The organism is Terrisporobacter petrolearius (assembly GCF_020748185.1).
Taxonomy (GTDB): domain Bacteria; phylum Bacillota; class Clostridia; order Peptostreptococcales; family Peptostreptococcaceae; genus Terrisporobacter; species Terrisporobacter petrolearius.
In genome coordinates this window covers 1-56496 of record NZ_JAHZMO010000013.1, presented here as the reverse complement: position 1 = coordinate 56496, position 56496 = coordinate 1, and the positions used below count along the sequence as shown (strand labels likewise).

General features: G+C 32.2%; 70 protein-coding genes, 1 rRNA gene, 1 riboswitch and 2 other annotated features (1 of these 74 only partly in view). Of the genes, 70 read left to right on the top strand and 1 reads right to left on the bottom strand.

All coding sequences use genetic code 11. From position 1 onward, the window contains the following. From ispF to rpsI, 60 genes are all read left to right on the top strand, one after another. Positions 1-374, top strand: partial view of a 2-C-methyl-D-erythritol 2,4-cyclodiphosphate synthase gene (gene ispF, locus K0040_RS09890; RefSeq protein WP_228108699.1) — the 3' portion only. The gene continues 100 nt to the left of window position 1, outside the view; 374 of the gene's 474 nt are visible here — the last part of the coding sequence; its start codon lies off the left edge, out of view; it ends in the stop codon at positions 372-374. A gap of 228 nt (positions 375-602) precedes the next feature. After that, positions 603-816, top strand: a binding site (T-box leader). A 111-nt stretch (positions 817-927) separates the two neighbouring features. Next, the gene (locus K0040_RS09885) at positions 928-2640 is read left to right on the top strand and encodes a proline--tRNA ligase (RefSeq protein ID WP_228108698.1); all 1713 of its coding nucleotides are present in this window, start codon (positions 928-930) and stop codon (positions 2638-2640) included. 24 nt (positions 2641-2664) lie between these two features. Further along, on the top strand, positions 2665-4149 hold the full coding sequence (gene gltX, locus K0040_RS09880) for a glutamate--tRNA ligase (RefSeq protein WP_228108697.1): 1485 nt from the start codon (positions 2665-2667) through the stop codon (positions 4147-4149). Between the two features lie 287 nt (positions 4150-4436). Next, positions 4437-5834 (top strand): cysteine--tRNA ligase, encoded by a 1398-nt coding sequence (gene cysS, locus K0040_RS09875; protein WP_228108696.1) that lies wholly within the window; start codon positions 4437-4439, stop codon positions 5832-5834. Position 5835: 1 nt separating this feature from the next. Beyond that, positions 5836-6231: a Mini-ribonuclease 3 gene (locus K0040_RS09870; protein ID WP_074920398.1), complete on the top strand. Its 396-nt coding sequence runs from the start codon at positions 5836-5838 to the stop codon at positions 6229-6231. Positions 6232-6384: 153 nt separating this feature from the next. Then, a complete protein-coding gene (gene thyX, locus K0040_RS09865) occupies positions 6385-7143 on the top strand; it encodes an FAD-dependent thymidylate synthase (protein WP_228108695.1) in 759 nt (252 codons plus the stop codon). 12 nt (positions 7144-7155) lie between these two features. Next, positions 7156-7887, top strand: a complete 732-nt coding sequence (gene rlmB / locus K0040_RS09860; RefSeq protein WP_228108694.1) for a 23S rRNA (guanosine(2251)-2'-O)-methyltransferase RlmB — start codon at positions 7156-7158, stop codon at positions 7885-7887. A 10-nt stretch (positions 7888-7897) separates the two neighbouring features. Continuing rightward, positions 7898-8428: an NYN domain-containing protein gene (locus tag K0040_RS09855; protein ID WP_074920395.1), complete on the top strand. Its 531-nt coding sequence runs from the start codon at positions 7898-7900 to the stop codon at positions 8426-8428. Between the two features lie 60 nt (positions 8429-8488). Further along, positions 8489-9115, top strand: a complete 627-nt coding sequence (gene sigH, locus K0040_RS09850; RefSeq protein ID WP_228108693.1) for an RNA polymerase sporulation sigma factor SigH — start codon at positions 8489-8491, stop codon at positions 9113-9115. Between the two features lie 72 nt (positions 9116-9187). Next, positions 9188-10381: an elongation factor Tu gene (gene tuf / locus K0040_RS09845; protein ID WP_228108692.1), complete on the top strand. Its 1194-nt coding sequence runs from the start codon at positions 9188-9190 to the stop codon at positions 10379-10381. A gap of 225 nt (positions 10382-10606) precedes the next feature. Beyond that, positions 10607-10756 carry a 50S ribosomal protein L33 gene (gene rpmG / locus K0040_RS09840; RefSeq protein WP_018590901.1) on the top strand — a complete coding sequence of 50 codons (150 nt, stop codon included), beginning with the start codon at positions 10607-10609 and terminating at the stop codon, positions 10754-10756. 25 nt (positions 10757-10781) lie between these two features. Then, a complete protein-coding gene (gene secE, locus K0040_RS09835) occupies positions 10782-10997 on the top strand; it encodes a preprotein translocase subunit SecE (protein WP_018590902.1) in 216 nt (71 codons plus the stop codon). An 18-nt stretch (positions 10998-11015) separates the two neighbouring features. Continuing rightward, positions 11016-11558 carry a transcription termination/antitermination protein NusG gene (gene nusG, locus K0040_RS09830; protein ID WP_018590903.1) on the top strand — a complete coding sequence of 181 codons (543 nt, stop codon included), beginning with the start codon at positions 11016-11018 and terminating at the stop codon, positions 11556-11558. A gap of 35 nt (positions 11559-11593) precedes the next feature. Beyond that, complete coding sequence (rplK, locus tag K0040_RS09825; RefSeq protein ID WP_228106572.1) at positions 11594-12019, top strand: 50S ribosomal protein L11; 426 nt, start codon at positions 11594-11596, stop codon at positions 12017-12019. 73 nt (positions 12020-12092) lie between these two features. Further along, on the top strand, positions 12093-12791 hold the full coding sequence (gene rplA / locus K0040_RS09820; protein WP_228108691.1) for a 50S ribosomal protein L1: 699 nt from the start codon (positions 12093-12095) through the stop codon (positions 12789-12791). 63 nt (positions 12792-12854) lie between these two features. Continuing rightward, positions 12855-12989: a sequence feature (ribosomal protein L10 leader region), on the top strand. A 45-nt stretch (positions 12990-13034) separates the two neighbouring features. Then, entirely contained in the window at positions 13035-13538 is a 504-nt protein-coding gene (gene rplJ / locus K0040_RS09815; protein WP_228108690.1) for a 50S ribosomal protein L10, read from the top strand. A gap of 76 nt (positions 13539-13614) precedes the next feature. Next, a complete protein-coding gene (gene rplL, locus K0040_RS09810; RefSeq protein WP_228108689.1) occupies positions 13615-13977 on the top strand; it encodes a 50S ribosomal protein L7/L12 in 363 nt (120 codons plus the stop codon). 345 nt (positions 13978-14322) lie between these two features. Continuing rightward, positions 14323-18018 carry a DNA-directed RNA polymerase subunit beta gene (gene rpoB / locus K0040_RS09805; RefSeq protein ID WP_228108688.1) on the top strand — a complete coding sequence of 1232 codons (3696 nt, stop codon included), beginning with the start codon at positions 14323-14325 and terminating at the stop codon, positions 18016-18018. A 39-nt stretch (positions 18019-18057) separates the two neighbouring features. Continuing rightward, entirely contained in the window at positions 18058-21543 is a 3486-nt protein-coding gene (rpoC, locus tag K0040_RS09800; protein WP_228108687.1) for a DNA-directed RNA polymerase subunit beta', read from the top strand. Between the two features lie 290 nt (positions 21544-21833). After that, positions 21834-22256 carry a 30S ribosomal protein S12 gene (gene rpsL, locus K0040_RS09795; protein WP_074920435.1) on the top strand — a complete coding sequence of 141 codons (423 nt, stop codon included), beginning with the start codon at positions 21834-21836 and terminating at the stop codon, positions 22254-22256. A gap of 135 nt (positions 22257-22391) precedes the next feature. Beyond that, complete coding sequence (rpsG, locus tag K0040_RS09790; RefSeq protein ID WP_039679381.1) at positions 22392-22862, top strand: 30S ribosomal protein S7; 471 nt, start codon at positions 22392-22394, stop codon at positions 22860-22862. Positions 22863-22930: 68 nt separating this feature from the next. Next, on the top strand, positions 22931-24997 hold the full coding sequence (gene fusA, locus K0040_RS09785) for an elongation factor G (protein WP_228108686.1): 2067 nt from the start codon (positions 22931-22933) through the stop codon (positions 24995-24997). A gap of 101 nt (positions 24998-25098) precedes the next feature. Then, positions 25099-26292, top strand: a complete 1194-nt coding sequence (gene tuf, locus K0040_RS09780; RefSeq protein ID WP_228108685.1) for an elongation factor Tu — start codon at positions 25099-25101, stop codon at positions 26290-26292. Positions 26293-26664: 372 nt separating this feature from the next. Continuing rightward, positions 26665-26976 carry a 30S ribosomal protein S10 gene (gene rpsJ / locus K0040_RS09775; RefSeq protein ID WP_228108684.1) on the top strand — a complete coding sequence of 104 codons (312 nt, stop codon included), beginning with the start codon at positions 26665-26667 and terminating at the stop codon, positions 26974-26976. Positions 26977-27070: 94 nt separating this feature from the next. Continuing rightward, positions 27071-27700: a 50S ribosomal protein L3 gene (gene rplC, locus K0040_RS09770; protein WP_228108683.1), complete on the top strand. Its 630-nt coding sequence runs from the start codon at positions 27071-27073 to the stop codon at positions 27698-27700. 27 nt (positions 27701-27727) lie between these two features. Next, positions 27728-28351, top strand: a complete 624-nt coding sequence (gene rplD / locus K0040_RS09765; protein WP_228106563.1) for a 50S ribosomal protein L4 — start codon at positions 27728-27730, stop codon at positions 28349-28351. Further along, positions 28351-28641 (top strand): 50S ribosomal protein L23, encoded by a 291-nt coding sequence (rplW, locus tag K0040_RS09760; RefSeq protein ID WP_228108682.1) that lies wholly within the window; start codon positions 28351-28353, stop codon positions 28639-28641. Before rplD ends, rplW begins: the two co-directional genes overlap by 1 nt. Before the next feature lie 29 nt (positions 28642-28670). Then, positions 28671-29501, top strand: a complete 831-nt coding sequence (gene rplB, locus K0040_RS09755) for a 50S ribosomal protein L2 (RefSeq protein WP_018590370.1) — start codon at positions 28671-28673, stop codon at positions 29499-29501. A 54-nt stretch (positions 29502-29555) separates the two neighbouring features. Continuing rightward, on the top strand, positions 29556-29837 hold the full coding sequence (gene rpsS / locus K0040_RS09750; RefSeq protein WP_228108681.1) for a 30S ribosomal protein S19: 282 nt from the start codon (positions 29556-29558) through the stop codon (positions 29835-29837). Between the two features lie 33 nt (positions 29838-29870). Beyond that, positions 29871-30206 carry a 50S ribosomal protein L22 gene (rplV, locus tag K0040_RS09745; protein ID WP_074080191.1) on the top strand — a complete coding sequence of 112 codons (336 nt, stop codon included), beginning with the start codon at positions 29871-29873 and terminating at the stop codon, positions 30204-30206. A 21-nt stretch (positions 30207-30227) separates the two neighbouring features. Continuing rightward, complete coding sequence (gene rpsC / locus K0040_RS09740; protein WP_228108680.1) at positions 30228-31040, top strand: 30S ribosomal protein S3; 813 nt, start codon at positions 30228-30230, stop codon at positions 31038-31040. Positions 31041-31071: 31 nt separating this feature from the next. Further along, a complete protein-coding gene (gene rplP / locus K0040_RS09735; RefSeq protein ID WP_148490098.1) occupies positions 31072-31503 on the top strand; it encodes a 50S ribosomal protein L16 in 432 nt (143 codons plus the stop codon). Position 31504: 1 nt separating this feature from the next. Further along, on the top strand, positions 31505-31708 hold the full coding sequence (gene rpmC, locus K0040_RS09730; RefSeq protein WP_018590375.1) for a 50S ribosomal protein L29: 204 nt from the start codon (positions 31505-31507) through the stop codon (positions 31706-31708). 23 nt (positions 31709-31731) lie between these two features. Beyond that, complete coding sequence (rpsQ, locus tag K0040_RS09725; RefSeq protein ID WP_018590376.1) at positions 31732-31986, top strand: 30S ribosomal protein S17; 255 nt, start codon at positions 31732-31734, stop codon at positions 31984-31986. A 25-nt stretch (positions 31987-32011) separates the two neighbouring features. After that, a complete protein-coding gene (gene rplN, locus K0040_RS09720) occupies positions 32012-32380 on the top strand; it encodes a 50S ribosomal protein L14 (RefSeq protein WP_228108679.1) in 369 nt (122 codons plus the stop codon). 22 nt (positions 32381-32402) lie between these two features. Beyond that, the gene (rplX, locus tag K0040_RS09715; protein WP_228108712.1) at positions 32403-32708 is read left to right on the top strand and encodes a 50S ribosomal protein L24; all 306 of its coding nucleotides are present in this window, start codon (positions 32403-32405) and stop codon (positions 32706-32708) included. A gap of 25 nt (positions 32709-32733) precedes the next feature. Next, positions 32734-33276 carry a 50S ribosomal protein L5 gene (gene rplE, locus K0040_RS09710; protein ID WP_074920370.1) on the top strand — a complete coding sequence of 181 codons (543 nt, stop codon included), beginning with the start codon at positions 32734-32736 and terminating at the stop codon, positions 33274-33276. 17 nt (positions 33277-33293) lie between these two features. After that, the gene (locus K0040_RS09705) at positions 33294-33479 is read left to right on the top strand and encodes a type Z 30S ribosomal protein S14 (protein ID WP_018590380.1); all 186 of its coding nucleotides are present in this window, start codon (positions 33294-33296) and stop codon (positions 33477-33479) included. A gap of 31 nt (positions 33480-33510) precedes the next feature. Then, a complete protein-coding gene (gene rpsH, locus K0040_RS09700) occupies positions 33511-33909 on the top strand; it encodes a 30S ribosomal protein S8 (protein WP_228108678.1) in 399 nt (132 codons plus the stop codon). 29 nt (positions 33910-33938) lie between these two features. Continuing rightward, complete coding sequence (rplF, locus tag K0040_RS09695; RefSeq protein ID WP_074920372.1) at positions 33939-34481, top strand: 50S ribosomal protein L6; 543 nt, start codon at positions 33939-33941, stop codon at positions 34479-34481. Positions 34482-34516: 35 nt separating this feature from the next. Next, complete coding sequence (gene rplR / locus K0040_RS09690; RefSeq protein ID WP_148558543.1) at positions 34517-34885, top strand: 50S ribosomal protein L18; 369 nt, start codon at positions 34517-34519, stop codon at positions 34883-34885. Between the two features lie 21 nt (positions 34886-34906). After that, positions 34907-35413 carry a 30S ribosomal protein S5 gene (gene rpsE / locus K0040_RS09685; protein WP_206925867.1) on the top strand — a complete coding sequence of 169 codons (507 nt, stop codon included), beginning with the start codon at positions 34907-34909 and terminating at the stop codon, positions 35411-35413. Positions 35414-35427: 14 nt separating this feature from the next. Further along, a complete protein-coding gene (rpmD, locus tag K0040_RS09680; RefSeq protein ID WP_039680331.1) occupies positions 35428-35613 on the top strand; it encodes a 50S ribosomal protein L30 in 186 nt (61 codons plus the stop codon). Positions 35614-35645: 32 nt separating this feature from the next. Then, positions 35646-36089 carry a 50S ribosomal protein L15 gene (gene rplO / locus K0040_RS09675; RefSeq protein WP_228108677.1) on the top strand — a complete coding sequence of 148 codons (444 nt, stop codon included), beginning with the start codon at positions 35646-35648 and terminating at the stop codon, positions 36087-36089. A 35-nt stretch (positions 36090-36124) separates the two neighbouring features. After that, positions 36125-37393 (top strand): preprotein translocase subunit SecY, encoded by a 1269-nt coding sequence (gene secY, locus K0040_RS09670; RefSeq protein ID WP_228108676.1) that lies wholly within the window; start codon positions 36125-36127, stop codon positions 37391-37393. Positions 37394-37408: 15 nt separating this feature from the next. After that, complete coding sequence (locus K0040_RS09665) at positions 37409-38059, top strand: adenylate kinase (protein WP_228108675.1); 651 nt, start codon at positions 37409-37411, stop codon at positions 38057-38059. Positions 38060-38062: 3 nt separating this feature from the next. Next, the gene (map, locus tag K0040_RS09660; RefSeq protein ID WP_228108674.1) at positions 38063-38809 is read left to right on the top strand and encodes a type I methionyl aminopeptidase; all 747 of its coding nucleotides are present in this window, start codon (positions 38063-38065) and stop codon (positions 38807-38809) included. A gap of 78 nt (positions 38810-38887) precedes the next feature. Then, complete coding sequence (gene infA / locus K0040_RS09655) at positions 38888-39106, top strand: translation initiation factor IF-1 (protein ID WP_039680327.1); 219 nt, start codon at positions 38888-38890, stop codon at positions 39104-39106. Between the two features lie 29 nt (positions 39107-39135). Further along, positions 39136-39249 carry a 50S ribosomal protein L36 gene (gene rpmJ / locus K0040_RS09650; protein WP_018590391.1) on the top strand — a complete coding sequence of 38 codons (114 nt, stop codon included), beginning with the start codon at positions 39136-39138 and terminating at the stop codon, positions 39247-39249. 155 nt (positions 39250-39404) lie between these two features. Further along, a complete protein-coding gene (gene rpsM, locus K0040_RS09645) occupies positions 39405-39776 on the top strand; it encodes a 30S ribosomal protein S13 (protein WP_039680326.1) in 372 nt (123 codons plus the stop codon). 28 nt (positions 39777-39804) lie between these two features. Then, positions 39805-40203: a 30S ribosomal protein S11 gene (rpsK, locus tag K0040_RS09640; RefSeq protein ID WP_018590393.1), complete on the top strand. Its 399-nt coding sequence runs from the start codon at positions 39805-39807 to the stop codon at positions 40201-40203. A 15-nt stretch (positions 40204-40218) separates the two neighbouring features. Then, on the top strand, positions 40219-40842 hold the full coding sequence (gene rpsD, locus K0040_RS09635) for a 30S ribosomal protein S4 (RefSeq protein ID WP_074920380.1): 624 nt from the start codon (positions 40219-40221) through the stop codon (positions 40840-40842). Positions 40843-40917: 75 nt separating this feature from the next. Further along, complete coding sequence (locus tag K0040_RS09630; RefSeq protein WP_228108673.1) at positions 40918-41865, top strand: DNA-directed RNA polymerase subunit alpha; 948 nt, start codon at positions 40918-40920, stop codon at positions 41863-41865. A gap of 21 nt (positions 41866-41886) precedes the next feature. Further along, entirely contained in the window at positions 41887-42228 is a 342-nt protein-coding gene (rplQ, locus tag K0040_RS09625) for a 50S ribosomal protein L17 (RefSeq protein WP_018590396.1), read from the top strand. A 176-nt stretch (positions 42229-42404) separates the two neighbouring features. Beyond that, positions 42405-43241: an energy-coupling factor transporter ATPase gene (locus K0040_RS09620; RefSeq protein ID WP_228108672.1), complete on the top strand. Its 837-nt coding sequence runs from the start codon at positions 42405-42407 to the stop codon at positions 43239-43241. Beyond that, positions 43226-44092, top strand: coding sequence for an energy-coupling factor transporter ATPase (locus K0040_RS09615; protein WP_228108671.1), 867 nt, complete (start codon positions 43226-43228; stop codon positions 44090-44092). The genes K0040_RS09620 and K0040_RS09615 overlap by 16 nt, the downstream gene beginning before the upstream one ends. Beyond that, positions 44086-44883: an energy-coupling factor transporter transmembrane component T family protein gene (locus K0040_RS09610; protein ID WP_228108670.1), complete on the top strand. Its 798-nt coding sequence runs from the start codon at positions 44086-44088 to the stop codon at positions 44881-44883. Before K0040_RS09615 ends, K0040_RS09610 begins: the two co-directional genes overlap by 7 nt. Before the next feature lie 12 nt (positions 44884-44895). Next, positions 44896-45627, top strand: coding sequence for a tRNA pseudouridine(38-40) synthase TruA (gene truA, locus K0040_RS09605; RefSeq protein ID WP_228108669.1), 732 nt, complete (start codon positions 44896-44898; stop codon positions 45625-45627). 118 nt (positions 45628-45745) lie between these two features. Next, positions 45746-46174 carry a 50S ribosomal protein L13 gene (rplM, locus tag K0040_RS09600; RefSeq protein WP_018590401.1) on the top strand — a complete coding sequence of 143 codons (429 nt, stop codon included), beginning with the start codon at positions 45746-45748 and terminating at the stop codon, positions 46172-46174. 27 nt (positions 46175-46201) lie between these two features. Continuing rightward, the gene (gene rpsI / locus K0040_RS09595; RefSeq protein WP_026255080.1) at positions 46202-46594 is read left to right on the top strand and encodes a 30S ribosomal protein S9; all 393 of its coding nucleotides are present in this window, start codon (positions 46202-46204) and stop codon (positions 46592-46594) included. Positions 46595-46887: 293 nt separating this feature from the next. Here the strand turns inward: rpsI and rbr are convergent, their stop codons facing one another. Next, on the bottom strand, positions 46888-47427 hold the full coding sequence (gene rbr, locus K0040_RS09590; protein WP_265588858.1) for a rubrerythrin: 540 nt from the start codon (positions 47425-47427) through the stop codon (positions 46888-46890). A 191-nt stretch (positions 47428-47618) separates the two neighbouring features. Then, positions 47619-47735: riboswitch (FMN riboswitch) on the top strand. Positions 47736-47914: 179 nt separating this feature from the next. On the opposite strand from rbr, the gene ribD reads away from it, so the two are divergent. The 10 genes from ribD to K0040_RS09540 form a co-directional block, all read left to right on the top strand. Next, positions 47915-49018 carry a bifunctional diaminohydroxyphosphoribosylaminopyrimidine deaminase/5-amino-6-(5-phosphoribosylamino)uracil reductase RibD gene (ribD, locus tag K0040_RS09585; protein ID WP_228108668.1) on the top strand — a complete coding sequence of 368 codons (1104 nt, stop codon included), beginning with the start codon at positions 47915-47917 and terminating at the stop codon, positions 49016-49018. Beyond that, positions 49003-49650 carry a riboflavin synthase gene (ribE, locus tag K0040_RS09580; protein ID WP_228108667.1) on the top strand — a complete coding sequence of 216 codons (648 nt, stop codon included), beginning with the start codon at positions 49003-49005 and terminating at the stop codon, positions 49648-49650. The genes ribD and ribE overlap by 16 nt, the downstream gene beginning before the upstream one ends. A gap of 11 nt (positions 49651-49661) precedes the next feature. Further along, positions 49662-50861, top strand: coding sequence for a bifunctional 3,4-dihydroxy-2-butanone-4-phosphate synthase/GTP cyclohydrolase II (locus K0040_RS09575; protein ID WP_228108666.1), 1200 nt, complete (start codon positions 49662-49664; stop codon positions 50859-50861). Between the two features lie 110 nt (positions 50862-50971). Next, positions 50972-51439, top strand: a complete 468-nt coding sequence (gene ribH, locus K0040_RS09570; protein WP_228108665.1) for a 6,7-dimethyl-8-ribityllumazine synthase — start codon at positions 50972-50974, stop codon at positions 51437-51439. A gap of 141 nt (positions 51440-51580) precedes the next feature. Beyond that, positions 51581-51793, top strand: a complete 213-nt coding sequence (locus K0040_RS09565) for a hypothetical protein (protein WP_228108664.1) — start codon at positions 51581-51583, stop codon at positions 51791-51793. A gap of 142 nt (positions 51794-51935) precedes the next feature. Continuing rightward, positions 51936-52637 carry a response regulator transcription factor gene (locus K0040_RS09560; RefSeq protein WP_228108663.1) on the top strand — a complete coding sequence of 234 codons (702 nt, stop codon included), beginning with the start codon at positions 51936-51938 and terminating at the stop codon, positions 52635-52637. Continuing rightward, entirely contained in the window at positions 52624-52818 is a 195-nt protein-coding gene (locus K0040_RS09555) for a hypothetical protein (RefSeq protein ID WP_228108662.1), read from the top strand. Before K0040_RS09560 ends, K0040_RS09555 begins: the two co-directional genes overlap by 14 nt. Positions 52819-52834: 16 nt before the next feature. Next, the gene (locus K0040_RS09550; RefSeq protein WP_228108661.1) at positions 52835-54862 is read left to right on the top strand and encodes a sensor histidine kinase; all 2028 of its coding nucleotides are present in this window, start codon (positions 52835-52837) and stop codon (positions 54860-54862) included. A 101-nt stretch (positions 54863-54963) separates the two neighbouring features. Continuing rightward, positions 54964-55677: an N-acetylmuramoyl-L-alanine amidase CwlD gene (cwlD, locus tag K0040_RS09545; RefSeq protein WP_228108660.1), complete on the top strand. Its 714-nt coding sequence runs from the start codon at positions 54964-54966 to the stop codon at positions 55675-55677. A 502-nt stretch (positions 55678-56179) separates the two neighbouring features. Next, positions 56180-56496 (top strand): 16S ribosomal RNA (locus K0040_RS09540); the annotation flags it as partial.

Here is a 56496-nt window from a genome sequence, read left to right as displayed (position 1 = left end):
ATTCTGATGCAGACGTATTGATTCATGCCATAATGGATGGAATGCTAGGCGCTCTGGCTTTAGGTGATATAGGTAAACATTTCCCAGATACAGACGAAAAATATAAGGGTGCGGATAGTATGAAACTTCTAGAATGTGTTAATCATTTAATAAATGAAAGAGGGTATGAAATAAATAATATAGATAGTATAATAATAGCTCAAAGTCCAAAGATGGCTCCACATATAGAACAAATGAGACGAAATATTGCAACAGTACTAAATACAGATATAGACAATATTAGTGTGAAAGCAACTACGGAGGAAGGTCTTGGGTTTACGGGTGAAAAACAAGGCATTTCATCTCAAAGTATTTGTTTATTGAATAAAAAATAAGAAGCTTAAATAAAATAGAAAAAAATCAGCACAAAAACTTTTTATAAATAGTATATTAGTATTATTTACTGGATATAATAATTTTCATATAGAAAAATATAAGAATCATAAAATTATTTTGAAATATACACTAAAAATTATAATGATATTATTTGAAACTTGAAGTTGACAATAAAAATGAAATGCTATATCATTAAATTATTATATTTTAAAACAACTTAAGTAAGACTAAAAACAACAATAAAGAAATAGTAAAAAATGAAATCTTTACAGAGAGGGAACATTGGTGAGAGTTCCTAAGAGGAAGTTTTTGAACCAGTCTTTTAGTATAAAAACGGTAAAAAGTTTTTACGGGTCAGGACCGTTACATCCCTTGAGAGAATCATAAAATATTATGATTAATTAGAGTGGTACCGCGGAAAGTCAGCCTTTCGTCTCTATTTTTAGAGATGAAGGGCTTTTTTTATATTTTAAAGAAATTATAATTTCTAATTGTTCAAAATGCTCAGAGCAAGCTGCATATTAAAAAATAAATTTCAGGAGGTAATTTAATATGAGAATGTCAAAAATGTTTATACCAACATTAAAAGAAGTTCCAGCTGATGCAGAGATAACAAGTCATCAGTTAATGTTAAGATCAGGAATGATTAAGAAAATGTCTTCAGGGCTTTACAATCATTTACCATTAGGACTAAGAGTTTTTAGAAAAATAAGTGACATAATAAGAGAAGAGATGAATGCAAAAGATGGCAATGAAATCTTTTGTACAGGTATAATACCTGCTGAATTATGGCAAGAGTCTGGAAGATGGACAGCGATGGGACCTGAAATGTTTAGGTTACAAGATAGAACAGGTAAAGATTACTGTCTTGGACCAACACATGAAGAAGTATTTACAGATATAGTAAGACAAGAAGTTAAGTCATATAAAGATCTTCCTTTAAACTTATATCAAATACAAGCTAAATATAGAGATGAAAGAAGACCTAGATTTGGTGTAATGAGAACTAAAACTTTCCTAATGAAGGATGCTTATAGTTTTGATATAGATGAAGCTGGATTAGATAAATCATACCATGATATGTTTGAAGCATATACTAATATATTCGCTAGATGTGGATTAGATAATGCGCCAGTACAAGCAGATTCAGGAGCTATAGGTGGAGCTTTCTCAGCAGAATTTATGGTTAAATCAGAAGTTGGGGAAGATGAAATAGTATTCTGTAAGGAGTGTGATTATGCAGCTAATATAGAAAAAGCTCAATCAGTAAATCATGAACCATGTAAAGAAGAAATGTTAGAGTTAGAAGAAGTTTCTACACCAGATGTAAAAACAATAGAACAATTAGAAGAGTTCATGGGAGCTGATGCAAGTAAGTTTGCTAAAACTCTAATATTTGATGCAGATGGAAAATCTGTAGCGGTAGTTGTTAGAGGAGATAGAGATGTCAATGATACAAAAGTAGCTAATGCTGTAGGTGATGTTATTGAAATGGATTTAGCAGGAGAAGAAATGGTTAAGAAAGTTACTGGTGCTGAAACAGGATTTGCTGGACCAATAGGAATAAAAGCTGACCACTTATTTATAGATCAAGAAATAGTAGATCAATCAAATTTAGTTGTTGGTGGAAATAAAACAGGATACCATATAAAAAATGCTAACCACGGAAGAGATTTCGAAGGTGTAGTAGGAGATTTCAGATCTGTACAACATGGGGATAAATGTACTAAGTGTGGTGGAGAATTGGAAATAATGAGAGGTGTTGAAGTTGGTCACATCTTTAAATTAGGAACTAAGTACTCTGAAGCAATGAACTGTACTTTTGTAGACAAAGAAGGTAAATCTCAACCAATACAAATGGGATGTTATGGAATAGGTGTTGAAAGAACAGCAGCCGCTATAATAGAGCAACACTACGATGAAAATGGTATAAAATGGCCTTTATCGGTAGCTCCATATCATGTTATAGTTGTGCCAGTTAATATGAAAAAAGAAGAGCAAGTAGAAAATGCAGAAAAAATATACAAGCAATTAGAGTCTATGGGTGTTGAAACTATATTAGACGATAGAGATGAAAGACCAGGATTTAAATTCAAGGATGCTGAGTTAATAGGTATTCCAATGAGAATTACTGTTGGTAAAGATATAGTAGATGGAAAAGTTGAATTTGTATTAAGAGAAACTGGTGAAAAAGAATTAATAGTTGTAGGAGATATAGAGGCTAGAATTAGAGAAGAATTTAAAAAAAATAACGTAAGATTATAATAGATTAGTTTTAGGAGGCATAAGATGAGTAATGTTAGAGTAAGATTTGCTCCAAGTCCTACAGGATTTGTTCATATAGGTAGTTTAAGAACAGCTCTTTATAACTATTTATTCGCTAAAAAAATGGGTGGTGAATACATATTAAGAGTTGAAGATACTGACAGAACAAGACTTGTTGATGGTGCAATAGAAAATATGCTAAATGCTATGAAATGGGCTGGCGTAAATCACACAGAAGGTGTTATGTTAGACGATAATGGAAATGTAGTTCAAAAAGGTGATTGTGGGCCATACATCCAATCTGAAAGATTAGACATATACCAAAAACATATCCAAGAGCTTTTAGATAACGGTAAAGCTTACTACTGTTTCTGCACAAAAGAAAGATTAGATGAAGTAAGGGAAAAGCAAAGAGAAGCAGGAGAAACTGCTAAATATGATGGTCACTGTAGAGATTTAACTAAAGAAGAAGTTGAAGCGAAAATAGCTGCTGGTGAGCCATATGTTATAAGACTTAGATTACCAGAAAACCATGTTATAAAATTTATGGATGGTGTTAGAGGAGAAACTGAGTTTAATACAAATGATTTAGATGACCAAGTTTTAATAAAAACTGATGGTTTCCCAACATACCACTTTGCTGTTGTAGTTGATGATTACTTAATGGGTATTACTCATGTAATAAGAGGTGAAGAATGGGTTTCTTCAACTCCAAAACATGTTTACTTATATGAAGCATTTGGATGGGAAGCTCCAACATTTGTACATTTACCAAACATACTTAATAAAGAAAAGAAAAAATTAAGTAAGAGACAAGGTGATGTTGCAGTAGAAGACTTCAAACAAAAAGGGTACTTACCAGAAGGATTAGTTAACTACGTTGCATTAGTTGGTTGGTCTCCAGAAGAAAATCAAGAAATATTCTCTATGGAAGAACTTGAACAATCCTTCTCTATAGAAAGAGTTTCTAAGAGTGGTGGAGTGTTTGATACAGAAAAATTAAACTGGGTTAATCAACACTATATGAAAGATGGAGATGACGAAGTTTTAACCAATTTAGCCATACCATTCTTAGTGGAATCTGGTTTTGTAACAAAAGAAGAAGCTAAAGAAAAATATGATTTCCTAAAAGGAATGGTTTCGGTTCTTAAAGAAAAATTACAATATGTAAAAGAAATAACTGATCATGCTTCAATATTCTTTGGAGATAAGGTTGAATTAGAAACTGAAGAATGTAGAGATTTCTTAAAATTAGAGCATATACCTACTTTAGTAGATGCTTTAATAGAAAAATTATCTAACATGGAAGTTCTAGATGAAGCTGTTGCAAAAGCTATGCTTAAAGAAATACAAAAAGAGCATGGAATAAAAGGTAAAAACTTATTCATGGGATCAAGAATAAGTTTAACAGGACAAATGCATGGTCCAGATCTTAACAAGGTAATGGAAGTTATTGGAAAAGATACTTGCTTAAATAGATTAGCTTATGTAAAAAACAACATATTATAAATAAATAAGAATTGCTATCAAAAAGGTAGCAATTCTTTTGCTTTAATTTAACAAAAGTTGAAGAATAGGTTTTTTATAAAGAGTTAATTATGTATAATAATATAGTAGAGCAAAATTATTAGAAAATATTTGTATTTTCTTTGGATTATGTGAGCAAAATTAAAGTTAGAAACAAAATAAACAAGGGTATAATAATATCATTACCCTTAAAAAAACAAATTTATTTATAGAATAATATTTTAAATACATAATAAAAAGGAAACTAAATAGAAAGGAGAGATGGGAAAATGAAACTATTTAATACCATGACAAGGGCAAAAGAAGAGTTTAAACCATTAGAAGAAGGAAAGGTTAAAATGTATGTTTGTGGTCCTACAGTATATAACTACATTCATGTAGGTAATGCTAGACCATTTATAATTTTTGATACATTAAGAAGATATTTAGAATATAGAGGATATGACGTAACTTATGTTCAAAACTTTACAGATGTAGATGATAAAATCATAAAAAGAGGTCATGAAGAAAATATAGCACCAGAAGAAGTTGCTAAAAAATATATAGAAGAATATTTTGTAGATGCAGATGGACTTGGAGTGAAAAGAGCAACTGTACATCCACAAGTTACAGAAAATATAGAGGAAATAATTGAGTTTGTTAAAGAATTAGAGGAAAAAGGATATGCATATGCAGTAAATGGAGATGTATATTTTGATACTCAAAAATTCAATGGCTATGGAAAACTTTCTGGTATAAAACAAGAAGAATTAGAAGCTGGTTCAAGAATAGAAGTAAATGACCAAAAAAGACATCCAATGGATTTCGTTTTATGGAAATCTAAAAAAGAAGGTGAACCAGGATGGATGAGTCCATGGGGAGAAGGTAGACCAGGATGGCATATAGAATGTTCTGTTATGTCTCGTAGATATTTAGGAGATACTATAGATATACACGCTGGAGGACAAGATCTAAAATTCCCTCATCATGAAAATGAAATCGCACAAAGTGAGGCTAGAAGTGGAAAGACTTTTTCAAACTACTGGATGCACAATGAATATATCAACATTAATAATGAAAAGATGAGTAAGTCAAAAGGGAATTTCTTCACAGTAAGAGATATATCAAAATTATATGATTTAGAGATAGTTAGATTTTTCATGCTATCAACTCATTATAGAAATCCAATCAACTTTAGTGATGAAATATTAAATCAATCTAAAGCTGGACTTGAAAGATTATACAATGCTAAGGAAAGATTAGAATTTATAATAAGTAAATTAAACAATGATGCTGAAAATACTGAAGAATTAAAACTAGAGGAAGAATTAAGCTCATTTAGACAAAGGTTTATAGAAGCTATGGATGACGATTTAAACACAGCTGATGCTGTAAGTGTAATATTTGAATTAGCTAAATTTACGAACTCTAATGTAAACGAAAACTCAACTAAAGAATTTGCTAACAAGGTTTTAGCTGAGTTTAATGAATTAACTAGTGTACTAAACGTTGTAAACAAAAAACAAGAAGATATACTAGACGAAGAAATAGAAAAATTAATAGAAGCAAGAACAAATGCTAAGAAAAATAAAGATTTTAAATTAGCTGATCAAATAAGAGATGAATTATTAGAAAAAGGTATTGTACTTGAAGACACAAGACAAGGAGTTAAATGGAGAAGAGCATAAAATGGATAAAACACAACTAGTAACAATGTCGCCCTTGGTATTGGCTTATTTAGGAGATACAGTATATGAATCTTATATAAGAGAATATTTAATAAGAGACAACTGTAATAAAAAAGTTAATGACTTACACAAAACTGCAATTAAATATTCAAATGCAAAGGCTCAAGCATCCATAATACATGGAATGGTTGAAGAATTTACAGAAGAAGAAAATAGAATATACAAAAGAGGAAGAAATCAAAAGTCTCATACATCTCCTAAAAATGCAGACATTATAGATTATAAATGTGCAACTGGATTTGAAGCTCTAGTGGGATACCTATATTTAAAAGAAGACAAAGAAAGACTGGAATATATAGTGTATAAAGGGATTTCTATAATAGAAAGTAATATGTAATAAAAAAGTATTGCCATTTGAGCAATACTTTTTTATTTAGTTGGTAAACCTATTGGAATAAGGAGAATTATATACCATTTTTTAAAATATTCCGTAAACTATATGTTAATATAGTATAATATATTTATAACAATAGAACTAGGAGGTAAATTAATGAAGGTAAAACTATTAGCACATACTCCACAGCCTGAAAAAGTTATAGCTATGGCAGCTAAGCTTTGCTATTCTCCAGTAGGAGTAGATGAAATTGAAGAAAATTTAAGTGATGAAAGCGTAGAAAAGTTTTTAAATGTGTTGATTAATATGGGACATGAATCTCCGTTAGAACATGTAACATTTACATTTGGCATAGAAGGAATATCTAGAAGTTGCTCTCACCAAATAGTAAGACATAGAATAGCTAGTTTTTCTCAGCAAAGTCAAAGGTATGTTAAGCTAGGTCAGTTTGAGTACATTATCCCTCCGCAAATTGCAAAAATAGAAGAAGCTAAAAAAATATTTATTCAGTCTATGAAAAAGGACCAAGAAGATTATGATAAATTAGTTGATATACTATTTGAAAAAAATTATAAGAAATTAATAGAAGAAGGTAAAAGCGAAAAAGAAGCTAAATCTCAAGGTGAAAAAATAGCCATTGAGGATGCTAGATATGTATTTCCGAATGCTTGTGAAACTAAAATGGTATTTACAATAAATACAAGAAGTTTATATAATTTTTTTGACCATAGATGTTGTGAAAGAGCACAATGGGAAATAAGAGAATTAGCAACTGAAATGCTAAAAGAAGTAAAAAAAGTTGCACCAATACTGTTTAAAAATTGTGGTCCTAAATGTGTAAAAGGACCATGTTCAGAAGGTAAAATGAGTTGCGGTAAAATAGTCAGCATAAGGGAAAAATTTAAAAATTTATAGGCGGTGAACGAATTGGCAAATATAGAGGGAAGAAATCCCGTAATTGAAGTTTTAAAAAGTGACAGACAAATAGATAAAATAATGATCGCAGATGGAGCAAAAGAAGGTTCTATAAAAAAGATAATAGGAATGGCTAAGGATAAAAATATAGTTGTGCAATATGTTAATAAAAGCAAACTAGATGAAATAAGTACAAGTCATGCGCATCAAGGTGTAATAGCCATTGTAGGTGATTATGAATATTATGAGTTAGAAGAATTAATAGAAAAAGCAAAAAGTACAAATGAAGATATGTTTTTTATAATATTAGATGAAATTACTGATCCACATAATTTAGGAACAATAATAAGAACAGCAGATGCTGTTGGAGCTCATGGAGTTATAATACCAAAGAGAAGATCTGTACATATTACTCCTGTTGTTGCTAAAGCATCAGCTGGAGCTGTGGAATATGTACCTGTTTGTAAAGTAACCAATATAGTTAATACAATAAAAAGATTAAAAGAAGAAGGTCTTTGGATAGCTGCAGCAGATATGGATGGAGAAGTTTTCTATGAACAAAATCTAACAGGTCCTATTGGAGTAGTTATAGGAAGTGAAGGATTTGGAATATCAAGGTTAGTAAAGCAAAATTGTGACTTTACTGTAAAAATGCCGATGACAGGCAATGTAACATCTCTGAATGCTTCTGTAGCAGGAGGAATACTTCTTTATGAAATATTTAGACAGAGAAATAAAGGTTAAAAATTAAAAAATGAGGAGACACAATAGAAACGCTTATTTAATAATAGATGGTTACAATATTATAAACGCATGGGATAATTTAAAAGAAATATCTAAAGATGATTTGGAAGATGCTAGAGAAAAGCTGATTCATTACATTATTGAATATGCACAGTATACTGGGAAAAAAGCAATAATAGTATTTGATGCTTATAATGTGAAAAGTTCTAAAGAAAAAATAGAAGAAAGAAAATATATAACTATAGTTTATACAAAAGAACATCAAACAGCAGATAGTTTCATAGAAAAATACATAAGTTCATTATCAAAGTATGATGATATAGAAGTTGCCACTAGTGATTATGCAGAACAACAAATTGTTTTGGGTAAAGGGGCTTCTAGAATATCAGCAAGAGAGTTAAAACTCTATGTAGACAGTGCAATAGTAAAAATTAAAGAAGAGCAAGAAAAACGCCAGCAAAAAATACAGCGAAATTTTTTGGAAGAAAGGCTAGATAAAGATATATTGTCGAAACTTGAGAACATTCGTAGAAAGCATTGAAAACGCTAAGTTTCATAAGCTATAATGTAATTATGAAACTTTTAATTGGGGGAGATTTTAATGTTAGTAGCTAATGATAATGATTACAGAGTCTTGGATAATAACCAGCAGGATGAGTATAATATTGTATTAAAAGCAAGCAATGGGGATAAAATAGCATTAGAATACATTATTACAAAATATAAAAACTTTGTTAAAGCAAAGGCAAAATCCTACTTTTTGGTAGGTGCTGATAAGGAAGATATAATTCAAGAGGGAATGATAGGTCTGTATAAAGCGGTACGAGACTTTGATGGAAGTAAAACAAATTCATTTAAGTGTTTCGCTGAAATTTGTATTACTAGACAGATAATAACTGCAATTAAAACAGCAACAAGACAAAAACATATACCTCTTAACTCATATGTATCTTTGAATAAACCTATTTATGATGAAGAGTCAGATAGAACTCTTTTGGATATTATAGCAACTAGTATAGTTACTGATCCAGAGGAACTAAGAAACATAGAAAATAAAATGAACGAACTTCTTAGTGATTTAGAGCTTGAAGTGCTGGAATTATACCTAAATGGCAAGTCTTATCAATATATTGCGGACAAGCTTGATAGAGATGTAAAATCAATAGATAATGCTCTTCAAAGAGTGAAGAGAAAATTGGAAAAACATCTTGAAAACAGGAATGATTAATAGTAAAATACTTATCATAAGCTTATAGTAAGCATTTTAAATTATATTAAATATATTAGGAGGTATTTCACAATGGCTAAGGCTAAATTTGAAAGAAATAAACCACACGTTAATATAGGAACAATAGGTCACGTTGACCACGGTAAAACTACATTAACAGCTGCAATAACAAAAACATTATTTGATAGATATCAATTAGGAGAAGCTGTAGATTTCGCTAACATAGATAAAGCTCCAGAAGAAAGAGAAAGAGGAATCACAATATCAACAGCACACGTTGAATACGAAACTCCAAACAGACACTACGCTCACGTTGACTGCCCAGGACATGCTGACTACGTTAAAAACATGATAACAGGAGCAGCTCAAATGGATGGTGCTATATTAGTTTGTTCAGCAACTGATGGACCAATGCCTCAAACAAGAGAGCATATACTATTATCAAGACAAGTTGGTGTACCATACATAGTAGTATTCTTAAACAAATGTGACATGGTAGACGACGAAGAATTATTAGAGTTAGTTGAAATGGAAGTAAGAGAATTATTAAACGAATATGAATTCCCAGGAGATGACACTCCAATAGTAAGAGGGTCAGCATTAAAAGCATTAGAAGATTCTTCATCAGAGTGGGGAGACAAAATAGTTGAATTATTCGAACAAATAGATGAGTATATACCAGCTCCAGAGAGAGATGTAGATAAGCCATTCTTAATGCCAGTAGAAGACGTATTCTCTATAACAGGAAGAGGAACAGTTGCTACAGGTAGAGTAGAAAGAGGAGTATTAAAAGTACAAGACGAGGTTGAATTAGTAGGATTAACTGAAGAGCCAAGAAAAGTTGTTGTAACTGGTGTAGAAATGTTCAGAAAATTATTAGATAGCGCACAAGCTGGAGATAATATAGGAGCATTATTAAGAGGTGTTCAAAGAGACGATATCGAAAGAGGACAAGTATTAGCTAAGCCAGGTTCAGTTAACGCTCATACAAAGTTCACTGCAGAGATATATGTTCTTAAAAAAGAAGAAGGTGGAAGACATACTCCATTCTTCGATGGATACAGACCACAATTCTACTTCAGAACAACAGACGTAACAGGAGCTTGTAAATTACCAGAAGGAACAGAAATGGTAATGCCTGGAGATAACGTAACTATAGAAGTTGATTTAATAAACTCTATATGTGTTGAAGAAGGATTAAGATTCGCCATCAGAGAAGGTGGAAGAACAGTAGCTTCAGGAGTTGTAGCAACAATAATAGAATAATCTATAAACAGGTTATTTATATATAGAAATAAAGAGGGGTTAAGACCTCTCTTTTTTTAGCAGTAAACTTACAAAAACATTGACATCAATATAAATTTGTGATAACTTATACAAAGTAATGATTTAAGGAAGGTGATAATATCTAGCGTTAATTTTTTTAATGAATGCTTAAGATATTATTTAACAATATATATTATTGTATTTACAAATTTGGAGGTGTAGCAGATGAGAGTAAAAGTAACTTTAGCTTGTTCAGAATGTAAGCAAAGAAACTACAACACTACAAAAAACAAAAAGAACAATCCAGACAGAATTGAGTTAAACAAATACTGTAAATTCTGTAAGAAACATACTACTCATAAAGAAACAAAATAGTCTTATTTTAAGGATGTGAGTGTGGATGGCAACTCAAGAGAGCCAAAAGGTTAAGAAAAAGTCTGGTTTAGTGGGATATTTAAAAGGCACTAAGCAAGAACTTTCAAGAGTTACATGGTCAACCAAAACAGAATTGCTAAAAAACACAGGTATAGTTTTAGCTACAATTATTTCGTTTACTATATTAGTATGGGGATTAGACACTGTATTATCTGGTGCACTAGGATTAATACTAAAATAGATTAAAAGGAGAAAACAAATGTCAGAGTTACAAGAAGCAAGATGGTATGTTGTTCATACTTATTCAGGACATGAAAACAAAGTTAAAGCTACCATAGAAAAAGCCGTAAAAACAAGAGGCATGGAACAATTCATAACAGATGTGGTTGTACCAACTGAAGATGTAGTGGAAACTACAAAAACAGGAAAAGAAAAAGTTAGACAAAGAAAAATATATCCAAGTTATGTTTTAATCAAAATGATAATAACTGATGAATCTTGGTATATAGTAAGAAATACTAAAGGCGTTACAGGATTTGTAGGTCCTGGATCTAAACCAGTACCACTAAGTGAAGCCGAAGTTGAAGCAATGGGAATTGATTTAACTGTATTTAAAGTGAACGGTCCGGAAGATTTAGAAGTTGGTGAAGTTGTAAAAATTACAACTGGTCCATTTGTAGGTCAAACAGGAACTGTTAAACATGTTGACACAAATAATGACACAGCAAGAATATGTATAGACGCATTTGGTGGAAAAGAAACACCACTTGAGATGAGTCTTAAAAACATAGAAAGAATATAATAACGCAATAGGAAATTTGAGGAGGTGCGATCGTAATGGCTAAAAAAGTTATAGGTCAAATAAAATTACAAATACCTGCAGGAAAGGCTACTCCAGCTCCACCAGTTGGTCCAGCATTAGGACAACACGGAGTTAACATAATGGGATTCACTAAAGAATTCAATGCTAAAACTGCAGATCAAGCTGGAATGATAATACCAGTTGTTATAACTGTATATCAAGATAGATCTTTCAGCTTCATAACTAAAACTCCACCAGCTGCAGTATTATTAAAGAAAGCTGCTGGTTTAGACTCTGCGTCTGGAGAACCAAACAAAAAGAAAGTTGCAACTTTAACTTCAGCTCAAGTTAGAGAAATAGCTGAATTAAAAATGCCTGACTTAAATGCTGCTTCAGTAGAAGCTGCTATGAGAATGATATCTGGTACTGCAAGAAGTATGGGTATCGTAGTAGAAGACTAATTTTAGATTAGACACTTCGTATAAGAAGTGGGAGGTTGTAAAACCGCAAATAAACCACAGGAGGAAAAATAAAATGGCTAATAAAAGTAAAAAATATGCTCAAGCATTAGCAAAAATAGATAGAACAAAATTATATGATTCAAAAGAAGCTTTAGATTTAGTTGCTGAAATAGCTACAGCTAAATTTGACGAGACTGTAGAAGCTCATATAAAATTAGGTGTTGACGGACGTCATGCTGACCAACAAGTTAGAGGTGCTATAGTATTACCTCACGGAACTGGGAAAACTAAAAAAGTTTTAGTTTTTGCTAAAGGAGAAAAAGCTGCAGAAGCTCAAGCTGCAGGTGCTGATTTCGTAGGTGCTGAAGATTTAGTACAAAAAATACAAAAAGAAAACTGGTTTGACTTTGATGTAGTTGTTGCTACTCCAGATATGATGGGTGTAGTTGGTAGATTAGGTAGAGTGTTAGGGCCAAAAGGTTTAATGCCAAATCCAAAATCAGGAACAGTTACATTTGATGTTACTAAAGCTATAGAAGAAATAAAAGCTGGTAAAGTTGAATACAGATTAGATAAAAACAATATAGTTCACGTTCCAGTAGGAAAAGTATCTTTCGGTGGAGAAAAATTAGCTGAAAACTTTGTGACATTAATGTCTGCTATAGTAAAAGCTAAGCCATCTTCAGCAAAAGGAACTTATTTAAGAAGTGTAACAGTTGCTTCTACAATGGGACCTGGAGTAAAAATAAACGCAGCTAAAATAACTGACTAATTATTGATTAATTATTCCAGTTGACACAAGCTTGCAAAAATGTTAATATAACATTTGTTGATATAAAATTGAATAAATTTGCCGTAGACAGTAGGTGCTTTAGCTTAAATACCCTACCGAGGTTTTAGATAAATGATAATACTAAAGCTTTTATGTGGTCTATGCAATAGATAATATAAAAGCTTTTTATATGATGAATCGCGGCGAATTATAACCTACATGGTGAAGGAGGTGCACATCTAGATGAGAGAAGCTTTACAAATAAAATCACAAGTTGTTGCAGAGATAGTTGAAAAATTACAAAAATCGTCTTCTACTATAGTTGTTGATTACAAAGGACTTACAGTTGAAGAAGTTACAGAACTTAGAAAGAAAATGAGAGAAGCTGGTGTTGAATACAAGGTATACAAAAATACTTTAGTAAGAAGAGCAGCTCAAGAAGTTGGAATATCTGAGTTCAATGATGAATTATTAGTAGGAACTAATGCTATAGCATTTGGTTACGAAGATCCAATAGCTCCAGCTAGAGTTATAAAAGAATTTATGGATTCTCATCCAAAAATGAAATTAAAAATGGGTGTTGTTGAAGGCACATTCTACAACGAAGCTCAAATCGTTGAGTTTGCTAACATACCACCAAGAGAAGTTCTTCTTGCTAAATTACTTGGTAGCTTAAAAGCTCCAATGTCTAACTTCGCTTACTTATTAGACGCGTTAATAAAAGAAAAAGAAGGACAAGAAGCTTAATTGTCAGTTAATTAAAAATTAACAATTATAAAAGATAATAATAAAAAATTAGAAAATAATTTCGGAGGTGCGAAAAATGACAATAGAACAAATATTAGAAGCTATAGAGCAAATGAAAGTTACAGAATTAAATGAATTAGTAAAAGCTGCAGAAGAAAAATTCGGGGTATCTGCTTCTGCTCCAGTAATGGTTGCTGGTGCTGCTGGTGGTGCTGCTGCTGAAGAAAAAACTGAATTTGATGTAGTATTAGCTAACGCTGGTGCATCAAAAGTTAAAGTTATAAAAGCAGTTAGAGAGATAACTGGTTTAGGATTAAAAGAAGCTAAAGAATTAGTTGACAATGCTCCTAAAACATTAAAAGAAGGAGTTTCTAAAGAAGAAGCTGAAGAAATGAAAGCTAAATTAGAAGAAACTGGAGCTTCTGTAGAAGTTAAATAATTATAATATAGTTATTAAAAGCTAATAATAAAAATATAAAAGGCATCTTAGTTAGATGCCTTTTTTTAAGCTAAAAATGAAATGATAAACTAGAGAATAGAAAGTAGATGTAAAATTACTTCTGTTTTCTATTCTCTAGTTTGGAAATTTTTTAAAAAACTAGAATTATTGTTTGATTTTTTGAGCATAATAAATAATGCATATTTTGTGAATAAAATTTTAATACATAAAATTAAAAAGATTGGGCAATAAGAATATTGAAATTTAGTCAGATTTGTGGTATAATTCCTAGATGCGTTAGAATCACAATGGTTTTATTTTTAATTATTGAGAGGTGAAAAGTGAATGCCATACCCTGTCACGATAGGTAAGAGAACTAGAATGAGCTTTTCTAAAATAAAAGAAATAGCTGATTTACCAAATCTTATAGAAATACAAGTTGATTCCTATAAGTGGTTTTTAGAAGAAGGTTTAAAAGAAGTATTTGAGGACATTTCTCCAATAGAAGACTACACGGGAAATTTAATATTAGAATTCGTAGATTACTCTTTAGACGAAAAACCAAAATACGATATAGAAGAGTGTAAAGAAAGAGATGCTACATATCATGCACCTCTAAATGTAAAAGTAAGACTTATAAATAAAGAGACTGGAGAAATTAAGGAACAAAAGGTCTTCATGGGAGATTTTCCTCTTATGACAGATAGAGGAACTTTTGTCATTAATGGAGCGGAAAGAGTTATAGTAAGTCAACTGGTTAGATCTCCTGGTGTATACTATGCACTTGATAGAGATATGAAAACTGGTAAAAAACTGATATCTTCAACTGTTATACCAAATAGAGGAGCATGGTTAGAATACGAAACTGATACTAATGATGTTATCTATGTAAGAGTTGATAGAACAAGAAAGCAACCTGTAACAGTTCTTTTAAGAGCATTAGGTATAGGAACAGACGAAGAAATAAAAGAGCTATTAGGTGAAGATGAAAGATTACTAGCTACATTAGACAAGGACAATACTAATTCAGTAGAGTCTGGTTTAGTTGAAATTTATAAAAAATTAAGACCAGGTGAACCACCTACTGTAGAGAGTGCATCATCATTAATCAATGCTTTATTCTTTGATGCAAAAAGATATGACTTAGCAAAAGTAGGAAGATATAAGTTCAATAAGAAATTAGCATTAGCTTATAGAATAATGAACAGAATATCTTGCGAAGATATAATAAATCCTGAAACAGGAGAAGTTTTCGTAAAAGATGGAGAAAAAATATCTTACGAAAAAGCTTGGGAGATACAAAATTCAGGTATAAACGTTGTTAGCGTTTTAGCTGAAGAAGACAAAAAAGTTAAAGTAATAGGAAATAATTTTGTAGACATCAAGTCTCATATTAAATTTGATATAGATGATTTAAAAATCAAAGAAAAAGTACATTATCCAACATTAAAAGAAATTTTATCTGAATGTACTACTGAAGAAGAAATAAAAGAAGCTTTAAGAATAAGAATGAGAGAATTAATACCAAAGCATATCTTATTAGACGATATTATAGCATCTATAAATTATCAATTTAATCTATTCTCTGATGTTGGAACTATAGATGATATAGACCACTTGGGAAATAGAAGAATAAGATCTGTTGGTGAATTATTACAAAATCAAGTGAGAATTGGTCTTTCAAGAATGGAAAGAGTTATAAGAGAAAGAATGACTGTACAAGACATGGAATCTATAACTCCACAAGCATTAGTAAATATAAGACCAGTTTCAGCTGCGATTAAAGAATTCTTTGGTAGCTCTCAGTTATCTCAGTTCATGGATCAAACAAATCCATTGTCAGAATTAACTCATAAGAGAAGATTATCAGCATTAGGACCAGGTGGACTTTCAAGAGAAAGAGCTGGATTCGAAGTGCGTGACGTTCATCATTCTCATTACGGTAGAATGTGTCCTATAGAGACTCCAGAAGGACCAAATATCGGTCTTATAAACTCTCTAGGAACTTATGCTAAAATAAATGAATATGGATTTATAGAATCTCCTTACAGAAAATATGATAAAGAAACTGGCAGAATAACAGATGAAATTCAGTATTTAACTGCTGACGAAGAAGATATATTTGTAAGAGCTCAGGCAAATGAGCCATTAAAAGATAATGGTGAGTTTGTAAACAATAGAGTAGTTTGTAGAACAGTTAATGGTACTGTTGAATTACTTCCTGCTAATAGAGTAGACTTTATGGATATATCTCCAAAACAAGTTGTTTCTATAGCTACAGCTATGATACCATTCCTTGAAAATGATGACGCCAACCGTGCCCTAATGGGATCAAACATGCAGCGTCAAGCCGTGCCTCTTGTAAGAAGAGAAGCACCAATCATAGGAACTGGTTGTGAATATAGAGCAGCAAAAGACTCAGGAGCAGTTGTGGTAGCTAAACATTCTGGTATAGCAGAAAGAGTTACTGCAGATGAAATAATAATAAAAAGAGAAGATGGAAATAGAGACAAGTATAAACTACTTAAATTCAAAAGATCTAACTCTGGTACATGTGTTAACCAAACTCCTATCATAAGTAAAAATGATATGATAGAAGCTGGTGATGTTATAGCAGATGGTCCAGCAACAGATCTAGGAGAAGTAGCTTTAGGAAGAAACTGCCTAATAGCCTTCATGACTTGGGAAGGGTACAACTATGAGGATGCTGTTTTAATAAATGAAAGACTTGTTAAAGAAGATAGATTGTCAACAATTCATATTGAAGAATATGAATGTGAGGCAAGAGATACTAAACTAGGACCAGAAGAAATCACTAGAGATATACCAAACGTATCTGAGAATGCAATTAAGAACTTAGATGAAAGAGGTATAATCAGAATAGGTGCTGAGGTAGATTCAGGAGATATATTAGTTGGTAAGGTAACTCCGAAAGGGGAAACTGAGCTTACTGCTGAAGAAAGACTACTTCGTGCAATATTCGGAGAAAAAGCAAGAGAAGTTAGAGATACATCTCTTAAGGTTCCTCATGGAGAATCTGGTATCATAGTTGATATAAAAGTATTTACAAGAGAAAATGGTGATGACTTATCACCAGGTGTAAATGAGAGTGTAAGATGTTACATCGCTAAGAAAAGAAAAATAAAAGTCGGAGATAAAATGGCCGGACGTCATGGTAACAAAGGGGTTATCTCAAGAGTATTACCAGAAGAAGATATGCCATTTATGGAAGACGGAACACCTATGGATATAGTACTGAATCCACAAGGTATACCATCTCGTATGAACATCGGTCAGGTTCTTGAAATGCACTTAGGACTTGCAGCTAAGAAATTAGGATGGCATGTTGCAACATCAGTATTTGATGGAGCTAATGAGTATGATATTCAAGATGCTCTTGAAGAAGCTGGATATTCAAGAGATGGAAAATTAACTTTATTTGATGGTAGAACAGGTGAATCATTTGATAACAGGATAACAGTTGGATACATGTACTACTTAAAACTTCACCATCTAGTAGATGATAAGTTACATGCAAGAAGTACAGGACCATACTCACTAGTTACTCAACAACCACTTGGTGGTAAAGCACAATTTGGTGGACAAAGATTCGGTGAGATGGAGGTTTGGGCATTAGAAGCATACGGTGCATCTCACATCCTACAAGAAATACTTACTGTTAAATCAGATGATGTTGTTGGTCGTGTTAGAACTTACGAAGCTATCGTAAAAGGTGAAAACATACCTGAACCAGGTATACCAGAATCATTCAAAGTGTTAATAAAAGAACTTCAATCTTTATGTTTAGATGTAAAAATATTATCAGAAGAAGATGAAGAATTAGAAGTTAAAGAAAATGTTGACTTCGATGAACCAGAAAGTGATTTTGAAGGTTCAGTAGTTAGTGATGATACTGACGTTCAAGAAAACCACATGATAGAAGAAATAGAAGTTGAAGAAGAAGATGAAGAATTATTAGATGATATGAGTTACGATGATTTTGACTACAGCAATGATGAGAACGATGATTATAAAGCGTAGTTTTATAAAATAAATATCAAATAGAAGGGAGAGAACTCCTTGTTTGAATTAAACAATTTCGAGTCGATTAAAATAGGATTAGCTTCTCCAGAAAGAATAAGAGAATGGTCTTATGGTGAAGTGAAAAAACCAGAAACGATAAACTACCGTACTTTAAAGCCGGAGAAAGACGGTTTATTCTGTGAAAGAATATTTGGACCACAAAAAGACTGGGAATGTCATTGTGGGAAATACAGAAGAGTTAGATATAAAGGTGTAATATGTGATAGATGTGGTGTTGAAGTTACTAAATCTAAAGTAAGAAGATCTAGAATGGGACATATAGAGCTTGCAGCTCCTATGTCTCACATCTGGTACTTCAAAGGAATACCAAGTAGAATGGGTCTTTTGCTTGACATGTCACCTAGATCACTAGAAAAAATATTATATTTCGCTTCTTATGTTGTTATTAATCCAGGAGAAACAGGATTAAACGAAAAAGAGTTAATAAACGAAGATAAGTTTAGAACTGTTTACAGAGAACATGGAAACACTTTTGAAGTTGGAATGGGTGCAGAGGCTGTTAACAAACTTTTACAAAATATAGACTTAGAAAAAGAGTCTAAAATGTTAAGAGATGACTTAAAAGACAGTACTGGACAAAAAAGGGTAAGAACAATAAGAAGATTAGAAGTTGTTGAAGCATTCAGAAAATCTGGTAATAAGCCAGAATGGATGATATTAGATGCTATTCCAGTAATTCCGCCAGACTTAAGACCGATGGTTCAATTAGATGGAGGTAGATTTGCAACTTCTGATTTAAATGACTTATATAGAAGAGTTATAAATAGAAATAACAGACTTAAAAGATTATTAGAACTTGGAGCTCCTGATATCATCGTTAGAAATGAAAAGAGAATGCTTCAAGAAGCAGTAGATGCTCTAATAGACAATGGTAGAAGGGGAAGACCGGTAACTGGGCCTGGTAATAGACCACTTAAGTCTTTATCAGACATGTTAAAAGGTAAGCAAGGACGTTTCCGTCAAAACTTACTTGGAAAACGTGTTGACTATTCAGGACGTTCTGTTATAGTTGTTGGACCAGAGCTTAAATTCTATCAATGTGGTCTTCCAAGAAAAATGGCACTTGAATTATTCAAGCCATTTGTAATGGATAGATTAGTTAAAGAAGGTTATGCGCACAATATTAAGAGTGCCAAATCTATAGTTGAAAAAGTAAAACCAGAAGTATGGGATGTACTTGAAGATGTAATCAAGAGTCACCCAGTTTTACTTAACCGTGCACCGACACTACACAGATTAGGTATACAAGCATTTGAGCCAATATTAGTTGAAGGAAAAGCAATCAAGTTACATCCACTTGTATGTACGGCGTATAATGCTGACTTCGATGGTGACCAAATGGCCGTTCACGTTCCTTTATCTGTGGAAGCGCAAGCAGAAGCAAGATTCTTAATGCTTTCTGTAAATAATATACTTGCGCCTAAAGATGGTTCTCCGATAACTACTCCATCTCAAGATATGGTTCTAGGAAGTTATTATTTAACAATAGAATCACAAGGTGGAGAAAAAGGAACAGGAAGTATATTTAAAGACTACAATGAATTATTAATGGCTTACGAAACTAAAGCTGTTGAATTACATGCTACTGTTAAAGTAAGAACAGTGTTCCCAGATGGAACAACAGGATTAATAGAAAGTACTGTAGGTAGATTTATATTCAATGAAAATATGCCTCAGGACTTAGGATTTGTAGATAGAAATGTAGATAAATTCAAATTAGAAATAGATTTCCTAGTTGATAAAAAGGCATTAGGCAAAATAATAGACAAATGCTTTAGAAGACATGGTAATACAAAAACTGCAGAAGTTCTAGACCACATAAAAGCTTTAGGATTTAAATATTCTACAGTTGGTGGTATAACAGTTGCTGTTGCAGATATGAAAGTACCAAAAGAAAAAGCAGAATATATAGCTGCTGCTGAAAAACAAGTTGATAAGTTTGAAAAAGCTTACGGAAGAGGACTTATATCTGACGAAGAAAGATATGAGAAAGTTATAGAAACTTGGACTGAAACTACAAATAAAGTAACTGACGCACTTATGGATGGACTTGAAAGAATGAACAACATTTTTATAATGGCCCATTCAGGAGCCAGAGGGTCTAAGAATCAGATAAGACAGTTAGCTGGTATGCGTGGTCTTATGGCCAATGCATCTGGTAAAACAGTAGAAATCCCAGTTAAATCTAACTTCCGTGAAGGGTTATCAGTTATGGAATACTTTATATCATCACATGGTGCTAGAAAAGGACTTTCGGATACAGCTCTTCGTACAGCCGATTCAGGATACTTAACAAGAAGACTTGTTGACGTTTCTCAAGATGTTATAGTTAGAGATTATGATTGTGGAACTACTGACACTTCAACAATCGTGGCTATAAAGGAAGGTAACGAGGTTATTGAAGAAATCTATGACAGAATAGTAGGGAGATATACTATAGATCCTATAGTAAATCCTAATACTGATGAAGTTATAGTGGAAGCTGATGCTATGATAATGGAAGAACAAGCTGAAGAAATGGTAGCAGCAGGGATAGAAGAAGTTCAAATAAGAACTGTTCTTAACTGTAAAACTAGACATGGTGTTTGTTCGAAATGTTATGGTAGAAACTTAGCTACTGGAAAAGAAGTTAATATAGGTGAAGCTATAGGTATAATAGCCGCTCAATCAATCGGTGAACCGGGTACACAGCTTACAATGCGTACATTCCATACAGGTGGGGTTGCCGGTGGAGATATAACTCAGGGTCTTCCAAGGGTCGAAGAGTTATTTGAAGCAAGAAAACCTAAAGGTTTAGCTGTAATAGCTGAAATAGATGGTAGAGTTGAAATAGATGAAACAGGTAAGAGAAAAGAAATAATAGTTATACCACATGAAGGTGAAAAACAAGTTTACGCAATAGCTTATAACTCTAGATTAAGAGTTAAACAAGGTCAAACGGTTAAAGCTGGAGATGCTTTAACACAAGGTTCTATAAATCCACACGATATCGTAAGAGTTAAAGGTATAGGTGGAGTTCAAGAATATATAGTTAAAGAGGTTCAAAGAGTTTATAGACTTCAAGGGGTTGACGTTAACGACAAGCATATAGAAGTTATAGTAAGACAAATGTTGTCTAAAGTTAAGGTTGAAGATCCAGGAGATACAGATTTATTACCAGGTGGTTATGAAGATGTATTAACATTTGAAAAATGTAATGATGAAGCTATAGCTAATGGACTTAGACCAGCAACAGCTAAGAGAGTATTACTTGGAATAACTAAAGCATCTCTTGCTACAGAATCGTTCCTATCAGCTGCTTCATTCCAAGAAACTACAAGGGTTTTAACTGAAGCTGCAATAAAAGGAAAAGAAGACCACTTAATAGGATTAAAAGAGAATGTTATATTAGGAAAGTTGATTCCAGCAGGAACAGGAATGAAAAAATATAGAAATATAGCCGTTGAAAAGATAGAAGAATAATACAAAAATGCAAATTAAAGAGTTCTTGACATCGGTTGACGGTGATGTTAAAATGTAAAAGTGTGAAATTTAAAAGTTTACTTAAACCACTGGTTTTTAGTAAACTTTTAAATAAGCATTTATATATAATTAAAGAACTATAAGTACCAAACTATCAAATGTTGCCCTATATTTATAGTGGCTTTTTATTACATTTTATAGTGACAAGCTATTACAAAGTCAGTATGAATTCATATTGATTTAGTTGGCGATCATTTAAGATCGAAAATATTGAAAAGGAGGTGCAGATGATGCCAACAATTAACCAATTAGTTCGTAAAAGTAGAAAAGCAATAGAAAAGAAATCTACTGCTCCAGCATTACAAAAAGGGTTCAACTCTTTACACAAAAAATCTACTGATGCTAGTGCTCCACAAAAAAGAGGAGTTTGTACTTCAGTAAAAACAGTTACTCCTAAGAAACCTAACTCAGCTTTAAGAAAAGTTGCAAGAGTTAGATTAACTAATGGTATAGAGGTTTCTGCTTATATACCAGGAGAAGGACACAACTTACAAGAGCATAGTGTTGTTCTTATAAGAGGAGGAAGAGTAAAAGACCTTCCAGGGGTTAGATACCATATATTAAGAGGTACATTAGATACTGCAGGTGTTGATAAGAGAATGCAATCAAGATCTAAATATGGTGCTAAGAAACCTAAAGCTGCAAAAAAATAGATTACTAAACTAAACAATAAAATGACAATATTATAGTGCGGTGCTTTAAATATATATTCGTATTTATGGCATCACGGCATTTTATTATGTCGAGTACCTATGATTTAAGATTTAATAATTAAGGAGGGAAGCAAAATGCCAAGAAAAGGTAATGTTCCAAAAAGAGAAGTTTTACCAGATCCAATGTATGGAAGTAAAGTGGTAAGTAAATTAATAAACAATTTAATGATAGATGGAAAAAAAGGAAAAGCTCAAACAATCGTGTATGATGCTTTTGCTATAGTTGCTGAAAAAACTGGAGAAGATGCTTTAGAAGTATTCAATAAAGCTATGGATAACATAATGCCAGTTTTAGAAGTTAAAGCAAGAAGAGTTGGTGGAGCTAACTACCAAGTGCCAATAGAAGTTAGACCAGAGAGAAGACAAACTTTAGGTTTAAGATGGTTAGTAAACTATACTAGAGCTCGTGGTGAAAAAGGTATGGTTGAAAAACTTGCTAAAGAAATAATGGATGCAGCTAATAACACTGGTGCATCAGTTAAGAAAAGAGAAGATACTCATAAAATGGCAGAAGCTAATAAAGCATTTGCTCATTACAGATTCTAATTTTATACAAATTAAGAATAGAATTTGTTTGATATGAAATAATAAAGGATATCTTAAGGAGGATAACCATGGCTAGACAGTTTCCTTTAGAAAAAACAAGAAATATAGGAATAATGGCCCATATAGATGCAGGAAAAACTACTACTACAGAAAGAATCCTGTTCTATACTGGACAAACTCATAAAATAGGAGAAACTCATGAAGGAGCTTCTCAAATGGACTGGATGGAGCAAGAGAAGGAAAGAGGTATAACAATAACTTCTGCCGCTACTACTGCTCAATGGAAAGGTCATAGAATAAATATAATAGATACTCCAGGACACGTGGATTTCACTGTTGAAGTTGAAAGATCACTAAGAGTTCTTGATGGTTCTGTTGCTGTTTTCTGTGCTAAAGGTGGGGTTGAACCTCAATCTGAGAACGTATGGAGACAAGCAGATAACTATGAAGTACCTAGAGTAGCATTCGTAAATAAAATGGACATCATGGGTGCAGACTTCTACAATGTTGTACAAATGATGAAAGATAGATTAAATGCAAATGCTGTACCAGTTCAATTACCAATAGGTAAAGAAGATTGGTTACAAGGTGAAGTTGACTTAGTAGAAATGTGTGCTCATATATACAAAGACGACTTAGGAAGAGAAATAGAAAGAACTGAAATACCTGAAGATATGAAAGAGTTAGCTGCTGAGTGGAGAGAAAAATTAGTTGAAGCTGTAGCTGAAACTGATGAAGAGTTAATGATGAAATATCTTGAAGGCGAAGAGTTCTCAGTAGAAGAAATAAAAACTGCTATAAGAAAAGCTACTATAGCATGTGAAATGAACCCAGTATTCTGTGGTTCTGCATACAAAAACAAAGGTGTTCAGTTATTATTAGATGGTGTTGTTGAATACTTACCAGCTCCAACTGATATACCAGCTATAAAAGGTGTATTAGAAAATGGAGAAGAAGATGAAAGACACTCATCTGATGAAGAGCCATTCTCGGCTTTAGCATTCAAAATAATGACTGACCCATTCGTTGGGAAGTTAGCATTCTTCAGAGTTTACTCTGGTGTAATGCAAGGTGGATCTTACGTTCTTAACTCTACTAAAGGTAAGAGAGAAAGAATAGGTCGTATACTTCAAATGCATGCTAATACAAGAGAAGAAATAACAGAAGTATATGCTGGAGATATAGCTGCAGCAGTAGGTCTTAAAGATACTACTACTGGAGATACTTTATGTGACCCAGCTAACCCAATAATACTTGAATCTATGGAATTCCCTGAACCAGTTATATCTGTTGCTATAGAACCAAAATCTAAAGCAGCTCAAGAAAAAATGGGTATAGCTCTTCAAAAACTAGCTGAGGAAGATCCAACTTTCACAGTTAAGTCTGATGAAGAAACAGGACAAACTATAATATCAGGTATGGGTGAATTACACTTAGAAATAATCGTTGATAGATTACTAAGAGAGTTCAAAGTAGAAGCTAATGTTGGTGCTCCTCAAGTTGCTTACAGAGAAACTATAACTCAACCAGTTGATGTAGAGTACAAATACTCTAAACAATCAGGTGGTAGAGGACAATACGGACATGTTAAACTTAGAGTTAACCCACAAGAGCCAGGTCTTGGATACAAATTCGAAAACAAAACTGTTGGTGGATCTGTACCTAAAGAATATGTTGGACCAACTGACACTGGTATACAAGGTGCTATGCAATCTGGTCTAGTAGCTGGTTACCCAGTTGTTGACGTAGCTGTTGAATTATATGATGGTTCTTACCATGAAGTCGATTCATCAGAAATGGCGTTCAAAATGGCTGGTTCAATGGCTATGAAAGAAGCTCTTAAGAAAGGTAATTCAGTATTACTTGAGCCATTCTTCAAAGTTGAAGTTGTTACTCCAGAAGAGTACATGGGAGACGTTATGGGTGGACTAAACTCTAAGAGAGGTCTAATCCAAGGTATGGAAGCTAGAAACGGAGCACAAGTTATAAATGCATTCGTTCCACTTTCAGAAATGTTTGGATACTCTACTGAATTAAGATCTACTACTCAAGGTAGAGCGACTTATACAATGATATTTGATCACTATGAGCAAGTTCCAGCAAATGTTGCTAAGAAAGTTGCTGAAGGTAAATAATAATTATTTATCTTATAAATAAATAAATTAGTAAGACGAGGTTTATCCTCGTCTTATGATAATAAATTATAATAATAAAATATATTAGGAGGTATTTCACAATGGCTAAGGCTAAATTTGAAAGAAATAAACCACACGTTAATATAGGAACAATAGGTCACGTTGACCACGGTAAAACTACATTAACAGCTGCAATAACAAAAACATTATTTGATAGATATCAATTAGGAGAAGCTGTAGATTTCGCTAACATAGATAAAGCTCCAGAAGAAAGAGAAAGAGGAATCACAATATCAACAGCTCACGTTGAATACGAAACTCCAAACAGACACTACGCTCACGTTGACTGCCCAGGACATGCTGACTACGTTAAAAACATGATAACAGGAGCAGCTCAAATGGACGGTGCTATATTAGTTTGTTCAGCAACTGATGGACCAATGCCTCAAACAAGAGAGCATATACTATTATCAAGACAAGTTGGTGTACCATACATAGTAGTATTCTTAAACAAATGTGACATGGTAGACGACGAAGAATTATTAGAGTTAGTTGAAATGGAAGTAAGAGAATTATTAAACGAATATGAATTCCCAGGAGATGACACTCCAATAGTAAGAGGGTCAGCATTAAAAGCATTAGAAGATTCTTCATCAGAGTGGGGAGACAAAATAGTTGAATTATTCGAACAAATAGATGAGTATATACCAGCTCCAGAGAGAGATGTAGATAAGCCATTCTTAATGCCAGTAGAAGACGTATTCTCTATAACAGGAAGAGGAACAGTTGCTACAGGTAGAGTAGAAAGAGGAGTATTAAAAGTACAAGACGAGGTTGAATTAGTAGGATTAACTGAAGAGCCAAGAAAAGTTGTTGTAACTGGTGTAGAAATGTTCAGAAAATTATTAGATAGCGCACAAGCTGGAGATAATATAGGAGCATTATTAAGAGGTGTTCAAAGAGATGATATCGAAAGAGGACAAGTATTAGCTAAGCCAGGTTCAGTTAACGCTCATACAAAGTTCACTGCAGAGATATATGTTCTTAAAAAAGAAGAAGGTGGAAGACATACTCCATTCTTCGATGGATACAGACCACAATTCTACTTCAGAACAACAGACGTAACAGGAGCTTGTAAATTACCAGAAGGAACAGAAATGGTAATGCCTGGAGATAACGTAACTATAGAAGTTGATTTAATAAACTCTATATGTGTTGAAGAAGGATTAAGATTCGCCATCAGAGAAGGTGGAAGAACAGTAGCTTCAGGAGTTGTAGCAACAATAGTAGAATAATCTATAAACAGGTTATTTATATATAGAAATAAAGAGGGGGTTAAACCTCTCTTTTTTTGTATACTATGTTGACAAGTGAGTAAAAAAATTATATACTAATCAAGTCGTTGTAAGAAAAAAAGATAAAATTTTTTTGAATGCAAAGATTAAAAAAATAATGTATACAAAAAATAAAAAAATATCTTGAAAAAAAGTTAATAATAAGATAAACTATAATAGTGTGCTTGAGAGATACGAATTATAAGGAAAGAGAATTGGTCTTAAAATTTTAATATTTTTGCTTTTGAAAAACAGGAACACCCGGAAGTGTGTATCGGTATTAAAATAAATAAGGACTAATGATAAACAAGCGAAGAAGGAGGGAAATAAAACATGGCTAAAAATGAAAAAATAAGAATAAGATTAAAATCTTATGATCACAAACTGTTAGATTTTTCTGCTGGAAAAATAGTTGAAACTGCTAAAAAAGCTGGATCACAAGTTTCAGGACCTGTGCCACTACCAACAGAAAAGCAAATAGTTACTATATTAAGAGCTGTTCATAAATACAAAGATTCTAGAGAACAATTCGAAATAAGAACTCACAAAAGATTAATAGACATAACAAACCCAACACCTAAGACTGTTGATTCTTTAATGAAATTAGACTTACCAGCAGGTGTTGATATAGAAATAAAGTTATAAGAACAAACACCTAAGATATTATCCTATAAGGTGACTATCTTAGAATGATTACCAAATTAGGTAATCCGCTGTAAGAATTATAGGAGGTGCTAATATGAAAGGAATATTAGGAAAAAAAATAGGTATGACTCAAGTATTTGCTGAAGCTGGTGAAGTAATTCCAGTAACGGTTGTTGAGGCAGGACCAGTTGTTGTAACACAAGTTAAAACAATAGAAAATGATGGATACAATGCAGTTCAAGTAGGTTTTGTAGATGCTAAAGAAAAATCTTTAAACAAACCTCAAAAAGGGCACTTAGCTGCAGCTAACACATTAAAAAAACATTTAAAAGAATTCAGAGTTGAGTCTGTAGATGCTTATACAGTTGGACAAGAAATAAAAGCTGACGTATTCGCTACAGGTGAAATGATAGATGTGACAGGAATATCTAAAGGGAAAGGATTCCAAGGTCCAATAAAAAGACATGGTCAATCAAGAGGTCCTGAAACTCACGGTTCTAGATACCACAGAAGACCAGGTTCAATGGGAGCTTGTTCTTACCCAGGTAGAGTTTTCAAAAACAAAAAATTAGCTGGACACATGGGTAGCGTAAAAGTTACAGTTCAAAACTTAGAAGTCGTAAGAGTTGACGCTGAAAAGAACTTTATACTAGTTAAAGGTGCTATACCAGGAGCTAAAGGTTCAGTAGTAACAATAAAAGAAGCAGTTAAGGCTTCTAAATAAGACTAACCTAAGAAAGGAGGATGCACAATGCCAAAATTAAATGTATTGAATATGAATGGACAAAATGTTGGTGAAATAGAATTAGCTGATTCTATATTCAATGTTGAAGTTAACGAACATGTTTTATATGAAGTAGTTAAAAACCAACTTGCAAATAAAAGACAAGGTACTCAATCTGCAAAAACTAGAGCAGAAGTTAGAGGTGGCGGAAGAAAACCTTGGAAACAAAAAGGAACAGGTAGAGCGAGACAAGGTTCTATAAGAGCTGTACAATGGATAGGTGGAGGAGTTGCTTTTGCACCAAAGCCAAGAAATTACAGATATACTTTACCTAGAAAAGTTAGAAGATTAGCTATGAAATCTGCTTTATCTTCAAAAGTACAAAACAATGAAATAATAGTATTAGATGCTTTAACTATGGAAGCGCCTAAAACTAAAGATTTCGCAGCTGTATTAAAAAACATAAATGCTGGTAAAAAAGCTTTAGTAGTAATGGCTGAGAAAAATGAAAACGTAATAAAATCAGCAGCAAATATACAAGGTGTTGAAACTGCATTAGTTAATACTATAAATGTTTATGATATCTTAAAATACGATTCTTTCGTAATAACAACAGATGCTGTTAAAAAAGTGGAGGAGGTGTACGCATAATGACTAATCCACACGATATAATAATAAAACCAATCGTTACAGAACAAAGTATGGCTGAAATGGCTGAAAACAAATACACATTTGTAGTAAGCAAGAATGCTAATAAAACTGAAATAAAAAAAGCTGTAGAAACTATATTCGGAGTTAATGTTGATAAAGTAAACACATTAAACTACGATGGAAAAGTTAAAAGAATGGGTAGAAGTGTAGGAAGAACTGCAAGTTTCAAAAAAGCGGTAGTTAAGTTAACTGCTGATTCTAAAGAAATAGAATTCTTCCAAGGAATGTAATACCTTAATTAACGTAAGGAGGATAAAAGATGGCTATTAAAAAGTTTAAACCAACTTCTCCTGCCTTAAGACAAATGACAGTTTTAAAATCTGATGAGATAACAACTAACCAACCAGAGAAATCTCTTTTAGTTTCTTTAAAGAAGAACTCTGGTAGAAATGCTCACGGTAAAATAACTGTTCGTCACAGAGGTGGAGGAAACAGAAGAAAATATAGAGTAATAGATTTCAAAAGAAATAAAGATGGAATACCTGCAAAAGTTGCAACTGTTGAATATGATCCAAACAGAACTGCTAACATAGCTTTATTAAACTATGCTGATGGTGAAAAAAGATATATATTAGCTCCAGTTGGAATAAAAGTAGGAGATACTTTAATGTCAGGACCAGATTCTGATATAAAACCAGGGAATGCATTAGCATTAAAAAATATGCCAGTTGGTACAGTAATTCACAACATAGAATTAAAACCAGGAAAAGGAGCTCAGTTAGTTAGATCTGCTGGTGTTTCTGCTCAATTAATGGCTAAAGAAGGAACAAAAGCTTTATTAAGATTACCATCAGGAGAAATGAGATACGTTTCTATAGAGTGTAAAGCTACTATAGGGCAAGTTGGTAATGTAGAACATGGAAACATTGTTATAGGTAAAGCTGGTAGAGTTAGACACATGGGTATAAGACCTACAGTTAGAGGATCTGTAATGAACCCTTGCGATCACCCTCACGGTGGTGGTGAAGGTAGAGCTCCAATCGGTAGATCTGGACCAGTTACTCCATGGGGTAAACCTGCACTTGGATACAAAACTAGAAAGAAAAACAAAGCATCTAATAAATTAATAGTTTCAAGAAGAACTAAATAATAGATGATTAAATAGATTTTATGGATTTATTTTACTCAGAGAGGAGGAAATTAGATGTCAAGATCAACTAAAAAAGGACCTTTTATACATGCAAGACTTTTAAAGAAAGTTGAAGCTATGAATGCATCAGGAAATAAGGAAGTTATAAAGACTTGGTCAAGAAGTTCAACAATATTCCCTCAAATGGTAGAACACACTATAGCTGTTCACGATGGGAGAAGACATATACCTGTTTATATAACAGAAGATATGGTTGGACATAAATTAGGAGAATTTGTTCCTACAAGAACGTTCAAAGGGCACAAAGACGACGAAAAGAGTAACAAGAGAAGATAATACCATTCTTACTAAGGAAGGAGGATATTAAAAATGGAAGCAAAAGCAATCGCAAAATACGTACGTGTATCTCCAAGAAAAGCTGGACAAATATGTTCGCTTGTTAGAGGTAAAAACGTTGATGAAGCATTAGCGATATTAAAATTCACTCCAAGAGGTGCTGCTGCAGATATAGCAAAAGTTGTAAAATCTGCTAAAGCAAATGCTGAAAACAATCACGAAATGAATGCTGAAAATTTATATATAGAATCAATAGTTGCTAACCAAGGGCCAACAATAAAGAGATTTATGCCTAGAGCTCAAGGTAGAGCTACTATGATAAGAAAAAGAACTTCTCACATAGAAGTAGTAGTTAAAGAAAAAAAATAGTCACAGATAGGAGGGAAATAAATGGGACAAAAGGTTAACCCACACGGATTAAGAGTCGGTGTTATAAAAGATTGGGATTCAAGATGGTTCACAACTGATAAAAAAGAGTTCGGAGCGTTATTATTAGAAGACCACAATATACGTAAATTCTTAAAAAATAAATTATACTCTGCTGGAGTTGCTAAAATAGAAATAGAAAGATCTGCTAATAAAATAAAATTAGATCTTCATGTTGCTAAGCCAGGTGTTGTTATAGGAAGAGCAGGGGCTGGAATAGAAGCATTAAAAGCTGAGTTAGAAAAAATGACTAAGAAAAATATAATAGTAAACATAGTTGAGGTAAGAGCTATAGATAAGAATGCTCAACTAGTTGCTGAAAACATAGCTTTAGCTATAGAAAGAAGGGTTGCTTTCAGAAGAGCTATGAAACAAGCTGTTCAAAGAGCACTTAAAGCTGGAGCTAAAGGTATAAAAGTTTCTGCATCAGGTAGACTAGGTGGAGCTGAAATGGCTAGAACTGAAGGATACAGCGAAGGAAATGTACCTCTTCATACTTTAAGATCTGATATAGATTATGGATTTGCTGAAGCTGATACTACTTATGGAAAAATAGGTATAAAAGTTTGGATCTGTCATGGTGAAGTATTACCAACTAAAAACGGAATAAATCCAAGAGAAGAAAGAAAAGATAATAGAAGAGACAGAAGAGATAATAAAAGAGATAACAGAAGAAGAGATTCTAGAGGAACTGATAGAAGAGGTCAAAGACCACAACAAGGACAAAGACCTCAAGGACAAAGACCTCAAAGAACTGAAAACAAAGGTAATAAATAATTAGTAAGGTTCGAGGAAGGAGGAAACACTCATGTTAATGCCAAAAAGAGTAAAACGTCGTAGAGTTCATAGAGGAAGCATGGCTGGTAAAGCTCAAAAAGGTAATAAAGTTACTTATGGAGAGTTCGGTTTAATGGCTATGGAAGCATCATGGATAACTTCTAATCAAATAGAAGCTGCCAGAATAGCTATGACTAGATATATAAAAAGAGGCGGGAAAGTTTGGATAAAAATATTCCCACATAAACCAGTAACAAGAAAACCAGCTGAAACTCGTATGGGTGCTGGGAAAGGTTCTCCAGAGTATTGGGTAGCCGTAGTTAAACCAGGAAGAGTTATGTTCGAATTAGCAGGTGTAGATGAAGCAAAAGCTAGAGAAGCTATGAGACTTGCTGCACATAAACTTCCAATAAAATGTAAATTTGTTAAAAAAGAAGATTTAGAAGTAAAGGGTGGTGAATAGGATGAAAGCTAAAGAACTAAGAGATTTAACAAGCGAAGAGCTAATTAGCAAATTAAATGACTTCAAAAGTGAATTATTTAGCTTAAGATTCCAATTAGCTACTGGTCAATTAGAAAACACAGCAAGAATAAAGTTTGTTAAAAAAGATATAGCTAGAGTTAAAACTATCCTTGCTGAAAGAAAGTTAAACGAAACTAGAGCTTAATTTGGAGAGGAGGCTTTTTAAACATGGAAAGAGGAAGAAGAAAAGTTAGAATAGGCCGTGTTGTAAGTAACAAAATGGATAAAACTATAGTAGTTGCTGTTGAAGATTTCGTACGTCATGAGTTATATAACAAGCCTGTTAAAAGAACTAAAAAGTTCAAGGCTCACGATGAAAACAATGTATGTTCAATCGGAGATAGAGTTAAGATAATGGAAACTAGACCTTTATCAAAAGATAAATATTTCAGACTAGTAGAAGTTATCGAAAAGGTTAAATAGTTTTTCGAAAAGGAGGTATTACGATATGGTACAACAAGAATCACGTTTAAAAGTTGCTGACAATTCTGGTGCAAAGGAACTTTTATGTATCCGTGTATTAGGTGGAAGTAAAAGAAGATATGGTAACGTAGGTGACATAATCGTTGCTACTGTTAAAAGTGCAACACCTGGTGGAGTTGTAAAAAAAGGTAAAGTTGTTAAAGCTGTTATAGTTAGAACAAAAAAAGGTATGAAGCGTAACGACGGATCTTATATAGCATTTGATGAAAATGCTGCAGTTATAATAAAAGATGACAAAACTCCAGTAGGAACTCGTATATTCGGGCCTGTTGCAAGAGAGTTAAGAGATCATGAATTTATGAAAATAGTATCTCTTGCTCCAGAAGTACTATAATAAGGAGGTGCAATAGGACATGATGCGTGTTAAAAGAGAAGATACAGTTGTTGTTATAGCTGGTAAAGATAAAGGTAAAACTGGGAAAGTTGTTAAAGTATTCCCTAAGACTAATAAAGTAATAGTTGAAGGTGTGAACGTAGTAACTAAACACCAAAAACCAAGTGCCATAAACCCACAAGGTGGAATAGTAAATAAAGAAGCTGCTATACACGTTTCAAATGTAATGCCAGTTGATTCTGAAACAGGAAAAGGAACAAGAGTTAGATTTGAAATGAAAGACGGAAAAAAAGTTAGAGTAGCAGTTAAGAGCGGAAAAGAAATATAATATAGCTTGAAAGGAGGGACCTTAAATGGCTTCTAGATTACAAGAAAAATACAATAAAGAAGTTGCTCCAGCTATGATGGAGAAATTTGGATACAAAAACATAATGGAAATACCTAAATTAGATAAAATAGTTATTAATATGGGTGTTGGAAATGCTAAAGAAAATCCAAAAGGATTAGAAAAAGCAATAGAAGAAATGGAAATAATATCTGGACAAAAACCAGTTATAACTAAAGCAAGAAAATCAGTAGCTAACTTCAAATTAAGAGAAGGTATGCCAATAGGTGCAAAAGTTACATTAAGAGCTGATAAAATGTACTACTTCTTAGATAAATTAGTTTCTGTTTCTTTACCAAGAGTTAGAGACTTCAGAGGAATTAATCCTAACGCTTTCGACGGTAGAGGAAACTACGCTTTAGGTGTTAAAGAGCAATTAATATTCCCTGAGATAGAATATGATAAGATAGATCAAGTTAGAGGAATGGATGTAATATTCGTTACTACAGCTAAAACAGACGAAGAAGCTCGTGAATTATTAAAATTATTAGGAATGCCATTTTCTAAATAATTAAAGGAGGGATTCCAGTGGCTAGAAAAGCGATGGTTGTAAAACAACAAAAGAAGCAAAAGTATTCAACAAGAGAATACACTAGATGCTCAATATGTGGTAGACCACATTCTGTAATAAGAAACTTTGGTATATGCCGTATATGCTTCAGAGAATTAGCTTATAAAGGTCAAATACCTGGTGTAAGAAAAGCAAGTTGGTAAGATTTTTTTAAACTGAAAGGAGGTTTTCAATATGACAATGACAGATCCAATTGCAGATATGCTGACTCGTATAAGAAATGCAAATACTGTTAAGCATGAAACTGTTGACGTTCCTGCTTCTAACATAAAGAAAGAGATAGTTAGAATCTTATTAGAAGAAGGTTTCGTTAGAGGTTATGATGTTATAGAAGATGAGAAACAAGGAATAATAAGAATACAATTAAAGTACGGACAATCAGGCGAAAGAGTTATACAAGGTATAAAGAGAATATCTAAACCTGGTATGAGAGTTTATACAAATGCTTACGAAGTACCAAAGGTATTAAGAGGATTAGGAATATCTATAATATCTACTTCAAAAGGTATATTAACTGATAAACAAGCAAGAAAAGAAAATGTTGGTGGAGAAGTAATCTGCTACGTTTGGTAATCAATCGAACTAAGTAAGGAGGTGCGACTATGTCAAGAATAGGTGTTAAACCAATAACAGTACCAGCTGGTGTTGAAGTTACTATAGCTGCTGATAATACAGTAACTGTAAAAGGACCTAAAGGAACTTTAACAAACCAATTTGATGGTGCTTTAACTATAAAACAAGAAGGAAATGTTATAACTGTTGAAAGACCAACAAATAACAAACAACACAGATCATTACACGGGTTAACTAGAACTTTAATAGATAACATGGTAGTAGGAGTTAATACTGGTTTCGAAAAGAAATTAGAATTAGTAGGTGTTGGATACAGAGCACAAAAACAAGGAAATAAATTAGTTATGAACTTAGGATACTCTCATCCAGTTGAGATGGTAGATCCAGAAGGAATAACTGTAGAAGCTCCAAATCAAACTGAATTAGTAGTAAAAGGTATAGACAAGCAATTAGTTGGTAACTATGCTGCTAAAATAAGAGATTGGAGAAAACCAGAGCCATACAAAGGTAAAGGTATAAGATACGCTGGTGAAGTTGTAAGACGTAAAGAAGGTAAAACTGGTAAAAAGTAAGCCTAATTAAATAAAGGTTGAAAGGAGTGAGCTCAATGTTAAAGAAAGCTGATAAAAATGCTATAAGACTTCAAAGACATAAGAGAGTAAGAAGAAAAATATCTGGAACTACTCAAAGACCAAGATTATGTATATTTAGAAGTTCAAACAATATATACGCTCAAATAATAGATGACACTAATAGAGTAACTCTTGTTGCTGCTTCTTCTTTAGAAGCTGATGTAAAGGGTGCTGTTAATCATACAGGAAACAAAGACGCAGCTAAATTAGTTGGACAATTAGTAGCTAAGAAAGCTGTAGAAAAAGGTATAACTGAAGTTGTATTTGACAGAGGTGGATACTTATATCATGGAAGAATAAAAGAATTAGCTGAAGCTGCAAGAGAAGCTGGTCTTAAATTCTAATTAAAAAGGAGGGACATGCACATGCGTCGTAAATTAATAGATGCGAGACAACTAGATTTACAAGAAAAAGTTGTTGAAGTTAGACGTGTTACTAAAGTTGTTAAAGGTGGTAGAAACTTTAGATTCGCAGCTTTAGTAGTTGTTGGAGATGAAAACGGACACGTTGGAATAGGTTCTGGAAAAGCTATGGAAGTTCCAGATGCTATAAGAAAAGCAGTAGAAGATGCTAAAAAGAATCTTATAAGAGTACCTATGGTAGGAACTACTATACCTCACGAAGTTATCGGACACTTTGGTGCTGGAAGAATAATAATAATGCCAGCTCAAGAAGGTACAGGAGTTATCGCTGGTGGTGCTGCTAGAGACTTATTAGAATTAGCTGGATTAAAAGACGTTAGAGCGAAATGCTTAGGAACTAGAAATCCAAGAAACTTAGTAAATGCTACAATAGAAGGACTTAAATCTCTTAAGACAGCTGAAGATGTAGCTGCACTAAGAGGTAAAAAAGTTGAAGATCTTTTAGGCTAAGGAGGTAGTGTGAAATGGCTAAATTACAAATCAAATTAGTTAGAAGTACAATAGGAACTACTCCTAACCAAAGAAAAAACGTGGAAGCGTTAGGATTAACAAAAAGAGAACAAGTAGTTGTTAAAGAAGATAATGCCCAAATGAGAGGTATGATCGCTAAAGTTAGTCACTTAGTTGAAGTAACTGAAATAACTGAATAATTTATTTACGGAATAAGAAGGAGGTGCAATCCATGAAACTACATGAGTTAAAACCTGCTAAAGGAGCAGTAAAGGCTAAGAAAAGATTAGGTAGAGGTACTGCTACTGGTCAAGGTAAAACTGCAGGACGTGGACAAAAAGGACAAAAGTCTCGTTCAGGTGGTGGAGTTAGAGTAGGATTCGAAGGTGGACAAATGCCACTTGCTAGAAGATTACCTAAAAGAGGTTTCACAAATATATTTAAAAAGCAATATACAGAAGTTAACGTTGAACTTTTAAATAGATTCGAGAATGGTACTGAGGTAACTGCAGAATTATTAAAATCTACAGGTGCTGTAAGTAAAATAGAAAAAGACGGTATAAAAATATTAGGACAAGGAAATCTTGAAAAAGCTGTTACAGTTAAAGCTTCTAAATTCACAGCATCAGCTCAAGAGAAAATAGAAAAAGCTGGAGGAAAAGCTGAATTAGTATAATTTAAGCTTTCTAGCAATACTTGTGGGGTGATTACGTGCTATCAAAGATAAAACAATCTTGGAAAGTGAAAGATGTAAGAAAAAGAATTTTATATACCCTAATGATGATTCTAATATTTAGAATAGGTACTACTATACCAGTTCCTGGAGTCAATACCAGTATTATAAAGGATATGGTAGGCAACAATAGCCTACTTTCCCTATATAATATGTTTGTTGGGGGCGCTTTCAGCAACTTTACTCTATTCGCTTTAGGTATAGGACCGTTTATTACAGCTTCAATTATTATACAACTTCTTACAATCGGATTTGATAGTTTGAAAGAACTGCAAAAGTCTGGTGAAGAAGGTAGAAAAAAAATGAATGCATATACTAGATATACAGCTTTAGCGTTAGGGTTTGTACAAGCAGTAGGTATTACACTAGGGATTGTAAGATCGGCTTTAGCATCTGATAGCATATTTTTCATTTTAACAGTTATAGTAACTTTAGTTGCCGGTAGTATGCTTGTAATGTGGATGGGTGACAGAATTACTGAAAAAGGTTTAGGTAATGGTAGTTCAATTATAATATTCGTTGGTATCATATCAAGAATACCAACAGATCTTATTGGAACTGTAAAAGATGTAAATCAAGGGACGTTAGCTTTATGGGCTGCAATATTAATTATTGTTGTAATGCTAATAACTATAATGGCAGTAACATATATAAATGAAGCAGTTAGAAAAATACCAGTGCAATATGCTAAGAGAGTTGTTGGAAGAAAACTATATGGAGGAGACAGTTCTCATATACCAATGAAAGTAAACCAGTCAGGTGTTATGCCAATAATATTTGCTAGTTCACTTTTAGCTTTTCCACAAACTATAGCGATGTTTATGGGAGAAAGTGCTCAAACATTTGTATCAACTTACCTAAGTACAAGTTCAGGCATAGGTTTTTGGATATATAGATCTTTAGAAGTTCTATTGATAGTATTTTTCTCATATTTTTACACTACTATATCATTCAATACTGAAGATATAGCAGAAAATATGAAAAACAATGGTGGATTCATTCCTGGAGTAAGACCTGGAATGCCTACAATTGATTATTTAAATAAAATATTATCAAAGCTAACATTAGCAGGAGCTGTATTCTTGGCTATAATTGCGATGATACCAGCATTCACGGTACATTTCTTAAATGTTCAGATGAGCTTAGCTGGAACATCTATACTAATCGTTGTAGGGGTAGCTCTTGAACTTAAGAGACAATTAGAGTCACACCTTGTTATGAGAAGTTATCAAGGATTTTTAAAATAAATTGGAGATGATAGTATGAGACTTATATTATTAGGACCTCCTGGGGCTGGTAAAGGTACTCAAGCTGCAGGAATAGTTGAAAAATACCAAATACCTCATATATCAACAGGAGATATATTCAGAAAAAACATAAAAGAAGGAACAGATCTTGGAAAAAAAGCTAAAGAGTTTATGGACCAAGGGTTATTAGTTCCTGATGAATTAACTGTAGGATTAGTTACAGATAGATTATCTCAAGATGATTGTAAAAATGGGTTCATGTTAGACGGATTCCCAAGAAATGTAGCTCAAGCTGAACAGTTAGATGCTTTCTTGAAAGAAGAAGGAATGGCATTAGACACAGTTATCAATATAGAAGTTGATAAAGAAAAATTAGTAGCGAGAGCAGTTGGTAGAAGAATCTGCAAATCTTGTGGCGCTACTTACCATATAGAATTTAATCCTTCAAAAGAAGAAGGAATTTGTGATATATGTAAAGGTGAGCTTTATCAAAGAGCTGACGATAATGAAGAAACTGTATCAAAAAGAATACAAGTTTACTTAGATGAAACAAAACCATTAGCTGATTATTATTCTAAAGCAGGTATAATAGCTTATATAAATGGTCAACAATCTATAGATAAAGTATTTAATGATATAGTGTCTGCTTTAGAAAGTAGTAAATAATTAATGATTATTATAAAATCTAAATCAGAAATTGAACTTATGAGAGAAGCGGGGAAAATCGTCTCTGACACTCATGAAATTATTAGAGATGCTATTATTCCGGGAATATCTACTTTAGAGTTAGATAAAATAGCTGAAGAAAATATAAAAAAATATAATGCAGTACCGTCTTTTAAAGGCTATGGAGGATTTCCAGGAAGTATATGTGCTTCTATTAACAACAAAGTTGTGCATGGAATTCCTGGTAATGAAATAGTAAAAGAGGGAGACATTATAAGTATAGATATAGGCGCCTATTATAAAGGATACCATGGTGACTCTGCGAAGACTCATGGAGTTGGCCTGATATCTGAAGAAAATAGGAAGCTCATAGAAGTTACGAAAGAAAGCTTTTATGAAGGACTTAAATTCGCGAAAGTTGGATATAGACTTTCGGATATCTCACACACAATACAAGCACACACAGAAAAAAATGGTTTTTCGGTAGTTAGGTCATTAGTTGGGCATGGGGTTGGTAAAGATCTTCATGAATCTCCAAATATTCCAAACTTCGGGAAATCAAATAAAGGTCCTGTATTAAAACCAGGAATGGTATTAGCTATAGAACCTATGATTAATCAAGGAAGTCACCATGTTTACTGTTTAGCCGATGGTTGGACGATAGTAACGGGAGATGGAAAAAACTCTGCTCACTATGAGCACACGATAGCAATAACAGAGGAAGAACCTCTTATATTAACTAGTTTATAAAACGGATAGTATAATGCTATCACAAAAATTGCATTTACTTCTAAGTATTTAAATGTAAAATGGAGGGCTGATTATATAATGGCCAAAAAAGATGTTATAGAATTTGAAGGTACAGTTATTGAAAACTTACCAAACGCTATGTTTAAAGTTAGACTAGAAAATGGACATGAGGTATTGTGCCATTTATCTGGTAAGTTAAGAATGAACTTCATAAGAATTCTTGAAGGTGATAAGGTTAATGTTGAGCTTTCACCTTATGATCTTACAAGAGGAAGAATCACTTGGCGTAAGAAATAGGCTATGTACTAGTCTAAGGAGGGATAATAATGAAGGTAAGACCATCAGTAAAACCAATGTGCGAAAAATGTAAAATCATTAAAAGAAAAGGTAAAGTAATGGTTATATGTGAAAATCCTAAGCACAAACAAAAACAAGGATAAGAAAATATTACTAGCATAAAGTCATTGAATGTGTTATAATGATTAAATGTGACATTGGCTGGATGCGTTGGAAATACAGTACTTGGATACTTTTTAATAAATATTCAAGTAAAACAATTAAAAGTAAAATAACTAAGTCGTAGGAGGTGCAAGTAATGGCAAGAATCGCTGGGGTAGATTTACCTAGAGAAAAAAGAGCGGAGATAGGCTTAACTTATATATATGGTATAGGTAGAGCAACTGCTAATGAAATATTAGCGAAAGCTGAGATAAATCCAGATGTAAGAATCAAAGATTTATCAGATGATGAAGTTAATACATTAAGAAGAATAATAGACACTGATTTCTTAGTTGAAGGTGACTTAAGAAGAGAAATCGCTTTAAATATAAAAAGATTAAGAGATATAAAATGCTACAGAGGTATAAGACATGCTAAAGGTTTACCGCTAAGAGGGCAAAAAACTAAGACTAATGCTAGAACTAGAAAAGGTCCTAGAAAAACTGTATCTCGTAAGAAGAAAAAATAATAAATTAGGATAGGAGGGAAATCGAACAATGGCTAAACAAAAAAAGAAAGTTACTCGTGTAAGAAGAAGAGAACGTAAAAACATAGATCGTGGTCATGCACATATACAATCAACTTTTAACAACACTATAATTACTTTAACTGACGTTCATGGGAATGCTATATCATGGGCATCTTCAGGACAATTAGGATTTAAAGGATCAAGAAAATCAACTCCATTTGCTTCTCAAATGGCTGCAGAAACTGCTGCTAAAGCTGCAATGGAACACGGTTTAAAAAGTGTTGAAGTATTCGTAAAAGGACCAGGTTCAGGAAGAGAAGCTGCTATAAGAGCTTTACAAGCTACTGGACTAGAAGTAACAATGATAAAAGATGTTACTCCAATCCCACACAACGGATGTAGACCACCAAAAAGAAGAAGAGTATAATTAGGAGGTGTAATTATGGCAAGATATACTGGTGCATCATGCAGACAATGCCGTAGAGAAGGAATGAAATTATTCCTTAAAGGTGATAGATGTTATACAGATAAATGTGCTATAGTTAAAAGAAACTATGCTCCAGGACAACATGGACAAGGGAGAAAAAAAGTTTCTAACTATGGTTTACAATTAAGAGAAAAACAAAAAGTTAAGAGAATATACGGAGTTTTAGAGACTCAATTCAGAAACATGTACGAACGTGCTGAAAAAATGTCAGGTAAAACTGGTGAAAATTTATTAAGCTTATTAGAAAGAAGATTAGATAATGTCGTTTATAGAATGGGATTAGCTAACTCTAGAAAAGAAGCTAGACAATTATTAACTCATGCACACTTTACTTTAAACGGTAAAAAAGTTGATATACCTTCAATCACTGTAAAAGTTGGAGATGTTATAGCAGTTAAAGAAACTTCTAAATCATCTGCTAAATTCAAAGGTATAGTAGAGGCAAACACAAAAGTAGCTCCAAGATGGATAGATGCAAACATAGAAAATATGACTGCAACTGTAACTGCTCTTCCAAATAGAGAAGATATAGATCTTGAAATAGCTGAACACTTAATCATAGAGCTTTATTCTAAATAATAAGCATCTTCTAAAGTTTTTCTTTAGAGGTGTTTACCCTCAGTGGATTAATAAATTTGAAGGAGGGTTTTGTCCATGATAGAAATAGAAAAACCAAAAGTAGACATTGTAGAACTTGGTGAAGATTATAGATATGGAAAATTTGTCATTGAACCTTTAGAAAGAGGATATGGAACTACTATAGGGAATGGCCTAAGAAGAATATTATTATCTTCTTTACCTGGTGTAGCAGTGAATTCAATAAGAATAGATGGTGTTCTTCATGAATTCTCAACAGTGCCAGGAGTTAAAGAAGATGTTACTGAAATAATATTAACTTTAAAAGAGCTTTCTGCAACTATAGATGGTGAAGGAAGTAGAACTCTTAAAATTCAGGCTCAAGGACCTTGTACTGTAACAGGAGCAGACATAATCTGCCCGCCAGATGTAGAAATATTAAATAAAGACTTATTAATCGCTACTTTAGATGATCATGCTAAATTTAATATGGAAATAAACATCGACAAAGGTAGAGGATATGTTCCAGCCGAGGAAAACAAAACTGAAAATATGCCTATAGGTGTTTTACCTGTAGACTCAATATACACTCCCGTACAAAAAGTTAGCTACCATGTAGAAAACACAAGAGTTGGTCAAAAATCAGATTATGATAAATTAACACTTGAAGTATGGACTAATGGAAGCATTAATCCTCAAGAGGGTATATCTCTTGCAGCTAAAGTATTAGTTGAGCATTTAAATCTATTCATTGACTTAACTGAGCATGTAAGCAACGTTGAAATAATGGTAGAAAAAGAAGAAGATCAAAAAGAAAAAGTTCTTGAAATGACTATTGAAGAACTTGATTTATCAGTAAGATCTTACAACTGTTTAAAGAGAGCGGGAATTAATACAGTTGAAGAATTAGCTAATAAATCAGAAGATGATATGATGAAGGTTAGAAACCTTGGTAAAAAATCACTTGAAGAAGTTATTCAAAAACTTGAAGAATTAGGATTAGGACTTAAACCTAGCGAAGAATAAGCGAGCAAAGGAGGGATTGGCGTGGCTAATTACCGTAAATTAGGACGTGTGACATCACACAGAAACCTTATGTTAAGAAACTTAGTAACTGATTTACTAAGATGTGGTAGAATAGAAACTACAGTAACAAGAGCAAAAGAAACTCGTAGAATGGCTGAAAAGATGATAACTCTTGCTAAAAGAGGGGATCTTCATGCTAGAAGACAAGTTTTAGCTTATGTTATGGATGAAACAGTAGTTAACAACTTATTCACTGATATAGCTCCAAAATATGCTGAGAGAAATGGTGGATATACTAGAATAATAAAAAAAGGGCCAAGAAGAGGCGATGCAGCTGAAATGGCATTTATTGAATTAGTTTAGTAAATAGTTGAAATATATGAAAAAAGATTAAGTTTGATGGGCTTAATCTTTTTTTTATGCAAATAATATTAATTAAAAAAGATTATATAATCAAAGGAATTATTTTTTAATTAGAACTGTGATATAATATTAAGATACAAATTTTAAATTACTACTTTAAAGAAGGAGTAGAATAAATGAATAATATTATAAACGTTAACAATATTTCATATGAATATATAACTGAAGAATCTAGTTTTAAAGCTATAGATAATTTAAGTTTGAATGTTAAACAAGGTGAGTTCGTGGCAATCATTGGACATAATGGTTCGGGAAAATCAACTTTATCTAAAAACTTAAATGCTATTTTAATGCCAACAAAAGGCAATATCTTAATAGATGGAAATGATACAAAAGATGAAGAAAAACTATGGGACATAAGACAGACTGCAGGTATGGTATTCCAAAATCCAGATAACCAAATAGTTGCAACTATTGTAGAAGAAGATGTAGCTTTTGGACCAGAAAACTTAGGTATAGAACCTCCGATAATTAGAGAGAGGGTTAGAGAAGCTCTTGAAAGTGTAGGTATTACGGAATTAAAAGATAGACAGCCACATTTATTATCTGGGGGACAAAAGCAGAGAGTTGCTATAGCAGGTATAATTGCTATGAGACCTAAATGCATAATTTTTGATGAAGCTACAGCAATGCTTGATCCATCAGGTAGAAAAGAAGTTATGAATGTAATAAAAAAACTTAATAAAGAAGAAAACATTACAGTATTGCATATAACTCACTACATGGAAGAGGCTGTAGATGCTGATAGAGTTATAGTTATGGATAAAGGTCGAAAAGTATTAGAAGGAACACCAAAAGAAGTGTTTAGAAACATAGAAAAACTTAAGAAAATAGGTTTAGATGTTCCTTATATGACAGAACTAGCCACTTCTTTAAAAGATGAAGGAATAGATATTAGCGATGATGTATTAACAGTAGATGAGATGGTGGTGAAATTATGTCAATTATTGTAAAAAACTTAACTTATATATATGATGAGGGTATGCCTTTTGCTAGTAAAGCAATAGATGATATATCATTTGAAATAAAAGATAGAGATTTTGTAGGTTTAATTGGTCATACAGGATCAGGAAAGTCTACACTTATACAGCACTTAAATGGTCTTATTAAACCATCATCAGGAGAAATTTATATAAAGGATTTTAATATAACTGGTGAAAATCAAAATCTAACTGAAATTAGAAAAAGAGTAGGTATAGTATTTCAATATCCTGAGTATCAACTTTTTGAAGAAACAGTTGAAAAAGATATAGCTTTTGGCCCTTCTAATTTGAATTTAAGCCAAGAAGAAATATCTATCAGGGTAAAAGAGTCTATGAGGGCTGTAGGACTTGATTATAATGAATATAAAGATAAATCACCTTTTGATTTATCCGGTGGTCAAAAACGTAGAGTGGCAATTGCTGGAGTTATAGCCATGAATCCAGAATTATTAATACTAGATGAGCCTACTGCTGGACTAGATCCAGGAGGAAGAGATGAAATTTTTGCTTTAATAAAAAGGTTGCATGAAGAAAGTGATATGACTATAATACTATCTTCTCATAGTATGGATGATATGGCTAAGATAGCTAAGACTATAATAGTTATGAATCATGGTAAAATTGAATTTATGGGAACGCCTAAACAAATATTTAATAATCATGCATCAAGACTTAAAAAAATAGGATTAGATGTGCCTCAAGTTTTAGAATTGGCTATAAAATTAAAAGATAAAGGTTTTGATATAAAAACTGATGTCTTAACAATAGAGGAAATAAAAGAAGAAATACTAAACTTCATGAAAGGAAGAAAGAAATGTTAAAAGATATAACAATAGGTCAATATTATCCTGCAAATTCTTGTATTCATAAGTTAGATTCAACAACAAAGCTTGTTGCAACAATAGTATTCATGATATCTTTATTTGTAGTAAATAAATTTTGGCCATATTTACTAGTGACTGCAGCGTTAGTTGCAGTAATAAAAATGTCTCAAATACCTTTTAAATATATTATAAAAGGTATAAAACCACTTAGATGGATAATTCTATTTACATTTGTTATAAATATATTCTTTTTACCTGGTGAGGTAATTTGGAAGTTTGGTTTCTTAACTCTAACTAAAGAGGGAATAAGACAGGCTATTTTTATGTCTATAAGATTAGTTTTTTTAGTTGTTGGAACATCATTACTTACTTTAACAACTTCTCCCATACAACTTACAGATGGTATAGAAAGAATGTTAAACCCTTTAAAGAAAATAGGAATGCCTGTTCATGAGCTAGCCATGATGATGACAATAGCTCTTAGATTTATACCTACATTATTAGATGAAACTGATAAAATTATGAAAGCACAAATGTCTAGAGGTGCTGATTTTGAAAGTAGCAATATAATAAATAGAGCTAAAAACTTAGTACCATTATTAGTACCGTTATTTGTTAGCGCCTTTAGAAGGGCTGATGAATTAGCAATGGCAATGGAGGCTAGGTGTTATAGAGGTGGATATAATAGAACTAAGATGAAAGAAGCTAAAATTACAAAGGCTGATTATATAGCGTACGTTTTACAAGTTGTATTTTTGGCAATCATAATAGTAACTAAATTCATATAAATGAGGAAGTAAATGAGAAATTTAAAACTTACTATACAATATGATGGCACAAAATATTGTGGTTGGCAAAAACAGCCTAACTCTTCTGGTATACAGGGTACAATAGAATATGCCATATATGAAATAACAAAAGAAAAAGTAAATATAATAGGATCTGGAAGAACAGATGCAGGTGTTCATGCTTTAGGCCAAGTTGCTAACTTTAAGACAAACTCAAATATACCCGCAGCTAGAATTCCTGATGCCTTAAATGCAAAGTTGCCAAAGGATATATCTATAATTGACTGCCAAGAAGTATCTGATGATTTTCATTCTAGATACAGTGCAACAGGGAAAATATATAGATATTTAATATATAATAAGCCTTATAGAAGCCCATTATACAAGGATATATCATATCATGTTAGATATGACCTTGATATAGAAAAAATGCGCATAGAAGCTCAATCACTACTTGGAACACATGAATTTAAAGGATTTATGAGCTCTGGATCATCAGTAAAAGATACAGTTAGAACTATTCACAATATTTCAATTGAGGAAAGTGGAGACTTAATTGTTCTGGAAGTGGAAGGAAATGGATTCTTATACAATATGGTGAGAATCATAGTAGGAACATTGGTGGATGTAGGCAGAGGAAGAATAGATAAACCGCTGGAAGAAATAATTGCTTCGCAAGATAGGGGAGAAGCAGGTCATACCGCGCCTGCACACGGATTATTTCTTAAAAAAGTTCATTATTAAACTTGACACACCAGGGTCATTGTATTAAAATGAATAAGAGTGTGCTAGTAAGTCCACATTGCCCCGGACTTTATATATACGGTAGATAAAAAATTTAAAAAATTAAGGAGGGACAACCATGAAAAGTTATATAGCTAAACCAGCTGACGTACAAAGAAACTGGTACGTAGTTGATGCTGAAGGAAAAACATTAGGTCGTCTTGCTACAGAAATAGCAACTATATTAAGAGGAAAACATAAACCAACATTTACACCACACGTAGACGGTGGAGATTTTGTTGTTGTTGTAAACGCAGCAAAAGTAGTTTTAACAGGAAAGAAATTAGATCAAAAATTATATAGATACCACACTGGTTATGTAGGTGGATTAAAAGAAATAACTTACAGAGAAATGATGGAAAAGAAACCAGAAGAAGTAGTAGCACATGCTGTTAGCGGAATGTTACCAAAAAATAAATTAAGAAGCAGAATGATGACTAGATTAAGAGTATTTGCAGGTGCTGAACATACACATGCAGCTCAAAACCCAGTTGAATTAAACGTATAGAATTAATAGGTGAAAGGAGGAGTTATCATGGAAAAAGTTCAATTCTACGGAACAGGAAGAAGAAAAAGCTCTGTAGCTAGAGTTAGATTAGTTGCAGGTGAAGGAAATATAGTAGTTAATGGAAGAGATGTTAATGAATACTTTAACTACGAAACATTAATAAGAGATGTTAAACAACCATTAGTTTTAACTAATAATGAAAATAAATACGATGTAATAGTAAAGGTTGAAGGTGGAGGATTCACTGGACAAGCTGGAGCTATAAGACACGGTATATCAAGAGCTTTATTAAAAGCTGATGCTGAGTTAAGAGGAGACTTAAAGAAAGAAGGATTCTTAACAAGAGATGCAAGAATGAAAGAAAGAAAGAAATATGGTTTAAAAGCTGCAAGAAGAGCGCCTCAGTTCTCAAAAAGATAGTTTTTATTCAATATTGGAAATTTTTCAAATTGTATATACAGGATGTATTTCAACAATGTTGTTGGAATACATCTTTTTTATTATAAATTTTAACTAGCAATTTCTCATAAAATAAAGAAAATTTATTGAAAAGTAAAAATTCATTTAAATATATCTTAAATTAATACACAATATAAAACTGTAATGGGGAATTGTAAAATTTAAGCGTATAAAAAGAATGGCTAACAACTAATAGTTGTTAGCCTAACTTAATATTGGGTTTTGGGATTATTTATTTGAGATTAATTACTCGCTTATTTATAGTTTTCTGCCCTAACTTGGAAGTATGACTGTGGATGATTACAAACAGGACATAATTCAGGTGCAACGTTGCCTTTATGTATGTGACCGCAATTTTGGCAATGCCAGTAAACTTCACTGTCTTTTTTAAATATAGTTCCATTTTCTAGACTTTCAAGAAGTTTACGATATCTTTCCTCGTGTTCTTTTTCAATGTTTCCAACAGATTCAAATAAATATGCTATCTTATCGAATCCTTCTTCTTTAGCTTCTTTCGCAAAAGTCACATACATATCAGTCCATTCGTAGTTTTCTCCTGAAGCAGCATCTTTTAAATTTTCTGGAGTTGATGGAATGCCATCATGTAAAAGTTTGAACCAGATTTTAGCATGTTCTTTTTCATTATTTGCAGTTTCTTCGAAGATATCAGCTATTTGATTATATCCTTCTTTCTTTGCTTTAGAAGCATAATAAGTGTACTTAGTCCTTGCTTGGGCTTCTCCTGCAAAAGCAGATAGTAAATTTTTTTCGGTTTTACTTCCCTTTAATTCCATAATTATTTCCTCCTTTGATTTAGCAAATTCAATCTATATAATCAGTATTTGTTTTTGTTTATACTACATTTATACCATAAAATGGAAATTCAAAACATGGAAATGTATTTTTTCTAAAAATTTTATTTCTAAGTAAAATAAAAATATAATTGACAAATTAAGCGTATTAAATTATGATTATCTTAATTGAATAAAATCTTCAGGGCAGGGTGAAATTCCCTACCGGTGGTTATAGCCCACGAGCCATTATGGCATGATTCGGTGTGATTCCGAAGCCGACAGTAAAGTCTGGATGAAAGAAGATGAAATAATTAATCTGATTTAATTTTTATTAATTAGAATTGTATGCTCTGGAATGAATTTATCATTTCAGAGTTTTTTGATTTAAAATAAAATATATAATTAGATTAATTAATTTATATAAATTCTGCCTTGAACTTATTGTTCAAGGTTTTTTTATTTTTAAGAATTTTATCGGAGGTGAAATATGATTGCTAAAAAATATATGCAAATGGCTTTAGAACTTGCTAAAAAAGGTTGTGGTTTTGTAAATCCCAATCCTATGGTTGGTGCTGTTATTGTAAAAGATAATGAAATAATAGGGCAAGGATATCACCAAGCCTATGGAATGTTTCATGGGGAACGAAATGCAATTAACAATTGTAAAAAATCACCCAAAGGAGCAACTATATATGTAACATTAGAACCTTGTTGTCATTATGGAAAAACACCACCGTGTACACAGGCCATTATAGAGGCCGGTATAAGTAAAGTTGTTATAGGATCATTAGATCCAAATCCATTGGTAAGAGGAAAAGGAATAGAAGAACTTCGTAATAATGGAGTTGAGGTTGTAGAAGGATTTTTAAAAGAAGAATGTGATGCTCTAAATGAAGTTTTTTTTCATTATATAAATACAAAAACACCTTATGTTGTAATGAAGTATGCAATGACAATGGATGGTAAAATTGCAACTTATACTAATCAGTCTAAATGGATAACAGGAGAAGCTTCGAGAAAGAAGGTACATGAAGATAGACATAAATATAGCGGAATAATGGTAGGAGTAGGAACTGTATTGCTAGATGATCCTATGCTTAATAGTAGATTGAACAGTAGCAAAAACCCTACAAGAATAATATGTGACACTAATCTAAGGATATCTATTGACAGTAAAATAGTAAATACAGCTCATGAGATACCCACAATAATAGCAACGGTGGAAAGTGATGAAGACAAACAAAAAATATACAAAGATAAAGGATGTAGGGTTATAGTTGTACCTAAAAAAGATGATTATATTGATTTGAGAAAATTAATGATTATATTAGGCGAAGAACAAATAGATAGCATTCTTTTAGAAGGTGGGGGAGCTTTAAACTGGTCAGCATTAAATAGTGGAATAGTTAATAAAGTTCAAACTTATATTGCACCTAAAATATTTGGGGGCATAAATGCCAAATCTCCAGTATCAGGCATAGGTGTAGATAATCCTCAGAACTCATTTTATTTAAAAAATACAAAAATAATAAAAATAGATGAAGATGTATTGATAGAAAGTGAGGTGCTATATGAATGTTCACAGGAATAATAGAGGAAATAGGAATAATAAAAAATGTAAAAAAAGATAATAAATCTTCAATTATTACTATACAAGGTAAAAAAATATTTGAAGATATTAATATAGGGGATAGTATTTCTGTAAATGGTGTGTGCCTTACTGTAACTACATTTAGTAATGAAATTTTTACAGCTGATGTAATGAATGAAACTATGAGTAGATCTTCATTGGGTAGCTTGAAAAATGGAAGTTATGTAAATCTAGAAAGAGCAATGCCTGCAAGTGGTAGGTTTGGTGGTCACGTTGTATCGGGGCATATTGATGGAACTGGAAAGGTAATAAAAATTGAAAGAGATAGTAATGCAACTTGGTACACAGTGACAGTAGAAAATAGATTAATGAAATATATAGTAGAAAAAGGCTCTATTGCCATAGATGGAATAAGTTTAACTGTTGCAAAGGTAAATGAAAATAGTTTTAGTGTATCGATTATTCCTCACACATCACAGGAAACTATACTTTCCCACAGGTTAGTTGGGGATATTGTGAATATCGAGAATGATGTTATAGGTAAGTATGTGGAAAAGTTAATAACTTTTGAAAAAAACAAAAAAGATGAAAGTAATATAACAATGGATTTCTTAATAAAGAATGGTTTTTAGGAGGAGCAAGAATGTTTGAGTTTAATAAAGTAGAAGAAGCTTTACAAGATCTTCGAGAAGGAAAAATAATAATTGTTACTGATGATGAAGATAGAGAAAATGAAGGTGACTTTATATGTGCGGCTGAATTTGCAACAACAGAAAATGTAAATTTTATGGCTACTCATGCCAAAGGCCTTATATGTATGCCTATGAGTAAAGAAATTTGTGATAAATTACAACTTACTCAAATGGTATCGAACAATACAGATAATCACAGTACAGCTTTTACAGTTTCCATAGATCATGTGGATACAGCGACAGGAATATCTGCACTAGAAAGAAGCATTACAGCAATGAAATGTGTGGATGAAAATTCTAAGCCAGAGGATTTTCGTAGACCAGGTCATATGTTTCCGCTTTTGGCAAAGAAAAATGGAGTGCTAGAGCGTAATGGACATACAGAAGCTGCTGTTGATTTAATGAAATTAGCAGGACTTAAAGAATGTGGGTTATGTTGCGAAATTATGAGAGATGATGGAACTATGATGCGTACAACAGAATTAATAGAATTATCTAAAAAATGGGATATAAAATTTATAACCATAAAAGATTTACAAGATTATAGGAAAAAGCATGACAATCTTGTAGAATGTGTAGCTAATACAAAAATGCCAACAGCTTATGGAGATTTTAGAGCATATGGATATATAAATAAATTAAATGGAGAACATCACGTAGCTTTAGTAAAGGGAGATATAAGTAATGGGGAAAATATATTGTGTCGTGTACACTCAGAGTGCTTAACGGGAGATGCTTTTGGTTCACGAAGATGTGATTGTGGAGAACAATTTGCTGTTGCTATGAGACAAATAGAGGAGGAAGGAAGAGGAATACTTCTTTATATGAGACAAGAAGGACGTGGTATAGGTCTTATAAATAAACTTCGTGCTTATGAATTACAAGATCAAGGCATGGATACTTTAGAAGCTAATTTGGCTCTTGGATTTGAAGGGGATATGAGAGAATACTTTATAGGAGCTCAAATATTAAGGGACCTAGGAGCGAAAACTTTAAGACTACTTACAAATAATCCTGAAAAAATATATGGCCTATCAGGATTTGACATAGAAATTGTAGAAAGGGTACCAATACAAATGAATCCAACTACAAATGATGTATTTTATTTAAAAACAAAGCAAGAAAAAATGGGCCATATTTTAAATTATTAAAATTTATTTCGCTCATATCGCCAAGGATATGCCTTCGTTGTAGCTTAAGGCAAATATGTTGCTCAAAATAAAATTTGCTTAGTTTAAAATTATAAAAGGAGATAAAAAGTATGAGAATTTATGAAGGAAAGTTAGTATCAAAGGATATAAAAATAGGTATAATAGCAGCTCGTTTTAATGAGTTTATAACGTCTAAGTTATTAGGTGGAGCGTTAGATGCTCTAAAACGACATGATGTAGATGAAGATAATATAGAAGTTGCATGGGTGCCAGGAGCGTTTGAGATACCTTTAATAGCATCAAAAATGGCAAAAAGTAAAAAATATGATGCAATAATATGTTTAGGGGCAGTAATTCGCGGAAATACAACTCACTATGATTATGTATGTAGTGAAGTATCAAAAGGAATTGCTCATGTATCATTAAACAGCGATATACCAGTAATGTTTGGAGTTATAACTACAGAAAATATAGAGCAAGCAATAGAGCGTGCAGGAACTAAAGCAGGAAATAAAGGATTTGATTGTGCAGTAGGCGCCATAGAAATGATTAATTTAATAAGAGTAATAGAAGAGTAAAGGATATTAACTGATTATAAACTCATGGCATTTTGCTGTGAGTTTTTTTGTAAGAATTCCTTAAGAAATAGAGTGACTATAATGTAAGAAATTTATTCTATTATATTAGTATAGTAAAAAATATAGGAGGTGAAGATTAATATGCTTAATCAATGCATATGGAAAAGTGCATTGATAGAGAATAAAAGCCTAATTGCAGGAGTAATGATATATTTAACAATTTTAGAAACATTGTATTTAACTAATAAAAGAAGCAAATTTAAAGTAAAACAAATTATCTATGAAGTATTGTTAAGCATATACACAATGGCCTTATTAAAGGTGGAAGGTATGCAGAAATTGATAGCCTTTTAATAAACTCATTATGTACACTTGTGGATTTTATAATTTATACATATGAATCTAAATATGTATTAAAAAGTCCGAAAATTATAAAAGAATGTGATTCTAGTGTATAATACAAGTGATAATGAATTGAATAAAGGAGATGATACAAATGTACAATATATTAGTAGTTGATGATGATAAAGAAATAGTTGAATCAATAGAGATATTTTTACGAAATGAAGGTTACAACGTATATAAAGCATATAACGGAGTAGAAGCTTTAGATGTATTAGTAAACAAAGATGTGCATCTAATACTTATGGATATAATGATGCCAAAACTAGATGGAATAAAAGCAACAATAAAAATAAGAGAAGAAAAAAATATACCAATAATATTAGTTTCAGCAAAGAGTGAAGATACAGACAAAATAATGGGACTTAATATAGGAGCAGATGACTATATAACAAAGCCGTTTAATTTGTTAGAACTTATAGCTAGAGTGAAATCCAACTTAAGAAGATATGTGGCATTAGGAACTTATAATAATGAAAACATAAATAATAAAGAAATATTAAGTAGCGGTGGTTTAGAGTTAAATACATCTACAAAAGAAGTAAAAGTAGATGGACAAATAGTAAAGGTAACTCCTATAGAGTTTAAAATATTAAACTTACTTCTTGCTAATAAAGGAAGGGTGTTTTCTATAGATGAAATATATGAAAAAGTATGGAATGAAGAAAGCTTTAATGTGGAAAATACGGTAGCAGTTCATATTAGAAGAATAAGAGAAAAAATTGAGATAAATCCAAAAGAACCAAGATATTTAAAAGTAGTATGGGGAGTGGGATACAAAATTGAAAAACTATAATGGGAAAGTATTTAGAGAAAGAAGCTTAATGTTCAATTTTATATTTGTATTGTTGATGTTTGCCATAACTCAGATAATAGGAATTATAATATGTTTTAATTATGGTGGCATGAATATATTTATAGATACAGTAGTTATATTTATTTTAAACTACATGTTATATAAAGCGTTAAGATTTTAAACAAAAAGGAGATTATATGAAAGGAAACAAAGGATTTAAGTTTATTAACTTAGTAATCATATTTATATGTATATCAGCATTTTTAGCAATGATACCTACAACAATTAATTTATTTGTTAAAGGTGCAGGCGTATTCACAAGCTATATGCATAAAGGACAATTTGCTATAGAAGATGAGTTTTATAAGAGTAGGGCTTTTGATAATAACTTAATGAGTTATTTAACATCCATTGCAAGTGGAAGTGTAGAAGAAACAGATAAAAATTCATCTAATGAAGATGCAAACAATACAAAAGAACTAAGAACATATTCAAGGGAAGGATTGAAACAAATCTCGAATCTTAATTATTTTATTATAAATAAAGATACAGATGAGATTTATACAAATACAGATAGTAAGACATCGAAAGAATTTAAAAATAGATACAAAGGAGAATGTGATGTAAGAATATCATCTAAAAATCATAATGTTAGCTATTCTAAAACATTCAATAATAATGAATATAAAGACTCAAATGTAAATGATGAATTAGGACCTGTTATGCAACTAAAAAATGGTGATATATATATGTCTATACCTGAAAACTTTGAACATGCCTCTGGTGCATATGATAAAATCTATGAAACAAAAAGTAATTTCAATAGAGATGTAGTACTTGTTCAAATAATATCAGCAACTTTAGCTTTTTCATTGATATTAGGAATAATATGCACATTTCTATATAAAAGAAGCAAAGCTGAACTATTTGATAAAGACAGTTTTTGGTTGAAGCTTAGTAAATTTATACCTTTAGAATTATATATAGTAGGGTTAATATGTGCAGTTGTATTTGTAATACAAAGTATAGATTATTATTATGACTTGGTTAGTAGTTTTGTATTTAGTTTTTTAGGTATAGGCTTTATTTGTACTGTATTTTATATATTTAACAAGCAAATTAATAGTTATGACAACAAGTTAGACTTCTTCAAGACAATTTTTATTTATAGAGTATTTAATTTTTCTAAAAAAGCATTAGTAAACACATCAAAACTTACAAGAAGTATGCCTCTATCAAAGAGATTAGTAGGGTTAACTATAGTATGTATAGTAGTTAATTTATTTTTAATGATAATTGCAATAGGCAGCTATAGTCCTTTTATTGCGATTATATCATCTGCTTTAACAATAGGTGGGTTATCTTATTATGTATTAAAAAAGCTATGGTATTTATCTTATATAATGGATGGAACTCAGAGGATAAAAAATGGAGATATTCATCATAAGTTAAAGCTAATAGGTGAAGATAATTTTACAACTTTAGCAGATAATATTAACAACATAAGAGATGGGCTAGATAAAGCTATAGATAATCAACTAAAAAGTGAGAGAATGAAATCAGAACTTATTACAAACGTATCTCATGATTTAAAAACTCCATTAACTTCTATAATAAACTATGTGGAATTAATAAAAAAAGAAGAAAATATTAGTCCGGAGTATTTAAAAGACTACGTAAATGTATTAGATTCAAAATCAAAAAGACTAAAAATACTAATAGAAGATTTATTTGAAGCTAGTAAAGCTAGTAGTGGGAATATAGAATTGAATATGGAAAAAATAGATCTTACTCAATTACTAAGACAATCTATTGGAGAGATGGAAGAAAAATTATCGCAAGCTAACTTAGATTTAAAAATAAATATACCAGAAGATAAAACTTATGTAAGAGCAGATGGACGAAGATTATATAGAGTTCTTGAAAACTTATTAATTAATATATCTAAGTATTCTTTACCAAACACAAGAGTATATATAGATATAGTTGAAGAAGATGACAAGGTTAAATTGATAATGAAAAATATATCTTCTTATGAATTGAATTTTGACCCGGAAGAAATAATGGAAAGATTTAAAAGGGCTGATGATTCTAGAAATACAGAAGGTAGTGGACTAGGTCTTGCTATAGCCAGGGATCTAGTTAACTTACAAGGAGGAACTTTCTCTATAGATATAGATGGAGATTTGTTTAAGTCTATAGTTGAGTTTGATATAATAAGATAAGTTTAAATATGTAGGGATATACTTTTATAGTATGTCCCTTTTTAATTGAAATAAAGTAATAAATCAAGACAAATCTCAATATAAATATATGGGGTGATAATGTGAGCAAATTAAGTAAAAAAATAATATTTGGAATAATATCATTGGCATTGATAATAGTATCAATAATAGAAATAAAAACTGCATCGGAAGATGTAATCAAACTAATGCCAATAACCAGTAAAACAATAATTGTAGATGCAGGGCATGGAGGAATAGACCCAGGTGCAATGACAGATGATCAATCGATAAAAGAAAAAGACGTTAATCTAAAAATAGCTAAGAAAGTTAAAGAATTAATAGAAGCTAGTGGTGCAGCAGTAATATTGACAAGAAATGATGATACAAGCTTATATACTGAAGAAGCAGGAAAAACTATTAGACAAAAATATAATGAAAATCTGAGAAATAGAAAAAAAATAATTGATGAATCTTCAGCAGATATGTTTGTATCTATACATCTTAATAAATTTCAACAATCGAAGTATTACGGTGCACAAACTTTTTACCCAACAGGCAAAGAAGATGATAAAAAACTAGCAACTTATATTCAAAGCGAACTAAAAAGGGTAGTAGATAAGACTAATAATAGAGAAATAAAGCCTAGAAATGATATTTACTTAATAAAAGATAACCAGATACCTTCTACATTAATAGAATGTGGGTTTCTTTCTAATGACAAAGAGGCTAAGTTATTAAATGATGAAGAATATCAAGATCAGATAGCATGGGCTATTTATGTTGGTATACAAAAATATTTTAGTGAAAATAATTAAAATTAAACTACATACTCATATAAAAAGTTATAAAATCTGTTTGGTTTTATAACTTTTTATATTTAATACTATATAAAAATATAAAAAGTGAAATTGTTAAAAAATTGGCGTATTACTATGTTAAGAGTATATTATATGTTTATAAAATTAAAATGTATAAAAAAACTTTTGTAAAAAGTGTTGACGTATTTTATTTAAAATGGTAAAGTAATACTTGTCCTTGAGACAGGGACAAAAGGTCAACAAAAAACTTATTAAAAAAGTAGTTGACAAAGAAAAACGGCTTTGGTAGAATAAAGAAGCTGAAACAAGCAAAGAACTTTGAAAATTAAACAGTAGGTTAACAATAAATTAATTCTTAAAGAATTAAACTGAAACAACAAACAAACCAAGCCAGATATTCAGATAATGATTAGTCTGAGCGATGGACAACTTTTGAGCAACGGGAATTATTGAAGCAAAGCAAAATAATTACGTTGGCGAAATGAGCGAAAGCGAATTTTTATATGAGAGTTTGATCCTGGCTCAGGATGAACGCTGGCGGCGTGCCTAACACATGCAAGTCGAGCGATTTACTTCGGTAAAGAGCGGCGGACGGGTGAGTAACGCGTGGGTAACCTGCCTCATACACATGGATAACATACCGAAAGGTATGCTAATACAGGATAATATAAGAGATTCACATGGATTTCTTATCAAAGCTCCGGCGGTATGAGATGGACCCGCGTCTGATTAGCTAGTTGGTAAGGTAATGGCTTACCAAGGCGACGATCAGTAGCCGACCTGAGAGGGTGATCGGCCACATTGGAACTGAGACAC

What these genes read in the sequence shown, in the direction of transcription:
- K0040_RS09565 (WP_228108664.1), top strand. Translation starts at nt 51,581, where the DNA reads ATGCTTAATCAATGCATATGGAAAAGTGCATTGATAGAGAATAAAAGC.
- rplR (WP_148558543.1), top strand. Translation starts at nt 34,517, where the DNA reads ATGTTAAAGAAAGCTGATAAAAATGCTATAAGACTTCAAAGACATAAG.
- ribD (WP_228108668.1), top strand. Translation starts at nt 47,915, where the DNA reads ATGATTGCTAAAAAATATATGCAAATGGCTTTAGAACTTGCTAAAAAA.
- rpsK (WP_018590393.1), top strand. Translation starts at nt 39,805, where the DNA reads ATGGCTAAACAAAAAAAGAAAGTTACTCGTGTAAGAAGAAGAGAACGT.
- rplE (WP_074920370.1), top strand. Translation starts at nt 32,734, where the DNA reads ATGGCTTCTAGATTACAAGAAAAATACAATAAAGAAGTTGCTCCAGCT.
- truA (WP_228108669.1), top strand. Translation starts at nt 44,896, where the DNA reads ATGAGAAATTTAAAACTTACTATACAATATGATGGCACAAAATATTGT.
- K0040_RS09550 (WP_228108661.1), top strand. Translation starts at nt 52,835, where the DNA reads ATGAAAGGAAACAAAGGATTTAAGTTTATTAACTTAGTAATCATATTT.
- rplC (WP_228108683.1), top strand. Translation starts at nt 27,071, where the DNA reads ATGAAAGGAATATTAGGAAAAAAAATAGGTATGACTCAAGTATTTGCT.
- rplJ (WP_228108690.1), top strand. Translation starts at nt 13,035, where the DNA reads ATGAGAGAAGCTTTACAAATAAAATCACAAGTTGTTGCAGAGATAGTT.
- rpsS (WP_228108681.1), top strand. Translation starts at nt 29,556, where the DNA reads ATGTCAAGATCAACTAAAAAAGGACCTTTTATACATGCAAGACTTTTA.
- thyX (WP_228108695.1), top strand. Translation starts at nt 6,385, where the DNA reads ATGAAGGTAAAACTATTAGCACATACTCCACAGCCTGAAAAAGTTATA.
- rpsE (WP_206925867.1), top strand. Translation starts at nt 34,907, where the DNA reads ATGCGTCGTAAATTAATAGATGCGAGACAACTAGATTTACAAGAAAAA.
- rplK (WP_228106572.1), top strand. Translation starts at nt 11,594, where the DNA reads ATGGCTAAAAAAGTTATAGGTCAAATAAAATTACAAATACCTGCAGGA.
- rpsM (WP_039680326.1), top strand. Translation starts at nt 39,405, where the DNA reads ATGGCAAGAATCGCTGGGGTAGATTTACCTAGAGAAAAAAGAGCGGAG.
- rplB (WP_018590370.1), top strand. Translation starts at nt 28,671, where the DNA reads ATGGCTATTAAAAAGTTTAAACCAACTTCTCCTGCCTTAAGACAAATG.
- rpmG (WP_018590901.1), top strand. Translation starts at nt 10,607, where the DNA reads ATGAGAGTAAAAGTAACTTTAGCTTGTTCAGAATGTAAGCAAAGAAAC.
- rplA (WP_228108691.1), top strand. Translation starts at nt 12,093, where the DNA reads ATGGCTAATAAAAGTAAAAAATATGCTCAAGCATTAGCAAAAATAGAT.
- map (WP_228108674.1), top strand. Translation starts at nt 38,063, where the DNA reads ATGATTATTATAAAATCTAAATCAGAAATTGAACTTATGAGAGAAGCG.
- rplX (WP_228108712.1), top strand. Translation starts at nt 32,403, where the DNA reads ATGCGTGTTAAAAGAGAAGATACAGTTGTTGTTATAGCTGGTAAAGAT.
- K0040_RS09575 (WP_228108666.1), top strand. Translation starts at nt 49,662, where the DNA reads ATGTTTGAGTTTAATAAAGTAGAAGAAGCTTTACAAGATCTTCGAGAA.
- K0040_RS09610 (WP_228108670.1), top strand. Translation starts at nt 44,086, where the DNA reads ATGTTAAAAGATATAACAATAGGTCAATATTATCCTGCAAATTCTTGT.
- rplD (WP_228106563.1), top strand. Translation starts at nt 27,728, where the DNA reads ATGCCAAAATTAAATGTATTGAATATGAATGGACAAAATGTTGGTGAA.
- K0040_RS09855 (WP_074920395.1), top strand. Translation starts at nt 7,898, where the DNA reads ATGAGGAGACACAATAGAAACGCTTATTTAATAATAGATGGTTACAAT.
- K0040_RS09560 (WP_228108663.1), top strand. Translation starts at nt 51,936, where the DNA reads ATGTACAATATATTAGTAGTTGATGATGATAAAGAAATAGTTGAATCA.
- K0040_RS09885 (WP_228108698.1), top strand. Translation starts at nt 928, where the DNA reads ATGAGAATGTCAAAAATGTTTATACCAACATTAAAAGAAGTTCCAGCT.
- infA (WP_039680327.1), top strand. Translation starts at nt 38,888, where the DNA reads ATGGCCAAAAAAGATGTTATAGAATTTGAAGGTACAGTTATTGAAAAC.
- K0040_RS09620 (WP_228108672.1), top strand. Translation starts at nt 42,405, where the DNA reads ATGAATAATATTATAAACGTTAACAATATTTCATATGAATATATAACT.
- rpmJ (WP_018590391.1), top strand. Translation starts at nt 39,136, where the DNA reads ATGAAGGTAAGACCATCAGTAAAACCAATGTGCGAAAAATGTAAAATC.
- nusG (WP_018590903.1), top strand. Translation starts at nt 11,016, where the DNA reads ATGTCAGAGTTACAAGAAGCAAGATGGTATGTTGTTCATACTTATTCA.
- ribE (WP_228108667.1), top strand. Translation starts at nt 49,003, where the DNA reads ATGTTCACAGGAATAATAGAGGAAATAGGAATAATAAAAAATGTAAAA.
- rpsI (WP_026255080.1), top strand. Translation starts at nt 46,202, where the DNA reads ATGGAAAAAGTTCAATTCTACGGAACAGGAAGAAGAAAAAGCTCTGTA.
- K0040_RS09615 (WP_228108671.1), top strand. Translation starts at nt 43,226, where the DNA reads ATGTCAATTATTGTAAAAAACTTAACTTATATATATGATGAGGGTATG.
- rpsC (WP_228108680.1), top strand. Translation starts at nt 30,228, where the DNA reads ATGGGACAAAAGGTTAACCCACACGGATTAAGAGTCGGTGTTATAAAA.
- secE (WP_018590902.1), top strand. Translation starts at nt 10,782, where the DNA reads ATGGCAACTCAAGAGAGCCAAAAGGTTAAGAAAAAGTCTGGTTTAGTG.
- rpmD (WP_039680331.1), top strand. Translation starts at nt 35,428, where the DNA reads ATGGCTAAATTACAAATCAAATTAGTTAGAAGTACAATAGGAACTACT.
- sigH (WP_228108693.1), top strand. Translation starts at nt 8,489, where the DNA reads ATGTTAGTAGCTAATGATAATGATTACAGAGTCTTGGATAATAACCAG.
- K0040_RS09665 (WP_228108675.1), top strand. Translation starts at nt 37,409, where the DNA reads ATGAGACTTATATTATTAGGACCTCCTGGGGCTGGTAAAGGTACTCAA.
- gltX (WP_228108697.1), top strand. Translation starts at nt 2,665, where the DNA reads ATGAGTAATGTTAGAGTAAGATTTGCTCCAAGTCCTACAGGATTTGTT.
- rpsD (WP_074920380.1), top strand. Translation starts at nt 40,219, where the DNA reads ATGGCAAGATATACTGGTGCATCATGCAGACAATGCCGTAGAGAAGGA.
- rplW (WP_228108682.1), top strand. Translation starts at nt 28,351, where the DNA reads ATGACTAATCCACACGATATAATAATAAAACCAATCGTTACAGAACAA.
- rpsL (WP_074920435.1), top strand. Translation starts at nt 21,834, where the DNA reads ATGCCAACAATTAACCAATTAGTTCGTAAAAGTAGAAAAGCAATAGAA.
- rplO (WP_228108677.1), top strand. Translation starts at nt 35,646, where the DNA reads ATGAAACTACATGAGTTAAAACCTGCTAAAGGAGCAGTAAAGGCTAAG.
- fusA (WP_228108686.1), top strand. Translation starts at nt 22,931, where the DNA reads ATGGCTAGACAGTTTCCTTTAGAAAAAACAAGAAATATAGGAATAATG.
- rpsH (WP_228108678.1), top strand. Translation starts at nt 33,511, where the DNA reads ATGACAATGACAGATCCAATTGCAGATATGCTGACTCGTATAAGAAAT.
- rpoB (WP_228108688.1), top strand. Translation starts at nt 14,323, where the DNA reads ATGCCATACCCTGTCACGATAGGTAAGAGAACTAGAATGAGCTTTTCT.
- tuf (WP_228108692.1), top strand. Translation starts at nt 9,188, where the DNA reads ATGGCTAAGGCTAAATTTGAAAGAAATAAACCACACGTTAATATAGGA.
- cysS (WP_228108696.1), top strand. Translation starts at nt 4,437, where the DNA reads ATGAAACTATTTAATACCATGACAAGGGCAAAAGAAGAGTTTAAACCA.
- rpmC (WP_018590375.1), top strand. Translation starts at nt 31,505, where the DNA reads ATGAAAGCTAAAGAACTAAGAGATTTAACAAGCGAAGAGCTAATTAGC.
- rplV (WP_074080191.1), top strand. Translation starts at nt 29,871, where the DNA reads ATGGAAGCAAAAGCAATCGCAAAATACGTACGTGTATCTCCAAGAAAA.
- rplP (WP_148490098.1), top strand. Translation starts at nt 31,072, where the DNA reads ATGTTAATGCCAAAAAGAGTAAAACGTCGTAGAGTTCATAGAGGAAGC.
- rpsQ (WP_018590376.1), top strand. Translation starts at nt 31,732, where the DNA reads ATGGAAAGAGGAAGAAGAAAAGTTAGAATAGGCCGTGTTGTAAGTAAC.
- rplF (WP_074920372.1), top strand. Translation starts at nt 33,939, where the DNA reads ATGTCAAGAATAGGTGTTAAACCAATAACAGTACCAGCTGGTGTTGAA.
- ribH (WP_228108665.1), top strand. Translation starts at nt 50,972, where the DNA reads ATGAGAATTTATGAAGGAAAGTTAGTATCAAAGGATATAAAAATAGGT.
- rplL (WP_228108689.1), top strand. Translation starts at nt 13,615, where the DNA reads ATGACAATAGAACAAATATTAGAAGCTATAGAGCAAATGAAAGTTACA.
- rplM (WP_018590401.1), top strand. Translation starts at nt 45,746, where the DNA reads ATGAAAAGTTATATAGCTAAACCAGCTGACGTACAAAGAAACTGGTAC.
- rplN (WP_228108679.1), top strand. Translation starts at nt 32,012, where the DNA reads ATGGTACAACAAGAATCACGTTTAAAAGTTGCTGACAATTCTGGTGCA.
- rpsG (WP_039679381.1), top strand. Translation starts at nt 22,392, where the DNA reads ATGCCAAGAAAAGGTAATGTTCCAAAAAGAGAAGTTTTACCAGATCCA.
- rbr (WP_265588858.1), bottom strand. Translation starts at nt 47,427, where the DNA reads ATGGAATTAAAGGGAAGTAAAACCGAAAAAAATTTACTATCTGCTTTT.
- rpsJ (WP_228108684.1), top strand. Translation starts at nt 26,665, where the DNA reads ATGGCTAAAAATGAAAAAATAAGAATAAGATTAAAATCTTATGATCAC.
- K0040_RS09870 (WP_074920398.1), top strand. Translation starts at nt 5,836, where the DNA reads ATGGATAAAACACAACTAGTAACAATGTCGCCCTTGGTATTGGCTTAT.
- tuf (WP_228108685.1), top strand. Translation starts at nt 25,099, where the DNA reads ATGGCTAAGGCTAAATTTGAAAGAAATAAACCACACGTTAATATAGGA.
- K0040_RS09630 (WP_228108673.1), top strand. Translation starts at nt 40,918, where the DNA reads ATGATAGAAATAGAAAAACCAAAAGTAGACATTGTAGAACTTGGTGAA.